Source organism: Mesorhizobium mediterraneum, assembly GCF_002284565.1.
In the GTDB taxonomy this organism is placed as follows: Bacteria; Pseudomonadota; Alphaproteobacteria; order Rhizobiales; family Rhizobiaceae; genus Mesorhizobium; species Mesorhizobium mediterraneum.
Map to the genome: position 1 here is coordinate 1 of NZ_NPKI01000007.1, position 55,914 is coordinate 55,914.

General features: G+C 58.8%; 58 protein-coding genes (1 of these 58 only partly in view). 34 read left to right on the forward strand and 24 right to left on the reverse strand.

Features of this window, described 5'->3' with window-relative positions; all coding sequences use genetic code 11:
• On the forward strand, nucleotides 1–722 hold a 722-nt coding region (locus tag CIT25_RS02790), incomplete at its 5' end, for an ATP-binding protein (RefSeq protein ID WP_167391028.1).
• On the opposite strand, the gene CIT25_RS02795 is transcribed toward CIT25_RS02790, so the two are convergent.
• From CIT25_RS02795 to CIT25_RS02805, 3 genes are all read right to left on the reverse strand, one after another.
• Nucleotides 719–1,063, reverse strand: coding sequence for a hypothetical protein (locus CIT25_RS02795; RefSeq protein WP_095483053.1), 345 nt, complete (start codon nucleotides 1,061–1,063; stop codon nucleotides 719–721). The two genes, CIT25_RS02790 and CIT25_RS02795, sit on opposite strands and share 4 nt — an antisense overlap.
• Before the next feature lie 427 nt (nucleotides 1,064–1,490).
• Nucleotides 1,491–2,144 carry a recombinase family protein gene (locus CIT25_RS02800; protein ID WP_095483054.1) on the reverse strand — a complete coding sequence of 218 codons (654 nt, stop codon included), beginning with the start codon at nucleotides 2,142–2,144 and terminating at the stop codon, nucleotides 1,491–1,493.
• A 19-nt stretch (nucleotides 2,145–2,163) separates the two neighbouring features.
• Complete coding sequence (locus CIT25_RS02805) at nucleotides 2,164–2,412, reverse strand: hypothetical protein (protein ID WP_095483055.1); 249 nt, start codon at nucleotides 2,410–2,412, stop codon at nucleotides 2,164–2,166.
• 868 nt (nucleotides 2,413–3,280) lie between these two features.
• On the opposite strand from CIT25_RS02805, the gene CIT25_RS02815 reads away from it, so the two are divergent.
• Genes CIT25_RS02815 through CIT25_RS02830 form a run of 4 tightly spaced genes read left to right on the forward strand, consistent with a single transcriptional unit; the run spans nucleotide 3,281 to nucleotide 12,780 of the window.
• Nucleotides 3,281–6,382: an anti-phage-associated DUF499 domain-containing protein gene (locus CIT25_RS02815; RefSeq protein WP_158302499.1), complete on the forward strand. Its 3,102-nt coding sequence runs from the start codon at nucleotides 3,281–3,283 to the stop codon at nucleotides 6,380–6,382.
• A 37-nt stretch (nucleotides 6,383–6,419) separates the two neighbouring features.
• Nucleotides 6,420–6,974 (forward strand): DUF3780 domain-containing protein, encoded by a 555-nt coding sequence (locus CIT25_RS02820; RefSeq protein WP_095483058.1) that lies wholly within the window; start codon nucleotides 6,420–6,422, stop codon nucleotides 6,972–6,974.
• Nucleotides 6,974–9,982: an anti-phage-associated DUF1156 domain-containing protein gene (locus CIT25_RS02825; RefSeq protein ID WP_095483059.1), complete on the forward strand. Its 3,009-nt coding sequence runs from the start codon at nucleotides 6,974–6,976 to the stop codon at nucleotides 9,980–9,982. Before CIT25_RS02820 ends, CIT25_RS02825 begins: the two co-directional genes overlap by 1 nt.
• Before the next feature lie 5 nt (nucleotides 9,983–9,987).
• Entirely contained in the window at nucleotides 9,988–12,780 is a 2,793-nt protein-coding gene (locus tag CIT25_RS02830) for a phospholipase D-like domain-containing anti-phage protein (RefSeq protein ID WP_095483060.1), read from the forward strand.
• A gap of 303 nt (nucleotides 12,781–13,083) precedes the next feature.
• On the opposite strand, the gene ligD is transcribed toward CIT25_RS02830, so the two are convergent.
• From ligD to CIT25_RS02850, 3 genes are all read right to left on the reverse strand, one after another.
• Complete coding sequence (ligD, locus tag CIT25_RS02835) at nucleotides 13,084–14,040, reverse strand: non-homologous end-joining DNA ligase (RefSeq protein ID WP_095483061.1); 957 nt, start codon at nucleotides 14,038–14,040, stop codon at nucleotides 13,084–13,086.
• 510 nt (nucleotides 14,041–14,550) lie between these two features.
• Nucleotides 14,551–14,853, reverse strand: coding sequence for a hypothetical protein (locus tag CIT25_RS02845; RefSeq protein WP_095483063.1), 303 nt, complete (start codon nucleotides 14,851–14,853; stop codon nucleotides 14,551–14,553).
• On the reverse strand, nucleotides 14,840–15,400 hold the full coding sequence (locus tag CIT25_RS02850) for a helix-turn-helix domain-containing protein (RefSeq protein ID WP_095483064.1): 561 nt from the start codon (nucleotides 15,398–15,400) through the stop codon (nucleotides 14,840–14,842). Before CIT25_RS02850 ends, CIT25_RS02845 begins: the two co-directional genes overlap by 14 nt.
• Nucleotides 15,401–16,108: 708 nt before the next feature.
• On the opposite strand from CIT25_RS02850, the gene CIT25_RS02860 reads away from it, so the two are divergent.
• From CIT25_RS02860 to CIT25_RS38390, 11 genes are all read left to right on the forward strand, one after another.
• Nucleotides 16,109–16,558 (forward strand): DUF3846 domain-containing protein, encoded by a 450-nt coding sequence (locus CIT25_RS02860; RefSeq protein ID WP_095483065.1) that lies wholly within the window; start codon nucleotides 16,109–16,111, stop codon nucleotides 16,556–16,558.
• Nucleotides 16,558–17,556, forward strand: a complete 999-nt coding sequence (locus tag CIT25_RS02865; RefSeq protein WP_245329746.1) for a hypothetical protein — start codon at nucleotides 16,558–16,560, stop codon at nucleotides 17,554–17,556. Before CIT25_RS02860 ends, CIT25_RS02865 begins: the two co-directional genes overlap by 1 nt.
• Entirely contained in the window at nucleotides 17,553–17,813 is a 261-nt protein-coding gene (locus CIT25_RS02870; protein WP_095483067.1) for a hypothetical protein, read from the forward strand. The genes CIT25_RS02865 and CIT25_RS02870 overlap by 4 nt, the downstream gene beginning before the upstream one ends.
• A gap of 85 nt (nucleotides 17,814–17,898) precedes the next feature.
• Nucleotides 17,899–18,150: a type II toxin-antitoxin system Phd/YefM family antitoxin gene (locus tag CIT25_RS02875; RefSeq protein WP_095483068.1), complete on the forward strand. Its 252-nt coding sequence runs from the start codon at nucleotides 17,899–17,901 to the stop codon at nucleotides 18,148–18,150.
• Nucleotides 18,143–18,538 (forward strand): hypothetical protein, encoded by a 396-nt coding sequence (locus CIT25_RS02880; RefSeq protein ID WP_023802398.1) that lies wholly within the window; start codon nucleotides 18,143–18,145, stop codon nucleotides 18,536–18,538. Before CIT25_RS02875 ends, CIT25_RS02880 begins: the two co-directional genes overlap by 8 nt.
• A 484-nt stretch (nucleotides 18,539–19,022) precedes the next feature.
• Nucleotides 19,023–19,223: a hypothetical protein gene (locus CIT25_RS02885; protein ID WP_095483069.1), complete on the forward strand. Its 201-nt coding sequence runs from the start codon at nucleotides 19,023–19,025 to the stop codon at nucleotides 19,221–19,223.
• A gap of 162 nt (nucleotides 19,224–19,385) precedes the next feature.
• A complete protein-coding gene (locus tag CIT25_RS02890; RefSeq protein ID WP_095483070.1) occupies nucleotides 19,386–19,598 on the forward strand; it encodes a hypothetical protein in 213 nt (70 codons plus the stop codon).
• Between the two features lie 8 nt (nucleotides 19,599–19,606).
• Nucleotides 19,607–19,840: a hypothetical protein gene (locus tag CIT25_RS02895; RefSeq protein WP_095483071.1), complete on the forward strand. Its 234-nt coding sequence runs from the start codon at nucleotides 19,607–19,609 to the stop codon at nucleotides 19,838–19,840.
• The gene (locus CIT25_RS02900; protein WP_095483072.1) at nucleotides 19,833–20,198 is read left to right on the forward strand and encodes a hypothetical protein; all 366 of its coding nucleotides are present in this window, start codon (nucleotides 19,833–19,835) and stop codon (nucleotides 20,196–20,198) included. Before CIT25_RS02895 ends, CIT25_RS02900 begins: the two co-directional genes overlap by 8 nt.
• Before the next feature lie 3 nt (nucleotides 20,199–20,201).
• On the forward strand, nucleotides 20,202–20,897 hold the full coding sequence (locus CIT25_RS02905) for an SOS response-associated peptidase (RefSeq protein WP_095483073.1): 696 nt from the start codon (nucleotides 20,202–20,204) through the stop codon (nucleotides 20,895–20,897).
• A gap of 3 nt (nucleotides 20,898–20,900) precedes the next feature.
• Nucleotides 20,901–21,083: a hypothetical protein gene (locus CIT25_RS38390; protein ID WP_095483074.1), complete on the forward strand. Its 183-nt coding sequence runs from the start codon at nucleotides 20,901–20,903 to the stop codon at nucleotides 21,081–21,083.
• A 36-nt stretch (nucleotides 21,084–21,119) separates the two neighbouring features.
• Here the strand turns inward: CIT25_RS38390 and CIT25_RS02915 are convergent, their stop codons facing one another.
• Genes CIT25_RS02915 through CIT25_RS02925 form a run of 3 tightly spaced genes read right to left on the reverse strand, consistent with a single transcriptional unit; the run spans nucleotide 21,120 to nucleotide 22,963 of the window.
• A complete protein-coding gene (locus CIT25_RS02915; protein WP_095483075.1) occupies nucleotides 21,120–21,374 on the reverse strand; it encodes a hypothetical protein in 255 nt (84 codons plus the stop codon).
• Complete coding sequence (locus tag CIT25_RS02920) at nucleotides 21,371–22,636, reverse strand: Y-family DNA polymerase (RefSeq protein WP_095483076.1); 1,266 nt, start codon at nucleotides 22,634–22,636, stop codon at nucleotides 21,371–21,373. The genes CIT25_RS02915 and CIT25_RS02920 overlap by 4 nt, the downstream gene beginning before the upstream one ends.
• Nucleotides 22,637–22,687: 51 nt before the next feature.
• Nucleotides 22,688–22,963 (reverse strand): hypothetical protein, encoded by a 276-nt coding sequence (locus CIT25_RS02925; protein ID WP_095483077.1) that lies wholly within the window; start codon nucleotides 22,961–22,963, stop codon nucleotides 22,688–22,690.
• A 519-nt stretch (nucleotides 22,964–23,482) separates the two neighbouring features.
• Here CIT25_RS02925 and CIT25_RS02930 point away from each other — a divergent pair.
• Nucleotides 23,483–24,439, forward strand: coding sequence for a hypothetical protein (locus tag CIT25_RS02930; protein ID WP_095483078.1), 957 nt, complete (start codon nucleotides 23,483–23,485; stop codon nucleotides 24,437–24,439).
• A gap of 85 nt (nucleotides 24,440–24,524) precedes the next feature.
• On the opposite strand, the gene CIT25_RS02935 is transcribed toward CIT25_RS02930, so the two are convergent.
• Complete coding sequence (locus tag CIT25_RS02935) at nucleotides 24,525–25,220, reverse strand: hypothetical protein (RefSeq protein ID WP_095483079.1); 696 nt, start codon at nucleotides 25,218–25,220, stop codon at nucleotides 24,525–24,527.
• Between the two features lie 93 nt (nucleotides 25,221–25,313).
• Between CIT25_RS02935 and CIT25_RS02940 the strand changes: the two genes are divergently transcribed.
• From CIT25_RS02940 to CIT25_RS02955, 4 genes are all read left to right on the forward strand, one after another.
• Nucleotides 25,314–26,201 (forward strand): SMODS domain-containing nucleotidyltransferase, encoded by an 888-nt coding sequence (locus CIT25_RS02940; protein WP_095483080.1) that lies wholly within the window; start codon nucleotides 25,314–25,316, stop codon nucleotides 26,199–26,201.
• 26 nt (nucleotides 26,202–26,227) lie between these two features.
• Entirely contained in the window at nucleotides 26,228–26,749 is a 522-nt protein-coding gene (locus CIT25_RS02945; RefSeq protein WP_095483081.1) for an SLATT domain-containing protein, read from the forward strand.
• 10 nt (nucleotides 26,750–26,759) lie between these two features.
• Nucleotides 26,760–27,368, forward strand: coding sequence for a DUF6338 family protein (locus tag CIT25_RS02950; protein WP_095483082.1), 609 nt, complete (start codon nucleotides 26,760–26,762; stop codon nucleotides 27,366–27,368).
• A gap of 184 nt (nucleotides 27,369–27,552) precedes the next feature.
• Complete coding sequence (locus tag CIT25_RS02955; protein WP_158302501.1) at nucleotides 27,553–27,831, forward strand: hypothetical protein; 279 nt, start codon at nucleotides 27,553–27,555, stop codon at nucleotides 27,829–27,831.
• Nucleotides 27,832–28,022: 191 nt separating this feature from the next.
• Here the strand turns inward: CIT25_RS02955 and CIT25_RS02960 are convergent, their stop codons facing one another.
• A complete protein-coding gene (locus CIT25_RS02960) occupies nucleotides 28,023–28,631 on the reverse strand; it encodes a hypothetical protein (RefSeq protein ID WP_095483084.1) in 609 nt (202 codons plus the stop codon).
• Between the two features lie 358 nt (nucleotides 28,632–28,989).
• Here CIT25_RS02960 and CIT25_RS02970 point away from each other — a divergent pair, with 358 nt between their 5' ends.
• From CIT25_RS02970 to repC (CIT25_RS03015), 10 genes are all read left to right on the forward strand, one after another.
• On the forward strand, nucleotides 28,990–31,242 hold the full coding sequence (locus CIT25_RS02970; protein ID WP_245329747.1) for a ParB/RepB/Spo0J family partition protein: 2,253 nt from the start codon (nucleotides 28,990–28,992) through the stop codon (nucleotides 31,240–31,242).
• Between the two features lie 605 nt (nucleotides 31,243–31,847).
• Complete coding sequence (gene repC / locus CIT25_RS02975; RefSeq protein ID WP_095483086.1) at nucleotides 31,848–33,128, forward strand: plasmid replication protein RepC; 1,281 nt, start codon at nucleotides 31,848–31,850, stop codon at nucleotides 33,126–33,128.
• A gap of 41 nt (nucleotides 33,129–33,169) precedes the next feature.
• Nucleotides 33,170–33,637 carry a thermonuclease family protein gene (locus CIT25_RS02980; RefSeq protein WP_095483087.1) on the forward strand — a complete coding sequence of 156 codons (468 nt, stop codon included), beginning with the start codon at nucleotides 33,170–33,172 and terminating at the stop codon, nucleotides 33,635–33,637.
• A gap of 397 nt (nucleotides 33,638–34,034) precedes the next feature.
• Nucleotides 34,035–34,367, forward strand: a complete 333-nt coding sequence (locus CIT25_RS02985; protein ID WP_095483088.1) for a DUF736 family protein — start codon at nucleotides 34,035–34,037, stop codon at nucleotides 34,365–34,367.
• 120 nt (nucleotides 34,368–34,487) lie between these two features.
• A complete protein-coding gene (locus CIT25_RS02990) occupies nucleotides 34,488–34,694 on the forward strand; it encodes an antitoxin VbhA family protein (RefSeq protein WP_095483089.1) in 207 nt (68 codons plus the stop codon).
• A gap of 65 nt (nucleotides 34,695–34,759) precedes the next feature.
• Nucleotides 34,760–35,809, forward strand: a complete 1,050-nt coding sequence (locus CIT25_RS02995; protein WP_095483090.1) for a Fic/DOC family protein — start codon at nucleotides 34,760–34,762, stop codon at nucleotides 35,807–35,809.
• 232 nt (nucleotides 35,810–36,041) lie between these two features.
• Nucleotides 36,042–36,929, forward strand: coding sequence for an ArdC family protein (locus tag CIT25_RS03000; protein WP_095483123.1), 888 nt, complete (start codon nucleotides 36,042–36,044; stop codon nucleotides 36,927–36,929).
• Between the two features lie 442 nt (nucleotides 36,930–37,371).
• The gene (gene repA / locus CIT25_RS03005; protein ID WP_095483124.1) at nucleotides 37,372–38,580 is read left to right on the forward strand and encodes a plasmid partitioning protein RepA; all 1,209 of its coding nucleotides are present in this window, start codon (nucleotides 37,372–37,374) and stop codon (nucleotides 38,578–38,580) included.
• On the forward strand, nucleotides 38,577–39,575 hold the full coding sequence (repB, locus tag CIT25_RS03010; protein WP_095483125.1) for a plasmid partitioning protein RepB: 999 nt from the start codon (nucleotides 38,577–38,579) through the stop codon (nucleotides 39,573–39,575). Before repA ends, repB begins: the two co-directional genes overlap by 4 nt.
• Nucleotides 39,576–39,734: 159 nt before the next feature.
• Nucleotides 39,735–40,943, forward strand: coding sequence for a plasmid replication protein RepC (repC, locus tag CIT25_RS03015; RefSeq protein ID WP_095483091.1), 1,209 nt, complete (start codon nucleotides 39,735–39,737; stop codon nucleotides 40,941–40,943).
• Between the two features lie 90 nt (nucleotides 40,944–41,033).
• On the opposite strand, the gene CIT25_RS03020 is transcribed toward repC (CIT25_RS03015), so the two are convergent.
• From CIT25_RS03020 to CIT25_RS03035, 4 genes are all read right to left on the reverse strand, one after another.
• A complete protein-coding gene (locus tag CIT25_RS03020; protein ID WP_095483092.1) occupies nucleotides 41,034–41,528 on the reverse strand; it encodes a helix-turn-helix transcriptional regulator in 495 nt (164 codons plus the stop codon).
• A 218-nt stretch (nucleotides 41,529–41,746) separates the two neighbouring features.
• Complete coding sequence (locus CIT25_RS03025) at nucleotides 41,747–42,139, reverse strand: hypothetical protein (protein WP_095483093.1); 393 nt, start codon at nucleotides 42,137–42,139, stop codon at nucleotides 41,747–41,749.
• 2 nt (nucleotides 42,140–42,141) lie between these two features.
• The gene (locus CIT25_RS37365; protein WP_245329748.1) at nucleotides 42,142–42,462 is read right to left on the reverse strand and encodes a hypothetical protein; all 321 of its coding nucleotides are present in this window, start codon (nucleotides 42,460–42,462) and stop codon (nucleotides 42,142–42,144) included.
• Between the two features lie 112 nt (nucleotides 42,463–42,574).
• A complete protein-coding gene (locus CIT25_RS03035) occupies nucleotides 42,575–43,288 on the reverse strand; it encodes a ParA family protein (RefSeq protein ID WP_095483094.1) in 714 nt (237 codons plus the stop codon).
• A gap of 670 nt (nucleotides 43,289–43,958) precedes the next feature.
• On the opposite strand from CIT25_RS03035, the gene CIT25_RS03040 reads away from it, so the two are divergent.
• Genes CIT25_RS03040 through CIT25_RS03050 form a run of 3 tightly spaced genes read left to right on the forward strand, consistent with a single transcriptional unit; the run spans nucleotide 43,959 to nucleotide 47,097 of the window.
• Complete coding sequence (locus CIT25_RS03040; protein WP_095483095.1) at nucleotides 43,959–44,360, forward strand: MobC family plasmid mobilization relaxosome protein; 402 nt, start codon at nucleotides 43,959–43,961, stop codon at nucleotides 44,358–44,360.
• Nucleotides 44,361–44,364: 4 nt separating this feature from the next.
• The gene (locus CIT25_RS03045) at nucleotides 44,365–46,878 is read left to right on the forward strand and encodes a relaxase/mobilization nuclease domain-containing protein (protein WP_095483096.1); all 2,514 of its coding nucleotides are present in this window, start codon (nucleotides 44,365–44,367) and stop codon (nucleotides 46,876–46,878) included.
• Nucleotides 46,879–46,887: 9 nt separating this feature from the next.
• Complete coding sequence (locus CIT25_RS03050; protein WP_095483097.1) at nucleotides 46,888–47,097, forward strand: hypothetical protein; 210 nt, start codon at nucleotides 46,888–46,890, stop codon at nucleotides 47,095–47,097.
• Between the two features lie 24 nt (nucleotides 47,098–47,121).
• Here CIT25_RS03050 and CIT25_RS03055 read toward each other — a convergent pair whose 3' ends face one another.
• The 9 genes in view from CIT25_RS03055 to CIT25_RS03095 are tightly spaced (at most 35 nt apart) and all read right to left on the reverse strand, a layout consistent with a single transcriptional unit that may run on beyond the window.
• Complete coding sequence (locus CIT25_RS03055; protein ID WP_095483098.1) at nucleotides 47,122–49,218, reverse strand: type IV secretory system conjugative DNA transfer family protein; 2,097 nt, start codon at nucleotides 49,216–49,218, stop codon at nucleotides 47,122–47,124.
• Entirely contained in the window at nucleotides 49,215–50,243 is a 1,029-nt protein-coding gene (gene virB11 / locus CIT25_RS03060) for a P-type DNA transfer ATPase VirB11 (RefSeq protein WP_095483099.1), read from the reverse strand. The genes CIT25_RS03055 and virB11 overlap by 4 nt, the downstream gene beginning before the upstream one ends.
• Nucleotides 50,224–51,444 (reverse strand): type IV secretion system protein VirB10, encoded by a 1,221-nt coding sequence (virB10, locus tag CIT25_RS03065; RefSeq protein WP_095483100.1) that lies wholly within the window; start codon nucleotides 51,442–51,444, stop codon nucleotides 50,224–50,226. Before virB10 ends, virB11 begins: the two co-directional genes overlap by 20 nt.
• Nucleotides 51,441–52,253: a TrbG/VirB9 family P-type conjugative transfer protein gene (locus CIT25_RS03070; protein WP_095483101.1), complete on the reverse strand. Its 813-nt coding sequence runs from the start codon at nucleotides 52,251–52,253 to the stop codon at nucleotides 51,441–51,443. Before CIT25_RS03070 ends, virB10 begins: the two co-directional genes overlap by 4 nt.
• Nucleotides 52,250–52,966, reverse strand: coding sequence for a VirB8 family type IV secretion system protein (locus CIT25_RS03075; protein WP_095483102.1), 717 nt, complete (start codon nucleotides 52,964–52,966; stop codon nucleotides 52,250–52,252). The genes CIT25_RS03070 and CIT25_RS03075 overlap by 4 nt, the downstream gene beginning before the upstream one ends.
• Nucleotides 52,967–53,001: 35 nt before the next feature.
• Nucleotides 53,002–54,033 carry a TrbL/VirB6 family protein gene (locus CIT25_RS03080; RefSeq protein ID WP_095483103.1) on the reverse strand — a complete coding sequence of 344 codons (1,032 nt, stop codon included), beginning with the start codon at nucleotides 54,031–54,033 and terminating at the stop codon, nucleotides 53,002–53,004.
• Nucleotides 54,034–54,049: 16 nt separating this feature from the next.
• Nucleotides 54,050–54,274 carry a hypothetical protein gene (locus CIT25_RS03085; protein ID WP_095483104.1) on the reverse strand — a complete coding sequence of 75 codons (225 nt, stop codon included), beginning with the start codon at nucleotides 54,272–54,274 and terminating at the stop codon, nucleotides 54,050–54,052.
• Entirely contained in the window at nucleotides 54,264–54,965 is a 702-nt protein-coding gene (locus CIT25_RS03090; protein ID WP_095483105.1) for a type IV secretion system protein, read from the reverse strand. The genes CIT25_RS03085 and CIT25_RS03090 overlap by 11 nt, the downstream gene beginning before the upstream one ends.
• 11 nt (nucleotides 54,966–54,976) lie before the next feature.
• Nucleotides 54,977–55,914, reverse strand: partial view of a lytic transglycosylase domain-containing protein gene (locus tag CIT25_RS03095; protein WP_095483106.1) — the 3' portion only. It continues 151 nt past the right edge of the window; 938 of the gene's 1,089 nt are visible here — the last part of the coding sequence; its start codon lies beyond the right edge, outside the window; it ends in the stop codon at nucleotides 54,977–54,979.

Sequence of the window (55,914 nt, forward strand, 5' to 3'; positions counted from 1 at the left end):
CGACCTTCTATCTCGTGATCCATCAGCGATACGCCTTCGTGAGCCGTCGCGATCAGCGTATGCGTTCGTTCGCTTCGCTGTTCGCCCACATGACACGATCGCGGGTCACGGCACTCAGGCTCTTTCTCGACAATGCAGGGCTTGCGAAGCCCCCTAGTGAGGAAATGTTAAAGGCGGCGCGCGGTGCGGCAAATGAGCTGGAGGCCATCAACGACAGCTTGCTCAAGATCGCCTATTCCGAGCGCGACCCGCGTTCCGCACCATTGGGCCAGATTCTGCGAAATGTCGCCAAGGCTCGCAAAGGGCTCGTGAAGCTGGAAATTGTCGTTGAGACCGTCAATCTTCCGGTACCCGAAACGCAATTCCAATTGCTGGTCAACGAGCTCATCCAGAACGCCGAAACGGCCGTCAACGGCCGTTTAAACCCCAAGATCGTCGTCCGCACCGACCTCAAACGCCGACGCATTCTCGGCGGCACGGATCTGTTGCTCGAGGTCGAAGACAATGGTGCGGGCATGACCCCAGAAATCATGGAAAAAGCTACTGTCCCCTTCTTTTCGACCAAGGCCGGAAACCATGTCGGCCTCGGCCTAACCGCTTGTGCACAGATGGTTGCTACCCTCAAAGGCAAGCTCACTATCGACAGCAAGCCCGACGCAGGTACCGTCGTTAAAGTCCGTGTGCCGGTTCAGCCAGCCGCGGTGACGGGCGAGAACTCCTAACCCGTGCCATCGAACGGTGCGGCTGTTTCCATAACCCTCACCATCTCCCCATCTTCCAGCCGCAACCGCGTCGCAATCAGGAACGCAGCGATGTAGACCAGCTTCCCGATCGATTCCTCATATTCGACTGGCTGGTACTCCATCACCTCGCGTCGCGCCGTGGCCTCTTCTGTCGCGACGGCCGACACCGCGATCGCATAGGCAACATCGCTAACGACGCCGGCCGCCCGCCGCCGGTCCCACTCCATCAAGGCATCACTCGCAGCTCTTTGCGCCGCCATATGGCGTTCCGTCACATCGGCAAGACGCAACCCTGTGCCGCTAATCCTCGCTTCGATCATCGCCGCACCAGCTCCCTTAAAAAGCGGCCGCACCCTCTTTTTTCCTTCCGAATGGAAGGCAGGGCAGGCCTCCTCCTGCCCCTGCCTGTCCGGCGAGGACCGGGAGAACGGGGGACAAGCTGAAAACCGGAAGGGGGATCGCCCACCCGAAGGGCGGGCCGGAGTCCGCGGAGCGGATTCCGGCCGGTGCTGCAGGCCGTAGGCCGAAGCATGGGGAAAGCCGGTTTTCTGCTTGTGGGGGAGAGAGGGCAGAGCCCTTTCTTCCCTCTCAGTGACTTGAATGTGGTTGAAAAATTTCGATCAGGTGCACGAGGGGCAAACGTGCGACTGCTTACATTTGGTAATTTCTTGTCACTGTGGCGCGCTTCTTCTCATGCCGATTCTGTCGCCAACGATAAATATGGCGACCTATTCGACTTTGTATGGTCTAGGTTGCATTTCCGCCGACTGTTGCACGCGAGCCGCCTTTTGAACGTTGATGCTCCGCCCAAACGCGTTTGACCTGGCTTTCGCTGCATCCTGCGAGTCTAGCGGTGCGAGCGATGCTGTTTCCGCCCGTTCTCAGGGCGACGATTCTTTCGTGTGTCGCCGCATCCGCCTGTCTGCCGGCGTATTTGCCGTTGGTCCTTGCTCGATCGATGCCCTGGCGCTGGCGCTCACGCCGATCCTCGAAATCGTCGCGAGCGACCTGCAGGGCGAGTTTCAGCAACATCTCTTGCACCGACTCAAGGACGATCTTCGCGACACCCTCAGCGTCGGCCGCGATATCGCTCAGATCGACAATGCCGGGCACGGCAAGCCGTGCGCCCTTCGCGCGGATCGTGGCAACGAGCTTTTCGGCTTCTGGCAACGGCAGGCGGCTAATGCGGTCGATCTTCTCCGCAATGACGACCTCGTCCGGCTGGAGGTCAGAGATGAGGCGCAGCAGCTCCGGCCGATCGGCGCGAGCACCCGACGCCTTTTCGCGGTAGACGCCGGCGATGTAATATCCGGCCGCTTTGGCTTGGCCTACCATCGCCTCTTGGCGAGCCAGGTCCTGTTCTTCGGTGCTGACCCGCAAATAGATACGCGCGACGCGCAAACCGGGGATCTCTCGCTATTCATGCCTTACCCGCGACGTGCTCGTCTTCGTATTCCAGCACGCGCGCTGCTTCGGGAATCAGGGCCAGCCACTGCGGGCCGACGCGCTCGATCGCCTCGGCGAGCGTGTAGTTCATTTCGCCCAGCCAGTCGGGCCGGTTGAGCACCAGGGCGGCGGCCAACTTCTCGCCGGTGGACAAGACTCCAAACCCGCCGTGCTTGGCGTCGCGAGCTTTGGTGATGATGTGCTGCAATTCGCGGTCGGTCACGGATCGTCCCCTCTGGCCAATTTGAGTATACCTCAATGCGCGTAGCTTACGGGCCTAGCTCATTAATTGAAAGAGCGAGTCTATTTGGCCATGCGCCAAAAGACCACCCATTTGGGCCGGCGTTGTGGATTTTCTGACGCCAGGGGATGATTAGATCAGGCTGCAGCTCCAAGAAAGGGTCAGCGCTGCCCTACAGGCACGGCCAACGACAGATTCGGCAGCAGAAGGTAGATTCTTCAGGATAAGTCACAAAGCCCCCAATTTGCGAGTTGGACTTCGTCGGTTGCGATCTTCCCGTGCGCCGGAAGCCGTGACGAGTTTTCTAAATGTGCGCTGGCCAAAGCCTTCGCAAAGGGGAGCTGCCGGCAGGTCACACGCCTCTATCGCTACCAGAAGATTCCCGAAGAGCGTTGATGGCTTCGCGGATCGGGATGGTGCCTCGCGTGCAGCTAACCTGGACGCGGCGCGCCTAGCCGCACTAATAATTCCAGTAAATTGCCGGGTAAGATGCTCGTGCGGAACCGCTATTTGCGAAAACGCGCATCTGTTATTCGCACTCACGCGCAAACCCGCTGACTTCCCAAAGAATCCACTTGGCGATTTGATGAGTTCTTCCTACAACTAGGAATATGGATGGGGGGCGCAATCTGCTAGACGCTGTCGGACCGGCGCTTTACGGCGCGCGGTGGCAGAGTCCGCTTGCGCGCGATCTTGGCGTCACAGACCGGACTATGCGGAACTGGGTCGCGCAAAAGCACGAGGTTCCGGACCACGTTCCCCGTCAGCTTCATCGTCTGCTGCTCGAGCGCGGCAGCGCAGTACAATCCACGATTGCGCTCGTCGAGCGCCACCTCCACAGGGCCGAATGATGCTTCAGACGATTGTAGACGCGTGCGAGTTCAAGCAGGACGCGCTGGAATACGCTCTATCCAAGCAGGTTGAGGATCTCGGCGACCTCGCCGAACACAGTGAGGCCGACGCTCGCAACTTTTTTGAGAGAACCTACGTTACCGACGGCATGGCGCAATTGCTCAGGCATGGTCTGCGGCGCCTGTCTGGAGGCAATGACCAAGCCACCTTCGAGCTGCGCCAGGCGATGGGTGGCGGTAAGACGCACTCCATGCTGGCGCTGGGCTACCTTGCGGCGCACCCGAGCGTTACCGGCGCAGTCAGCGCACGCATCACGGAAGGCTTCACGCCGCGACCGGCCAAGGTCGTCGTGATAAGCGGCCGCAATATTGACCACGATAAATTCCTGTGGGGGTCTATTGCCGAGCAGCTAGCCAAGGGCGATGAGTTCGCACGCTTTTGGAGCAACGGGGCTCGTGCGCCCAACGAAGGCGATTGGATCAACCTGATCGGCGACGCGCCCGTCCTGATCTTGATCGACGAACTCCCTCCTTATCTTGATAAGGCGGTCACCATCACAGTCGGGTCCGGCACGCTTGGGGACGTCACGTCGGCGGCGATCTCCAACCTCTTGTCAGCAGCAATAAAGCTTCCCCGCGTCTGCATTGTGCTGTCGACGCTCGTCGGCCAGTACAAGTCAAGCGCCGAGCTTTCGCGCATTATGTCCCAGATTACCAACGAGGCGCGCCGGCAGGCGAAGCCGATCACCCCCGTCGAGCTTGGCTCCGACGAAATCTATCATATTCTTCGCAAGCGCCTTTTGGCGCGCGAGCCCGCGCCCGCCGTCATAGAGAGTGTCGCCGACGCCTACGGGCGTGTGCTCGCGGACGCGGTGCGATCAAAAACGCTGGAGCGCGCGGCAGAGAAGATCGCGGACGAGGTCGCAGCCACCTATCCCTTCCATCCGAGCCTCAAAACCGTGGTCGCGACCTTTAAGGACAACGAGGGCTTCCGGCAGACGCGCGGCCTCATGACGATCGCTGCGCTCATGATCCGCTCTGTCCAGAAGCGGAAGACAAACGACGTGTATCTGATCGGTCCGCAGCACCTAGACCTTGCCGACCGTGGCATCCGAGACATGGTAAACAATATCTACGACCTGGACGCGGCTATTACCGTTGATGTGGTAGATACCGGGTCGAGTGACGCACACGCCGAGCTGATCGACGCTGATGCTGGGAATGATGCCGCCAGCCAGGCCGCCCGGTTGATCCTGATGGCATCGCTCGCCGAGTCCTCGGACGCGGTAAAGGGACTTCAGCCCGCGGACATTCTCTCTTTTTTGGTAGCTCCGCTGCGCGAAGAGAACGACTTCGTCGCCGCACTCGAGAATCTAACTTCCAAGTGTTGGTATCTGCATAAGCGAGACAATGGTTCATGGTACTTTTCGAAGAACGAAAACCTAACCAAGAAGATCGAGAACATGGCGCGCAACGCGCCGCCTCACAAAATCGAGCAAGACCTCGCCCGCAGGCTTGAGGAGATATTCACCGCCCGCCGTCGGACTGCCTACACACGTGTGCTCGCCATGCCAAAAATGGACGAGATTAATACCCGCGGCGACCGCGCTCTGATCGTCCTCTCGCCTGACGCGAAGATGCCGCCGGATAAGGCGCGCAAACTCTTCGAGCTCACCAAGGACAGGAACAATTTTGGCATCGTCAGCGGTGAGGGGTTGGACCTCGCCTCCGTTGAGGAGAAGCTCAGGATCGCCTATGCAATTGCTCGCGTCCTTGACCAGGAAGGCCCCGGAAGTCCGAATAGGCCTGACCTCGAGAATCGTGCATCGGATGCCGAGCTTGACGTCTATCAGACCATCGCTTCTACACTGAACAAGATCTGGTATCCAGGACGCGACTCCAGCGGCGAATGCCTGCTCGGCGCCACCTTGAAGCTAGACAATTTCCGCCTCAATGGAGCCGCCGGCTACGATGGCGAGACCGCGGTAGAAAATGCCCTTACTGCCACTGGCAGTAAGAAGCTCGTGACCGACATCGAAATGAATTACGAGATGCTCGTCGAGCGTGCCGAAGATATACTTTGGCCGCCGCACACCCGCACGACGCTTTGGGGCGACATTCAAGACAGGGCGATGAGTAACGTCCGGTGGCTCTGGTTGCCCCGAACTGGCCTCGAGGAGCTACGCCGCCTCGCGATCTCGCGGCAACGCTGGCGGGGCACCGACACCGGCAGCATCGAGAAAGGGCCGTTTCCCAAGGAGAAGACCAGCGTCGGCGTCATTGAGGCGGCCTACGACGAGCAGACCGGAATCGCCACGATCAACGTGCTGGCGAAGAATGCTGGGCGACGCGGTCGCATCTACTGGTCGACCTCTCCAGACGTCTCCACGTCCTCGCAACGTCTGGATGAGCCGAGGTTTGAGACCGCAGAGATGCGCATCTACTTCCTGGCAGTGGACCCCGAGGGCGATCACGAGACCGGCGGAGCCTTCGCCTGGACGAACAAGCTTAATCTCACCCATAATCCCAAGCCGGCGGGTACGGGCTACGAGGTGACGCTATCGGTCGTCCCATCCGGAGAGATCCGATGGAACACGGACGCCACCGTCGCGAGAGAGGGCAAACTCTATGGTGGGCCGATCCGTCTTGATGGGGAAAAGGACGTTGTCATCTACGCCTATGCTGAGGCCGCCGGTGTCAGCACGACGAAGGAGTTCAAGATCCCGCGTCGCGAGGGCGATGGGGCGAAGATCGACCGCGAACGACCGGCGCGAGCCAAAAAAGCAGTGCAAGTCACGACAACGGACAAGGTTTTCGCTGTCATAACCAAGGGCAAGGAGGCCCGCGTCCGCTTCCGCAACGTGCTGGTCACGGTCGGCTCAGGAAGCAGGAATGTCAGCACGCACTTTGGCTCGGAGGTTGACGTCACCGCCGAGGCAATTGAGCGCATCACCAAATACGCGCGGACAGAACTCGGAGATGACAACGCGGACGTGACAATCAGTTGGAAGAGTGCCGACGTCGACCGTGCGGCCGACCTCGACGATCTCATGGCAGCCATCAGTGAAACGCTCACCATAGGCGAAATCGAACAGAGCTGAGAGAATCCGGACAGGATGGCCCGCACAAGGAATAGAGATGTCAAGCAGACCCACTGCCGGATTCGGCGTGCCGGAGAATGAAATCGATCCGCAACACTTCATCGTGCGGATCAGCCCATCTGGGCGCGAGCTGGTTACCGTCATCGAAGACTACGGCATCTCCGGCCCCAAGTTTGACTCCGAGGAGAACGGGCCAGTCGACCAAGTACTACGCTGCCGGGTGGACCCGCGACGTTGGAGGATGGTCGCTACACCGCTCAGAAACGCATTCAACGAACGTCTGAAGAGCCGAAAATTGCGGTCGGGTCGGTGGGAGGCCGGCGATAACCGGGTTCACCGCTTGCTCGGACGCGAGATGTGCGTGCTGCTTTGGGCGATCGATGAGTGCGACGAGAGCTTGGTTCCGGCGGCGGTGAATGCCTGGACAGGTCTGCGTCCAGAGGAACGCTGGTGGCTCTATGCGATGGCTGCCCACAATTCGGGCAAGGCCGACGAATATAACCGGGGTTGGCGCAAGGCGATCCGCTACGGACTTACAGAAGGTGCGGCGCTGCCGGACGCGTACCGGCCGACGCTGCTGGAAGGGCTCTGATGACAGTGACGACACTCGATAGGCGCGAGATCAAGGTGCGCACGCTGGCCGATGCCCCGGCTTTGATCGAACGGCTTTGGCCGGCTCAGAAGCTCTCCGCCGAAGCGAAAAAGGAACGCAAAGCAGGATCAGGTCAGACCCTTACGGCGCTGGGCTCGTACTGGAAGGGTCGCAAGCCGCTTGTGCTTGTCCGCGCCTGCATTTTGGGTAGCCTGCTTCCTGCTACAGACAATCCGGAAGCAGACCTCAGGATTTTCGAGCGTCTCATGGCCATGGATGACCTCGCGTTCGGAATTCGCGACAACCGCACGAGCGTCCCGCAACTTGCGACGCTCGCTTTGAAGCAAGGTGTTCTTAAGGATCAGTTTGTCTGCAAAGACGGCTCGGCGATTCTCGCTGAACAGTCGGCTGCGGCATCGGAATTGTTACAGGATCACCAGTTCAGCGAACGGCTCCGGACAGCGATATGGAACCCCAAGATCACTGCAAAAGAGCGGATCCATATCAAGGCGATGCTGCTTTCCGCGGTGCCATACGAGGAGCGAGTGTCGCGATCGCTTCGACCCGAGGAGCTCGGCAGAGAGGACTACGCCGATATCTGGCGAGAAGTAAACGAGCATCTTGGCACTAGCGCCAATAGCCATGCCGAGCTCGTTGAGCAGCTTGGCATCATGCGCTTTGGACGTAAGCCGAAGATTGCCGACACTTTCTCGGGTGGTGGTTCAATCCCGTTCGAGGCCGCAAGGATGGGCTGCGATGTACATGCCTCAGACCTTAACCCTATCGCTTGCATGCTGACTTGGGGAGCGCTCAACATTATCGGCGCTTCGGCGGCCGGTCATGCCGAGATGAAGGCGACGCAAGCCGCGCTATCATCGCGTGTCGATCGCGAGATCACGATGCTCGCTATCGAGCACGACGAAGTCGGCAATCGCGCTAAGGCCTTTCTCTATTGTCTGGAGACGCGGTGCCCTTCATCCGGCTGGATGGTACCACTACTGCCGTCCCGGATCATCAGCAAGACGAGGAGTGTTGTAGTTCATCTTGTCCCCGATCGCGAGAACCGTCGCTACGAGATTGAAGTCGTGGACGGTGTAAGCACTGCTCAGATGAAGGCAGCGGAAACAGGCACGCTCGTGGATGGATATCTGGTCCATAGCGTAGATGGGGAACTGCATCGCACATCCATCAAATCGATTCGAGGTGACCATCGGGCACCTGATGGATCCAGCAAGAACCAGCTACGCCAGTGGGAAAAGGCAGACTTCATTCCTCGCGGCGACGATATTTTCCAAGAACGTCTCTACTGCATCCAGTGGATCATCGCCAAGACGGTCGGAAAACAGCGCTATGAGACCTTCTTTTCCTCAGTCAATGACTCCGATCTACTTCGCGAGAAGAAGGTGCAGTCGATCGTCCGCGAGAACCTGGCGAAATGGCAAGAGGCAGGATGGGCTCCCGATATGCCGATCCTCGACGGCCGCGAGACTGAAGGTCCGATCAGGACCATGGGCTGGACCTACTGGCATCACTTTTTCAATCCACGACAGCTTCACATGCTGTCCTGCTTTCGACGTTTTGCGGATCCCGATGCACCGCACGAGGCCCTGCTGCTAGCCAAGCTCGCTGACCGCATGGCGCGTAACACACGTTGGGACGCTTCCGGCGAAAAGAGCCAAACTGTTTTCGATACGCAGGGCCTCAAGACGTTCTTTAACTACTCTTGCCGTGCCTTTCCCTATCTTCGGGACTTGGCCGAAGACCTCCCAAATCGTCATGCCCTTACCGGCCACGCCACGATCGAAACGCACCCGGCCGACGATGTTAGGGAGGTCGCGGATATCTTTATCACTGACCCGCCCTACGCGGATGCGGTGCACTACCACGAGATCACAGAGTTCTTCATCTCTTGGCTTAGGCGCAATCCGCCATCGCCATTCGACCAGTGGACGTGGGACTCCAGACGTCCACTCGCGATTAAGGGCGAAGGAGAAGATTTCCGCCGGGAGATGGTGGCCGCCTACGGGGCTATGGCAAATCACATGCCGGACAATGGCCTTCAGGTCGTTATGTTCACTCATCAGTCGGGTTCAGTCTGGGCAGATCTCGCACAGATATTCTGGGGGGCGGGGCTGCAAGTCCAGGCTGCGTGGTACATCGCCACTGAAACGACAAGCGAGCTCAGGAAAGGCGGCTACGTCCAGGGGACGGTGATTTTGGTACTGCGCAAGCGGCGTGGGTCAGTTTCCGGATACGAGGACGAAATTGTCCAAGACGTCCGAGCCGAGGTTGCACACCAGATAGACACACTCGTTGGCCTCAACCAGTCGCTGAAGGGCAACGGGCGCGTGGAGAACCTGTTCGAGGATGCCGACCTTCAGATGGCGGGCTATGCGGCCGCGCTACGTGTCCTAACCGGCTATACCAAGATCGACGGCCGCGACATGACGGTCGAGGCGGTGCGCCAGCGGCGAAAGGGCGAGGTAGGTGTCGTCGATCGGATGATCGAATACGCCGTCAGCGTCGCAAATGAGCATATGGTTCCCGATGGGATCAGTGCGCGCTTGTGGCAGCAGCTCAAAGGCCCTGAGCGCTTCTATCTCAAGATGGTGGGACTCGAAGCCGGAGGACACTCGAAGTTGGATAACTATCAGAATTTCCAACGCGCCTTCCGTGTGTCCGACTACAATCCCTTCATGGGCAATGTAAGACCGAATTCGGCTCGCCTAAAGCGTGCCATCGAGTTCGGGCCCCGCGCGGGTTTTGACATTCCCGACTTTGGTGACGGCGCGATTAGGGCCGTGCTGTTCGGTGTAGACGCGTTGGTTAGGGAGGTGGAACCGGAGATTGTTCTTGCACAGCTTCAGGACATCATGCCCGACTACTTTAGGCGTCGACAGGACATGATCGAGGTCGCCGAGTATTTTGTCACGAAGCGAGGACGGGACGACGATGAGGGGCGTCATGCAGGTGTTCTTGCTAACCTCCTCAGGAATGAGCGGCTCTGACATCCATGGAGGAAAACCCTTTCCGTTCCAGCTGCACCCAGTTTGCTGATGGCGGCGGTCTATCGCGCTTCTCTTCTCGGCACGGCCGCCTTTCTCGCACGTACCTCGCCGACCGGCTTAGAGGTGCGCGGACATACGACCGCATCGCGGGTTATTTCCGGTCATCTATCTTCGAGATAGTTGGCGAGGAAATTGAGGCTATCGAAAAGGTTCGTATTGTCGCAAATGCGGATCTCGATGCCGAGGATGTTGAGGCGGCTCAGAAGGTTCGCGACGCCAAACTGTTCCAACGCTTCACCGACGACGACATCGTCGTGGATGCGACAGTGCATCGCGGGCGCTATGCCAAGCTATACGAACTTCTGAGCGCCGGCAAAGTTGAGATACGAGTTGTGCCCAGGACGGTCGCCCCTTTCCTCCATGGCAAGGCTGGCGTCGTCAGAGGTGATAGCGGGGCCGTCGCTTTCATAGGATCAATCAATGAGACGCGGGCCGCGTGGGAACACAATTACGAGCTCGTTTGGGAAGACTCCTCGCCGGAAGGCGTCGAATGGGTGCAGGCCGAGTTCGATGAGTTGTGGGCGCAGGGAAAGCCGTTGCCCGAGGCGATCATTCGTGAGGTTGGCCGACTTGCGGAACGACGCGAGGTCGAAATCGTAGAATTTGCCACGAACCCAGCATTAGTGGCGCCCGCAGCTCTGGTCGAATCCCCGATCTATCGCGACGGCGAATCCCTTCAGCCTTGGCAACGCGCTTTCGTCTCTCAGTTCCTCGCGCATAGAGACACATATGAAAAGGTGCGGGCGCTGTTGGCCGACGAGGTCGGTGTGGGAAAAACGTTGTCGCTCGCGGTTTCCGCCCTGATCTCGGTGCTGCTTGGCGACGGTCCTGTCTTGATCCTTGTTCCTTCCACGCTCACGGAGCAGTGGCAAATCGAGCTGCTCGATCGCCTCGGAATGCCGGTCGCCCGATGGCACAGCACCAAAAAGTGTTGGATCGACCCAGCCGGCCGTACGATCAAGGGCGCAGGAGCGTCGGATGTAGCCCGCTGCCCGTATGCCATTGGGATTGTCTCAACAGGCCTCATCGTCCACGGGATGGACCGCCATGGCAGCCCGAAAGCAGGATCGGAGGCGGAGCACCTCCTTCGGCGGAAGTTCGGCATGGTCATTCTGGATGAGGCCCACAAGGCACGTGGGTCCGAGCCCATTGGATCTACCGCTAGGACGCCGAACAATCTGCTAACGTTCATTGAGCGCATAGCGACGCGGACACGGCATTTATTGCTCTCTACTGCCACACCGATCCAGACGAGCGAGAAGGATCTTTGGGACCTGCTCGAAGCACTTAACCAAGGCGCGGAGTTCGTTCTAGGGACATCGTTCTCCCATTGGCGGCGTCCCGACGTGGTTCTTCCCTACCTCAAAGGCGACAGGCAGGTCGCCGACCTTCGAGAGGGATGGCAGCTCCTCACAAATCCGCTGCCGCCGGTTGCGGATGATGATCTCATCGCGGACATCCGCGATGCGCTCGAAATGAAGCCGGGTGAGTGGGCGACAACGAAATTCGCGTCCGACATCTCTAATCCCGTGGTCACAGCGAAGGCAGACATGGAACTCACGGGGTTGCGGGAGGGGCTCGGTTATTTCCAGCGCGATAATCCGCTTCTGCGACATGTTGTTCTCCGGAAGCGGCGCGACCTTGAAAAGTTGGGGCTGTTGCCAAGCCTTCCCGTCGAAATTCACCCAAACCGGGACGTCCCGCCGCCAGACCATCTGTTCAGGGAACTCAGCCTATTCACGTCCGATGCGTTTGACACCGCGTACCAGGCCGTGAACGCTTTCACAAAGGCCTATGCGAAACGCGACAAGCCGGCTGGCTTCATGAAGACTCTACTATTGCAACGTCTCTGTTCGAGCCAAGCCGCGGGAATCGCGACGGCCCTTGCCCTGATGGGCGAGGGCGAACTTGATGACGATGTTCAGGAGGAAATGGAGGGTGAAGCGTTTGACGCATTAGCGGATGAGCGGCGACACCTGCGCACGATGATTGAGGCGCTCCAAGGCAGCGACGACCCCAAGCTGCGAGCTGTTCAATATTTCCTGGACGAGTACCGGTCAGCCTCTCGTTCATGGCGCGAGATGGGATCGATTATTTTCAGCCAATACTACGATACATCGGCGTGGATCGCGGAATCGCTGAGCAGGGCTTATCCTGAGCAGGTTATTGCCCTCTATGCAGGTTCGGGAAAGTCCCGCCTTTTAGTCGACGGCAATGCGACTTCGATCGGCCGCGCGCAAATCAAGAAGCTTGTCGCGAACCGAGATATCAAACTCGTGGTCGCAACAGACGCTGCGAGCGAGGGACTGAATCTCCAGACATTGGGCACGCTCATAAACGTCGACTTGCCGTGGAATCCATCCCGCCTCGAGCAGCGTATTGGACGCATCAAGCGCTTTGGTCAGACACGTACACGGGTCGACATGGCAAACCTAAGTTACGCGGGCACCATCGACGAGAAGGTGTACCGCGTGCTTTCGGAGCGAATGAAGGTATCTAGCGACATTCTAGGTACTCTGCCGGAGACGATCGACGCCGATTGGATCGAGGACATCGAGACGCTGGAAAAACGACTTCGCGACTACACCGTGCCGCGCAAGCGCTTCGACCCGTTCGAATCCAAGTATGCGGCTGGTCTCAACAAGGACGATCAGCGCTGGGATGAAGCGAGCGCGGTGTTTGCGCGCAGCGACATCGAACGGATCCTCTCGACCGGCTGGCCCACCAAACGTGGATAGTCGTGAGATGATCGGTTAGTCGAGGCGCCGAAGACGTCTTGTTGCCGAGCCTCGCGCGCCTGAGACAGCTGCTTGACCGGCTTGCGCGAGAATGCCGTTGGAGGCAATCAAACTGAGCGTATGTCAGACGATCCGTTCGCCAATCCGCTAGTCGACCGCAAGCCGGCGGACTCTACGAACATTTTGTAAACGGCGGGCTGCACGAAGTTGGGCAGGCAGGGGGCGTTTTGCGCTCGGCAAAGAGACGGTCTGGTATTGCTTCGAGCATCGCGAAGACCGGGAACTCTCATCGGCTTGTCTTTCTTACAGAAACTCGTCAACCGACCGGTCTTCGCGAATTCCCTTGAATGACGGATGCCGGAGCTGATGATCCTCGGTCCAGCCGCGATACTCGACGTCGACCACAATCTCCGGCCGCGTCCACACCGCACCCTTCACCTTCAAACCGGGAATTGGAGGCTTATCCATTCGAATGGCATTGAGCCGGCGCTTTACTTCCGGCCCAGTTCGCGCATTGAAGCCGGTGCCAACGCCGCCGGCGAAGACCAGATTTCCTTCCTCGACATTCGCCAGAAGTACGCTTCCCAGCCCGCCATAACTGTTGCCGGGCTCGTAGCCGATGACGATGAACTCATCACTCAGCACGCATTTTGTCTTCACCCATTCCTGGCGCCGGCCGGATCGATATGGACTGATGCGCAGCTTGGAGACGATGCCCTCGAAACCGAACTGGCAGACTTTTGCGAGAATGTCGCTGTCGCCGCTGATTTCGTCGCTCAAAACGATGCCGTTTGGCGGCGCCTCACCTAGCAGATCAGCTAGCGCTTCACGCCGATCGACGAGTGGCAAATCGCAAAGATCCTCCCCGTTGACCTTGAGCAGGTCGAAGACGGCAAGCATGATGTCCTGACGTCTCCCGCCGCGGCCAAGCGCCCGCTGAAGACTAGAAAAGTGCGACAAGCCCTTGTCGTCGGCGACGAACGCCTCACCGTCTATTATCGCGTCCGTGGCGTCGAGTTCGGCCACCGCCGAGACGATGGTTGGAAACCTGACGGTCCAGTCGTGGAGGTTGCGGGTAAGGATTTTGACCTTGCCTCTATCGAGATAGACGCCGATCCGATAGCCGTCCCATTTGATCTCATGCAGCCAGTTAGGGCCTTGCGGGACGCGATCAACCAGGGTCGGCAGTAGCGGCGGGATCACTCCGGCCGGCACGCTCGGCCGGTCACGGGCGCTGGTAGCTCGACGCGCCCATTTCATAAAGCCTTCCGATCCCGTGATCTGGTGGTCTTGGACTGCGCTTTCCCCCTCTCGATCTTGACGATCTGTGGCGAGTTTCCGGGGATGGTTCCGGGATGGCCGAAAAGCGAGAAGATCACGCGGCCGTTTCCCATACCATCAACCCATCGACCTTAATGGTAAGACGATCGCTCGGTTCGATTTTGGGAGGCGGCATCAGTGTATCGAGCAAGTAATACCGGCAAACATCGAGCCGGTGCGGTTGAACAAGCGAATTGCCCCCAATGTCTCACGATCATCCATGGTGTCGCCCCAGCAGTTAGCGATCGACTGGACTTCCCAGCCGTTGCCGTGCTTCGTCCTGGCAACGGCAAGCTCGCGCCGGACGGGCGTCATCGAGGCAAATGACCGCGGTCTCGCTCATGTCGAGAGAATATTACAGCGGTCAAATTTGTTCCAGCACCTTGAACGCAATAGGCAGTGGCCGGAGTCTCCTCTCTCAGAATGACGGAGAGGGGGTGTCGCCGGCTTTCAGTGATGAGTTCTCGTATTCTCCGACCAGTGCGTCGCCGGCGAGCCGGGATCCAGATACCGGCCGATCGATCGTAGATAGGCAACGATTTCCAGCATGAGGAAATCGCGATCGCCGTAAGTCTCCTCGATCTTCTTTACCTTCGGCATGACAACTTCCTGTTCTGCCGGCGACAGGTCGACGTCCCCGAGCACATATCCGTGATGGCCGATGGCGCAGATGTCGCAGCCTGCCTTGATGATCGCATCAACAAACGCCGGAACCTCGCTCGCCTTCATGAGCCGCTTGTTACTTGCCGCCATGAACGTCACTCCCGTTTGCACCATGAACAGCAGAAGTGAATAAGGGCGCGGCTGGCGCCGCGCCGTCATAGCCGTTGCCACCTTCGTCAGTCTCCTTTGTCTTCAGGTGGTGAAGAAAGCTCAGAATGGCTTGAAGCGTGAGCCCGTCGAAATTCGCCAGCTTTTCAACGATCGCCATACGAGTTTCCGCTTCGGCCTGGTCTGCACCCCAAAGATGCGGTGCGACAGGGTACAGGATCTCCACCGGTGAAATGCTCAGCACTTCGCAGATGTGAAGGAGCCGGCCGACAGTCAGCCGCGAAACCGCGTTTTCGTAGCTATTATAAACCTGGTCGCTGAGCCCGAGCATCGGCGCCAGCTTCGATCGCGGGATTTTCCGTCGGTCGCGAGCGTTGCGAAGGCTGGTGCTGATCTTTTTTTCGATTTCTGCGCTTAATTCCAGTTCGCCGAAGCTGGTCTTCCGATAGACCGGCTTGTCAATTTGCGGATCGTCGATCTGCTGTAAACCGAGGTGAGAAATCCATTCTTCGAAAGAAGGTCCTGCCATTGCTCCTGCCAAGAGTGACGTTGATCTTCGGAGTTCGTTCGAATCAATGTAACCGAATTGGTAGACTGGATGCTCCTAGAAATCTCGTGATCGTGGCAGAATTTATGGGCGCGTCGCTTCGCGAAACCGCTCTATGCCTTCGGCACGGAGCCTTGCCTACAGCCAGTCTCCGCCCATCCGGGTGACGATCGGACGCGCGGCCGCTACGCGGCAAGAACGCCGTCATCAGTACACCAAATTGGGATATCGCCCGTTTACAGAACGGCCCGAAATCAGCATAGTGCGCCGGCTCGGGCAATACGAGTTGGTGATGGTAAGTCGCTAGCCCTTCTTGCCACTCACCGCGGGAGCCGTCCTGGCGCTAGCCAGTGACGGCTCCTTTCATTTGCGAGTGACGGCCGCGATCGCGGCCGACTTTGTCGCCTCAGAGAGGGAAAGAGGGCTCTGCCCTCTCTCCCTCGCAAGGAAAAAAACGGTCTCCCCGTCCTTCCTCCGCGCGACCAAGTCCGCGCTCCGTGCAGGATCGACGCGGATCCGCTTAGGCGGATCATGCGTCGCCCCTTCGGCTTCGCCTCGGGCGGGCGAACCCCCTCCGTTTTTTCCCTTGCCTCCCTCTCTCCCGCTGCTCCGCGCGAGCTCGGGAGCAGGAGCGGGGCTCCTGCCCCTTCGGGCACGAGACCGCTTCGCGGAGAAGGAAAGGGCTAGACCATGAAACAGACTGCTTACTTACTGGACCCCGAAACCACGATCTTTCGGGCCGTCGAGCTTCCGGCCGGAATCAGCTTCAAACCCATCTATGACCTGATCGGGTGCCGCTTGATCGAGGTCGTGCGCTTTGATGAACGGCATTCCCTGTTCGCTGACGAGGAAGGCTTGCACGACGGCTTAACCGCCTTCACCATCTTTGAAGGATACCCGCAGCCGCTGGCCGGCAGACTCGTTCTCGTCGGCGGTGACGGAAGCGAACCCTACCACTCTCCCCTGATAAGCCTTGAAGACGCTTCGGCGCATTTCAAGTGCTGCCGTCCGGTACTGGACCCGGTGTTTGCGACCCACGACGAGATGACGGCGGGAGGGCTGATCATCTCCGGCGCATTGATGGGCTTGCAGGTCAGGATTGACCGCCTTGCCCCGACCTTTGTTGAAGGAGAGGCATGATGAAAATCGCTATCGTGGAAAACCGAAGCCTCGCCATCGTGACAGGAACCTTCACCGCAAATATTGCAGCGAAGGACATCGAACACCAGTTCGACGCACTGACCCACTTTCCAGACCGGCGCGCGAACGCCGAGCTTGACGAGCTGGCCCACCGACTGAACGAGTTTGCGGGCTACGTCGCGGAGCTGTGGGAGAAGGCGAGCGCACCGAACCCGGAGCCGGAGATCGAGGCTTTCACCCGCCGCCACGTCGAGTTGACGCGGCGCTATTGGGCGGCGGAAGGCCGCTGCATGAACTGGTTTATCACTGGACCAGCCCGCTTTCCCGTTGCCCGCAACGAAAAGCGGATGAAGATTTCCGATGCCCGGCACGCCGATCTTGCCGCGCATTCAGCAGCGGCCCGGAAAGCGGTGAAGCGGAAAGCCTTTCCCCACGGCGCAGATGACGAGCCGATCCGCTCGGGCGATCCATCAGCGTTGCAACGGATTATGGCGAAGATCGAGGACCTGGCCTTGTCGATCGACAAAATGAAGGCCGCGAACTCCATTATCAGGCGCATGGAAAAAGACGGCGCCGACGACGCAGACATGGTTGCGGCGATCGTCGCCCGGACCGGCCTTTCGGCAGAAGTGGCGGCACGCGGCGTCGTGCTGGCCGACTGGCAATGGAAACGCGGATTCGACACGGCGGGCAACCGTGCAGAAATCCGCCGCCTGCAAGGGCGGTTGAAATCTCTGGCTCGGATGCATGAGCGCGGAACGCAAAGCCAAGAGGTCGAGACACAGGCCGGAGCCGTCGAGATCAAGGAGAATGCGAACATGGCGCGCATTCAGATGATCTTTCCCGGCAAGCCCGACGAGGCGACGCGGCGGGCGCTCAAGGCCAATGGCTTCCGCTGGTCGCCGTCGCAAGGCGCGTGGCAGCGGCACTTGAACGAGGCGGGGAGATGGGCCGCCGAACGGGTGATGAAGGCGATCAGCGCCGAAGGTGCCGCATGAGTGCGGCCCCTTTCGGGCGTCCTGCCCGCCGCCATGTCACCGTGTTCGACACACCGTCGAATCTCGGCGGCAGCTTCACCGTCTCGATTGTCGAGACGCTGGCCGAAAACGCGGTGAAGGTACGTGTCTGGTATGGGCGCGCCACCGCCCAAGGCTGGGAGGCGTGGAAGGATTGGGACGGCTACACGTTCCAGACCGAGCGGGACGCACTCAGCAATGAACGGACAATGCCGCTCTTTCGGGCGGATCGATTCTGATAGGAATGGTGGCGCTCGCGCGCCACCATTCTTGCTTTTCTTACGTGAATTACGTATTGTAGGTACTTCAAAAGGAAGTACGGCGATGAAGCAATTCACATTCTCGGACATGAATCGCGTGTCAGGCGAAATCCTCGAAACGGCATTGATCGAGCCGGTGGCCCTGACCAAGCGCGGCAAGGAAAAGCTCGTCATCCTGTCCGCTGCTCAGTACCACCAGCTCGTCGGCCAGCCGCATTCGGTCGCCTATACGCTCGAGGACGCACCGGATGAAGTCCACAATGAACTCATGACTGGACTGGATGCAATAATTTCCGGCGACAAGCCCGATGCTTAAAGCCGGCGATCTGCTCCGATATTATTACCTATGGGCGCGGGAAGCAGACGCCGGCGAGGAATCCGGACGCAAGGCGAGGCCGGTTTGCATCGTTGTCCGGACGCCAGCAACGCCCGCAGCCTTGTTTCTTTTTCCGCTAACTTCGCAAAAACCCGACCGGTCGCGCCCGCATCTAGCCATCAGCGAAATCGAATGCCGCCGCGGCGGCCTCGACTATCCGTCATGGCTGATCCTGGACGAATATAACCGGGTGCAGGTCGATGAAGCCTATGATCTGGTGACGACGACGCCGATCGGCGCGTTCAGTCCCGCATTTGTCCGCAAGATTGCTGGCGTGATCAAAGAGACGGCGGCGCAGCGTCGATTGCGCGGCATCGTTCGCAAATAGCCGGACTGATTTTCCTGGCAGGCCTCCGGTTCCTTACCCGCATCGAGCGGGCAAGGACCGGATCGAGGGGCGCCCCTCCGCCCCTCCCCTCGCACTCCCCTCCCCGACCACGGCCGCCGCTCCGTTTCACGATACGGGGTCACTTCAGCCTGTCGGCATTGTCGGCAAGTCGAACGCCGTAGCCAGGTCTTGGACCACTCCAGCGAGAAGGCGGCGGAGAACCGGCCTGCGGCCGGTTGGCGATTTGCCGATTGATGATGCTGATAGGCGGCCGGGCTACGAAGGCCGCGCTATCCGGCAGCTCCAAAGTGGCAGTTCGCAATCTTTATGCTGCGCACGATACGGCAGGCCCTGCCCCGGCGCGCAACCTAAAGGGTTCTCCTCTGCGCTTCGCTCCGTTGCGACCGCTGACGCGGTGCACTTGGCAGTTCCAGCCGAATTCGAGCTTCGCGATTGCGCACAACCACTTTGGAGGATCTACCTCATGAAAACGCTCGTAACCTTCTGCCAGAAGACCGGCCGCCGCCTTCGTCAGTACATCAATCGGCAAATCGCCAAGCTGTCCCATAAGGGCGGTCAGCTTAAAATCTCCGTCGCTTTCTCGCTTCCTTTCCTCGCCAAGGTCGAGGTCAGCTATCAGTTGCAGTTCGACGTAATGGCCGACAACGACAACAAGCAGAAGTGACCGACGGCGCCGCGCCCTGCCAGGCAGGGCACGGCTTCCTTACGGCTGAAGTGCGCAGCGAAGACGAGCAGGACGGCGATTGACGATGACATGAAGGGTTCGGCTTGACTCTTTTGTTCTTATTTTGTTCACTGTGGCATGCGCACGAAAGAGAGGTCCCCGATGTACAAGGAAACTCCCCTGACAGTGGCTGAGGAAGTTGCCCTGCAGCATGCGGCCGAAAAGCTGATTGCACTCCACGGCGGCGACATGCTGAAAGCTCTCAAGGCCGCGATGCTCCACAACGGTTATCTCGAAGGCCAGATCGAACAGATCGCCGAAGCAGTTCCGGGGCTCATCAATATCCACTACGACGGCCCTATGGCTTCGAACTAGGCGGCCTGATGCATGCCGAGAAATTATCCGACCAGGATGACGATCTGGAGCGCGACGTCGACGCCGTCATCGTCTCCTGTGACGGCGACGCGAGAGCCGCGGTTCGCGCCCTGATCGTGCAGGTCGCCTACTTGGAGCGCGAGGTTCAATATTTTCGGGTCGCGGTCTCCTCAGGCTTCAGCCGGCAGTGGCATCACAAGAGATGGGAGATCGAAACTGATGCCGGGTCGGAGGATGGGTGAGCTATCTTACTCAGCGATCGACCGCGCCTACCCATATCAGGTGGCGCTGCCAGACGACATTTGCTGCATGCATAACCTGACCCTGATCATGGAATTTTGCGGGAAACGCGGTCTCATCCATCTGACGCGACACGTCACGGCAATGTGGCCGAATGGCAAGCAGGAGCACTATCGCCTCCACTGCTTTGCCGATCTTGCATCCGCGGAGCCCTTCAAGGATCATTTCGGCGGTGTGATGTTCGATCCGAAGCGCGATCGCGAGAATGGTCGGGCACGAGGTGCATGGCACCGGAAGGATGAATACAAGAGGATTCTGGAAAGCGGCCCCTTAAGAGTGCCGGAAATCTTACGGGATTAGATCATGTGCGGTCGTTACACTCGATATCTGACCTGGTCCGAAATTAGCCGGCTTTACCGGCTTACCACGGACTGGGAGCGGCAGCGCAACGACGCGCCGGCCTACAATATCGCGCCCACTGAGGAAGTTGTTTTCGTTACCGCCAGTGAGGACGGCAACCACAAACTCCGCGAGGGCCGATGGTGGCTCGTGCCCTGGTGGGCGAAGGAGATGCCGAAGGGCTCAATGTTCAACGCACGTTCGGAGACGGCCGACACATCCGGCGCCTTCAAGGATGCATTCAAATCGAAACGCTGTTTGATCCCGGCGGATGGCTTCTACGAATGGACGCAGAGCCCTGCCGACAAAGGGCGTGACCCCTGGTACATCTTTCTGCCAGATCACCGGCCATTCTCGTTCGCCGGACTGTGGGCCCACAATGATAAACTCGGCATCACCAGCTGCACGATTCTGACCGCCCCAGCCCAAGATCCGATGGTCAGTCTGCACGACCGGCAACCGGTGATCCTCGCTCCCGAGGTCTACGATGCATGGCTCGATCCAAGGACGCCCGGCGGCGAGGCCAAAGCTCTGCTTTCGCACGACCTTGACGGCCAACTTCAATTCTATCGCGTCGACCGCCAGGTGAATTCGAGCAAGAACAAAGGCGGCGACGAGATGATCACGCCAATCGACATGCGAACCGCGTATGGGATCTGACAGATGAGCGACGATCCTTCATCCCAGCCGGTGCCGGCGTCGCGCGCGATAGGGATCTACGAACACTATTGCGAGCATCCGGGATGCACGAAATGGGGCGGCTGGGGTTTTCCGCGCGGGAAACAGACGATTTGGTTTTGCCGGGAACATCGCGAGACGGGGAGAACTGAGGCCGGCTCAAATTGAGCGATAGAATCGACAGAAGCGCAGAGGGTTTCGCCGCTAGGCCAGGCCGCCGACGAATCCACTCAGCTCGTCGAGCCGCACCATCGAGAGCCGCACCGCGCCGCGACAGCCGCGTGCCCTGCACACGGTTTCGCGCTCCAGCTCGTCGATGTAGAGAAATTCACGTTCCGGGGACGTGCAGACGATCGCCCGCGAGAGATAGTGGACGTGGCCGCATTTTTTGCAGCGCACTTCCAGCTTTTGATTGTCGGCAAGGTCACCGACGCGAATGTTTCGCTTCCAGCTTTTCACCAGAAATCCTCCGCTGAAGGAATGCGCGTATAGCTGATCTTGCCGCCAACATGGCCGCCCGCCGGCGGCCGCCACTGGCCGAGGCTGACGACCGTGCTGGCATAGCGCGTATTCAGATTGTCGATCGCCTTGCTGGCGTTTTCCCAACGCCGTCGCTGGCAATCGTCATTGAGCAGCAAATCGAGCTGGCGTTCATGTGATGGCGACAAATCGTAGAGCGTGACGCCAATCCGAAAAATCATCAGGCCGCGCGGGTGGTCCTTCCCTACCTGGTCCCACAGTTCCGAAAGCGCCGACAGTATGGCCTGATCGTCGTTGACGACCGGCAAATGGCGCTTTCCCATCCAAGTCCCGTCTCGGATCGACAGCCAGAGCCACAAGCCCCCCGCATAGAAGTTTTCTCGCCTCAGCCGCCGCGCCGCCTTGATCAGCAGCAGGCGCGAGATTTCGCGCGCGCCACGGATCGTCCGCGACTCCGGCGGCAGCACGCGGCCATGTCCGAACATGCCACGGCTCGAGGCGGGTGCTTGGATGTCATAACCGTGCAGGGCGTACCAAAGGCGCTCTCCGGTAACATTGCCCCAAAGCTTGCGCATATGCTTCGCCTGGACATTGTAAAGCTGTTCCGTCGTGAAGATGCCGGCACGATAGAGCCGCTTTGCCATGTTGCCGCCGACACCTGGAATCTCTTCCATTGTTACGGCGTGCAGCGCAGCCGGAAGGTCTTCGGGCCGCCAGATCGTCAGCCCGTCGCCATATCGGCCGCCATCGCGCTTGCCAGCCTTGCAGGCAATTTTCGCGAGCTGCCGGTTGGCAGCAAACCCGATCGTGCACGTGATCCATGGTCCGACATTTTCGGCGATCGTCGCTTTGATCTTGGCCGCCAGGGTGAGCGGGTCAGATCGGCCCGCCTCGTCGAGGCGGCACGTCAGCTCATCGATCGACTTCGCCGTGTCGATCGGAATGACCGTTTCAATTTCCGATAAGAGTGCATTATGTGCCCGGCGATACAAATCCGGCTTTTGCGGAACCAGAACGAGCTCCGGGCAAAGCCGCTTCGCCTCGTTGATGGGCATGACATTCTTGACGCCATAAGCTTTCGCTTCGCGGCTGCATGCGATCACGGCCGTTCTATCCGTTCCCTCGAAGGGAACAACACCGACCGGCCGACCGCGCAGGCGTCGGTCGCACTGCTGTTCGACCGACGCGAAAAAGCCGTCGAAATCCAAATAGAGCCGTTCGATGGTTTCCGGCTTGCGCATGGTTGCTCCTGTCGCAGGAACAGAAGCAGAACACCCGCCGCCGGTTCCCCGTCAAGAGGAATTTTTTCTTATGCGCAATTTGTCTGACGCGCTCCCTTCAGCATCCATGAACTGCAGGCCGTGTTCAGTCAGGCCGAGAGACGTGCGGCTCCCCGCCGTCAAAACGGGATGCTGGACCGCCGCAAGCTTATGATCGAGCAAAATCCGGACACGGCGCCACGGCAAATCGAGTTCTTCGCCGCAAGCGATTAACTCCATGTCAGCCAGGGCATTGCGCCGTTGATCATCCGTCATAGGCGGCGCTGCATGCCAGTCTATCGAGCTCATTTCGTTCTCCAGACCTGATTTTTCACCCGCTTTCCTACCTGAGATATTCCGCGCCGGACAGCAAAAGTGGGGTGAAATCCGACGCTTGGTGCCCGAAACGAAATGCCGCTCTCGACCCCCTCGCCGACCCCCTGAAGGGAGGTCAAAGGATAGTCATGACCCTGAGACCTGGTCATACGCGCGGGAAATGACAGCTTTGCGCCTAATGTCAGTCGTTGAGATCAGCTTCGGCGGTTCCTGAAAGCGGGACATCATGGAGAGAGCAGACGGCTACTATGCGCGCGCGCTGCTGGCGGACACAACATGCTCATATTATGAGGCACACTAGAGGTTTTGGTGGACTTTATGTAGCTGGGGCCTCTTGTGGTGGGGTTGTCAACAATTGTCGCAACCGGGATGACTGCGATCCCCTCCTCTCATGAAGGCTACCTTGCGTCATGAGTTGATCGCGGCGACTATCCATCTAGCGAGATTCGGCCTGAGATTGCACAATATGAGACCACGATCTGGAAACAGCCTATGAATAACTGGTTCACGAGAAAGCCCGCGCCTGTAAAAAAGACCCCACTTGATCATTTCCTTGATTTTCTCGATGAGTATGAGGAATCCGGGAATGATAAGCAGATCTACGCGATGAGTATCTGGGGCTTATTTGACTCATTCGGTAAAATATTTGGTACTCTAAAGATGTACCAAGTTGCCGACGATGCAAAGAAGAAGAAATATATAACGACGATGGCAAATCGTGCTATTGAATTATTGGAATCAGAAGAGAAAAATTCTGATATAATCAGCGCTTGTTATCGTAGCATTGTTAACTATCTCACCGCAATTGAAGGAAAAGACCTGTCTTCTATGGAGGGACGACTGCAGCAAGCGAGCGCAGAGCTCTTCGATATGGTTGCCTACGGCGGGAAACGTATGACCGAAATAGGACAAATGGAACAGGCAGCTTCGGATTTCCTCTCCAATCGCAAAGTCGAAGACGGTTTCAGGATTGGTGGGATCTCACTTGATAAGCATCCGGACTCCCCTATGGAACTACTGGAGCTAGCCCAAAAGCTTGCCCCAGTCATTGCTCAACGAGTTCGTTACGACCAGGATTTTTATTGGTTCCTTATTGAGCAGTACGACCGACTGCACGGACAATCAGAATATTTTGACGGCCTGCTCAGTCAGGTGGGATTGCAAGAGATCGAGTACGCTGGGATGAGATCCGAGGACTCGTATGTTAAGAAACCAAACCCCGGCGTTACTTTTTTTCAAAAGGAAATCGTCCCACCCCTTTCTACAGTCGTTGACAAAGAGGGTGTGGTCTATGCGTCAATCGTCATTTTTGTGAGCTTCTGCGAAATATATAAGAAGAATGTGACCGAGGTCCGGAGAAAGTACGCCACGCACTACCACAATAACTGTGTGTCGCAGAGCAGCTTCGATTCTGCAGATCGATGGGTCAAAGTGCTAGACTCCATTTGATCGATCCTCAGCGTGTCCGGACGCTTCATGCCTCCCAGACATCATCGGCCGCCGGCGGACGTATTCAAACAGGTGTCCCGGACTGTTACCTGCCCAGGTTCCCAACGGGAACATTCATACTCCTCGCGAGCGCCTCGGCTTGCTCCTGCTTCATCCAGGTCGGCGGGATATATGCCCCCTTAGTTTCCCGGCACAGCTTCACCATGCGATGGATGTCGACAATGTATCCGTCAGAACGCCTCAGCTTCGGCTTCATCAGACTTGGCGAAAACCAAAATTCCGAGACTTTCATAACATTGATGGGGGTCTCCGAGACATACCAATCCATCGGATCGTCGCCGGCTGCGATCGCGGTCTCGTTGAGTTCCCTGCCTTCTCCTGTCGCGTAACCCGCATGCTCCGACCACGGGATGACAGGAATGTCACCAACCGGGAAGCCGATCGCGAGGCGGTTCATAGCCATTGCGTTCGCCTGCTCCACGGCGAGGGTGATTTCTTTCTTCACGCCAGTCTTCTTGTCGACCCCAAACATAGTCGATGCAACGAGGCAATTTGGGATATCGATCCGTCTTGTAAACCACGCAACAGGCGGGAAATCCTTCATTGCCCGTCGGGCTAGGGCATCGGTCTTGATCTCGCCCAGCCTGGGATGGAACACGCCTTCCGACTTACCCTCGACTTGGATCACGCCTGACATCCAGATCAGATTCGTGCGAAGCGTGCTGGTGTGATGGTAAACCGTCGGAACCGCAGTCTCCCGCCTTCTCTTCGCTTCACCCATTCTCGCCTCCGCATGTGTATATCGGGTGGAATTCGCCGCGATACACTATTTCATTTCTCCGACTCACCGCATGGTACCTAACAGGAGAAATCAATGTGGGTTGCAGTTAGACAGCGGTTCAAGAGATTCGTAGACGAGCTTAGCTTGACTGACGATCAATTCAACGATGGTTGGACGAAACACATCAATATCGGCCGGACCCTCGAACGAGCCTACTACGGAACCAATGGAGAGTTTCCCCCGGCCTTCATGGTCGGCTCTTGGGGCAAGCAGACTCAGGTCCGCCCTCCCCGCGATCTTGATGCCTTTTTTGTCATGCCGCAGCACGAAAAAGCCCGGTTTGACGCGCGGGCCGGAAACGTGCAGTCGGCATTGCTACAGGAAGTTAAGGAGGCGCTGCGCGTCACGTATCCCAACACCGAAATGAGAGGTGACGGCCAAGTCGTGGCGATAGCGTTCAACACGATCACGGTGGAAGTCCTGCCAGTGTTCGCAACTGAATACCGCCAATATTGGATGCCAGACACCCACGACGGCGGCAGTTGGAAGGTCGTCGACCCGTTTGCTCAAATCGGCGCAATCGAAACGGCAGACAAGGCCATGAACGGCAATGTCCGAGCGCTGTCGAAAATGATGAAGCTGTGGAAGCGGGAAAGGAATGTTCCGCTCAAATCGTTCGTCATCGAACTTCTGATCGCGGAGTTCCTGCCTGCGCGGGGGTATGGTGGTGAAAGCACCTTCTGGTACGACTATTACGTCCGGGATTTTCTCTCCTTCCTCATCTCGAAGGCGAACGCCGTCATAACGATACCAGGAACCTTCGAGCCGTATTTCCTTGGCAGCGAGTGGCTTCCTAAAGCAATCGCTGCCAGAGACATTGCGCTCGCCGCATGCCACTGGGAATACAGCGACTTCACTGTTTCAGCGGGGCAAGAATGGCAAAAAATCTTCGGCCCACGGATAGCGGTCCACGTGACCTAGACACCCGTCGGAAAGCAGAGATCGCGGTGGAGGCACTGCGTCAGTCGGAATCTTGCCTCTACACCTCAACGGCTATTTTCATTTGGCTGCGACGGGTGCGATGGCAGCACAAGATAGTGCTGCTAGCGCCAATCGTGCTGACGGCAATTGCAGGATTCAGCTACGTCAAGGAATGGGTCCCAGTGTGGGCCGTAGCGCTGATGGCTTTCCTCGCCACCCTGATCCCATCCCTTGCCGAGGCACTGGAAATTCAGACGCATGTCGAGGAACTGAAAACCAAGGCTGCCGAATTCAAGGCGCTACAAGATCGCTTCCGGAGGCTCGCCAAGATCACGGTACTCGGCAACATCGATCGAGCGGAAGCCGAGCTAAGCGACCTGATGGACCGCATGGACGTTGTAAGATCAGGTTCAATCACACCGCCCGAAAAGTACTACGTTGCCGCGAGGGACAAGATCAGGGGCGGAGACTACGATTTCTCGATCGACCAAGCTCTCCGTGATATGGCGGCGGACGGCGGCGTTGCTGCGCTTCCGAAGGCAACGTAGAGGGGGGAACTTGGGGAATTTCCTTTCTCTCGACGCGATATACGTTGCCTTGGTGTTCGTGGTGCCGGGCTACATAATCTCGTCGTTTCGGGCGCACTTCATTACGGGGCAGCGGCTCGACGGCCATGACTATTTCGTCAGGCTGCTGACCCTGAGCGCACTCAACTTCACCCTGTCCGGATGGACGATCTATCTAGCAATCGCCTGGAATGCGGAGCCGGTCACACGGATGCTGCTCTGGCTACTGGTGCTGGCCGTATCGCCTGCCCTGATCGGTTTCGTAAGCGGGCTCGGCTCGAAGGCCGAATGGCTGCGAAAGGTCTACGGGTGGCTCAAGCTGTCGCCTCTCCACATCATTCCGACCTCTTGGGAGTACCAATTTTCTACCCTGTCGGAAGCGTGGGTCTACGTTGTCCTGAAGGACAGTACGACCTTCGCGGGATATTGGGGAGGCAAGTCATTCGCGTCGTCCCGCCCGGAAGAACGCGACTTGCTTATCGAACAGGTCTTTGAGGTACCGAATGACGGACCATGGACTCCCACAAACAAGAGTGTTCTCATCGGCTCCGGCGAGATTCGGACGGTAGAATTCACACCCGTTGAAAGGAACAAAGGATGACTAACAAGATCAATGTTGGGGGAGGGCGGCCGTCTGTTGGCTCCTCTGAAAACAAGGGCTTCCAACCAAGCCGGACGCCATCGGGCGGGCGTGAAGGAGTTCAAGGCGGCTATCAGGGGCCAACCAGCGAGGGTCCCCCTGCCAGCCCACCAAGTGGCGGGTCAAGCGGCGGCAAGAAGTAGGCATGAGCGCCGACTGGGATCATAACGACATGGCGAGATTGCTCGCGCTCGAACATGCGTTCTGCGCGCTCGCACTGATTTCGGCCAGCAACTATGCCTATCTGGCCAAAAGCACGCCAAGCGCGGCAGTCAAGCAGTTCCGGTCGGCGATCGAAGGTTCGGTCTACGATTCAGGCCAAGCCTCTACGGAGACGAAGGCGCTCATGAAGCAGCACCTGAAGAAGATGTTCGATCACATCGCCGAAATGGCTACGCATGCTGATCTCGGAACACGAAAGTAGATCTCTCTCGATGGGCTGGCGGGCTGACAGAGCCTATCAAGAAGCACAACGCGAGGATTTCCTACGCTGGCGCAAGGCGCTGACGTGGCGGGAATATGTGCGATGGCAGGCGCGGCGTTGGGGGCCCGTTCCTGGCGGGCGCGGGATCGACTGCGCAACCGGATTGCGGGCTCCGCCCTCGCTTCCGATGTCTAGCCCCGGCTGACAGCGGTGATCCGATGGAACGCCGATTGCAGCTTGTCCGCCGAACTGGTGTCGTCCGACGTGAACCATGCTGCCCACGCGTCGTAAACGGACTGTAGCAGCGGCATGTCATTCGCCGCCACCTGCTTGTAGAGTGCCGACCCATAGGCGAGCACGCCGAGTCCTTCATCAGGGTTGTCCTTTTGGACGCGGAGAACAAGCCGAAGCGTGTTCTCCAACACTGCGGCCCGACGACGTTTGGTGTCATCCGAGGACAAGACCGTCGGGGCGAATGCTTCGGCAAAGATCATGTGGAGCCCCTGAACGACCAAGACGGTGATCGCGCCCCTCTGGTGCATGTCCGCGCGCAGAACCGATCCGCCCTCGATGTCATCCACAAGCCCGGCATCGCTTAGTACCTCATCAATGCGAGTGAACACGAACGCGGCTACCTGATAGTCGAAGGACATCTTTGCCGCGTCGAACCCGCCCGACGCTAGGAAGCGCTCCATGTTCGTTTTGAATTGTCGGAGTTGGGCACCAGCCTCAACGACCGAAGCAGCGCGAAGGCCGGACTGTCTGTTGGCATGCCAGTCAAGGATACGCTTGAGAACCAAGTTCAATTTCCCCCTATTCGCTCGAACCTAGTGCCCTATTGCGGAGGCATTGTCGACAAGCTGGGAGCTTCTCGCATTCAGGCAGCGGGCCGACCGCTGACCTTGGCGAGTAGGTGGGTCTCCAGTTACGATGGCCTCGCGGCCCTGTCGGCGCCAGTCGCGCAGCGCGGCGACGCAGGTGCGGGAGACCTCTTTCAGGAGGCTGTGCCAGTCGTGCGACTCGGCGGCGCTCGCGAGCGCGCCCTCAAAAGCGCCGTAGAGAGCGAGCGGCTGGATCGGAGCGCTCTTCGCCGCCGGTTAGCTAGAGATTGCCGCACCTCGTGCAATTTCCTCGAGCAACACATTCTCCGATTAACAGGTGCCCCGCTGGCGCGGGCCGAAGTTCTTTCGCTTGATGGAGAAAGGGGGCGCTGCCCCCTCTCCCCTGCAAGGAGAAAATCGGTCTCCCCGTCCTTCCTTCGCGTGGGGCCTGGCCCACGCTTCGTGCAGGATCGACGCGGATCCGCATAGCGGATCCAGCGCGCCCCTTCGGCTTCGCCTCGGGCGGGTGATCCCCCTCCGATTTGTCTCCTTGCCCCCCTCTCCCCCGCTGTTCCGCACGAGCTCGGGAGCAGGAGCGGGGCTCCTGCCCCTTCGGGCAGGAAACCGCTTCGCGGGAAAAGGGAAATCAGGAGAAATCATCATGACCGAGACCATCACCATTCCATTGTACAAGCTGGACGCGGACCCGAAAAACGTTCGCAAGACATATAGCGCCGAAGGCGTCGAGGCTTTGGCCGCAAGCATTCGCACGGACGGCTACCGTCTGTTGCAAAACCTTGTTGTCCGGAAGGGCGAGAAGAAGGGCCGCTACTTCGTGACGGCGGGTGGTCGCCGCCGTGCTGCGCTGCTTCTGCTGGCCGAGGCTGGCGAGATCGCGAAGGATTTTCCCGTCGAATGCAAGGAGCGCTCCGGCGAGGACGCTACGGGGATCAGCCTTTCCGAAAATGTTATGCGGGAGGACATGCACCCGGTCGATCAGTACGAGGCCTTCAGCGTCCTTGCCAATGAGGGCAAGGAAATCGCTGATATCGCCGCTCGTTTCGGGACAACCGAAACCATCGTGCGCAAGCGGCTGGCCTTGGCGCGCGTGTCGCCGGTGCTGTTGCAAATGTTCCGCGACGAGGACGTGAGTTTTGCGCAGTTGTCGGCCTTCACCGTCAGCGACGATCACCAGCGGCAGGTTGAGGTATGGAGGGCCCTGCCCTCTTGGAACCGTGATGCTTTTTCCATCCGGCGCGCGCTCACCGAGGAATTGGTTGCCGCGACGGACAAGCGTGTCCAGTTCATCGGCGGACTGGCCGCCTATGAAGCGGCGGGCGGCGCGGTAACGCGGGACCTTTTCGATGAACGCAACGCCGGTTATGCCACTGATACGGTGCTGCTGGAACAGCTGGTGGCCGAAAAGCTTGAGGCGGCGGCCGGGACGGTACGTGCCGAAGGCTGGAAATGGGTGGAGTGCTGCACTTCCATGCCGGAAGGACTTCACAGCATGGAGCGCCACTATCCCGAGGACGTGAGCCTTTCCGAGGAAGATCAGGCAGTGCTCGACGCCGCGCAGGCAGAATATGACGAGCTTGCCGAACTGATCGAGAGCGGTGCCGCCGACGACGAGGCCGAGGCAAAGCTTGAGGAAGTCGAAAAGCGGATTGATGCCCTGACCGCCCGCACGGAAGCCTATAGCGCCGAGGCACTGGCGAACGGCGGCGCTTTCGTCATGCTCGATTATTACGGCAGGCTTTCTATCGAGCGCGGTTTTGTGAAGCCGGACGATACCGAGGTAACAGATAAGGACGAGGCCAACGAGGGCCTGCCGACCATCGTTGGCGAAGCAAAGCCCGTAATTCCGACCGTCACGCATTCGGCGGCTCTTATAGAGGACCTGACGGCCCACAAAACCGCAGCGCTGCGCATTCAACTGGCGAACAATCCTGACATTGCCCTTGTCGCCGTGGTGCATGCCATGTTGTTGCAAGTGGCCTATCCATACAATTCGGAGCAAAGTGCCCTTCAACTGTCGATCACCCATGAGCGGTTGATGCCTTCGATGAAGGACGCCGACAGCTGCAAGGGCCTTGCGGCGTTCAATGACCTATCCGAAAACTATGGCCATCACCTGCCGGGCAATCCCGCCGATCTGTTCGATTGGCTGCTAGAGCAGCCGCAGGACACGCTTCTTTCGCTGCTGGCCTTTGGTGCTGCTCATGCGGTCAACGCGGTGGAGAAGAAGTTCACCGACCGCAAGAAGGGCATTGAGCAGGCCAACCAGCTAGGCCGAGCACTCAATGTCGACATGTCCGAGTGGTTCGAGACGACCGGCGACAGCTATTTCAAGCACGTCAACCGGACCACAATCGAGCTTGCCGTGGCCGAAGCTAAGGGCCGGGAGGCGGAGCTTTCCGTCAAGGCAGCGGCCAAAAAGACCGAAGCCGTCATGATCGCCGAGCGACTCGTTGCCGGTAGCGGCTGGATACCCGCCCCTGTGCGGATCGCTGCCGACGACGACGCGAGGCCTGTCGAGCACGAAACGGACATCGAGGATAACGAGCAGTTCCCCGAAGCGGCTGAATAGACATCAGCCGCAGGCCGGTTGCGTGTTCTCCCGCGCGACCGGACCCTTTTTATCAAAAGCGCGGTCGAGGCCGCCGCCGAATAAATAAGGCCGGATCGACTGGCCTTATTTTCATTTTGAGGGGAGGCCCGAGCCCCCTCCCCTCAAACTCCCCTTCCCGCCCTGGATAGCCGACATGGTTCGCCATGCCGGATTTTTCCTACTTTAGCGAGCCAATACGGTATACCGCCTTAAAGGCGGCCGAATATGTATTGCACTTAGAAAACGCAGATAATCAAGGAAATCCGCCTCATGCGAGCCATTGGGCTCTCCAGGGGACGGCGCGTGTAGCGCAATTCTTGCGCCAAAACGGTTATTCCGGTTATGCTTCGCAAATCATCGGAATCAGCATGATTCCGACTCGCGCATTCTAACGTTTTAAGACGGGGAGACAGAGACCGGCCCAGAAAAAGAAAAACCGCTCCCGAACGAAAATCCGGAAGCGGGTTTGCAGTGAAAAAATAAGCCAAAACCTTTCTCGCAAACCCTCCCTTCCTTGTCAACTGAGAAACATCGCTTCGGTGAACGGAGAAGCTTTGCCTGGTCCCTAACAAGGAGACGAGGACATGGGTGACCCCCATACGGATCGGCGGCCAATCGGTCGCCGAATGACGCCACAACGTGCCGATTACCGGCGACTGGCACGGTCGGCCGAGATCGGAACGGCGACGCGCGGCCAGCTTGCCGTGCTTGCACAAAACCTCCCTTGCACTGGATTGATCAGCGCGACCGAAAGCCATCTTTTGGTGACTCTGGTCAACACGGCCCCGGCCGAGGCCTTTGACAAGTCCGGCCGTCCGATCATCTTCAAGTCCAACCAGCAGCTCGGCTTCGAGATCGGCCGCTCAGCCGGTCGTGTGAGCCGTATGCTTTCCAGCCTTTTCGACGCTGGCTTGATCACGATGCAGGATAGCGGCAATTACAAGCGCTACCCGGTGCGAAATGGCGATGGTGCGATTGTAGACGGTTGCGGCATCGACATGCGGATCCTCATCGCCCGCTATCGCGAGCTCGACCAGCTCGTGCGGCAGGCCAAGGCCGAAAAATCGGCGGCGAGCGCTGCATTGCGCCGCTATCGCGGCGCGCTGCGCAACCTACGCTATGCGCTGGCAACGGTTACGGCGCCGTCGGATCGCGCCCTGGCTCGCATTGCGGCCCGCGTCGAACGGGTCGTCGCCCTTGTCGGCGTTGCCTCCAAGGCGCCGAGCGCCCTTCTCCGACGTGCTTCGGCACTTTTCGACTGGTTTGTGGAGCGCCTGATGCAGCTTCCACGCCGTTCAGAATCTGCGTCAGAAACAGAAGAATCGACATGCACGTATGCCGAAAACGGCATGCACAAACAGACTACAAACCCTGATCCTCTTGAAGAGAGTAATGATAATCGGCGTTCGGCTGACGCCGAACAATTTTATCTGCTAGAGGCTGGCTCCGCCAGCAAGAGGGCTTATGAACCAAGCCTGGGGGGCAGCTTGCGCCAAGTCAACGGGCGAGAGCGCCAGCCGCAGGTGGTAGTGGCATTGCAAGACCTGGTGCGGGCAATACCGGCCTTAAAGGCCTACGGCTTTGCCCTGCCCCGCAGTTGGGCCGATCTAGCGCGGCTCGTGCCGCAAATGTGCCGCCTGACGGGCATTTCCGATGATGCGCGACTCCGCGCCATCGAACAGATGGGCGAGCAGCAAGCAGCGGTCGCAATTGCGGTGACGCTGCAGAAATACGACCGGCAGGAAGTTAAATCGCCGGGCGGCTACTTGCGGGCCATGACGGACCGCGCCACAGCCGGCGAGCTTCATCTTGCCCGCTCGATTTTCGGGCTGGCAGCCCGTAATTCCATGGAGGCATTGAATTGAGATTTCGAACGATATTGGCGGCCGTGGCCGCAATCTGGTGCATGGATGCGGCGGCCGAGCCGTCGGCTTGGTCCGGCCAGGCGCGGGTAATCGACGGTGACACGATCAGTATCCGTCAGCAGCGCATTCGGATTGCTGCGATCGATGCATGCGAACTCGACCAGACCGGCTTGAAGGACGGCCAGACCTGGCGTTGCGGTGTCATAGCTCGCAGTTACCTTCGAAAGATGATCGACGGCCAGCATGTCCGTTGCGATATCATCGACCAGGACCGGTATCGCCGTTTGGTCGGGCAGTGCTTCATCGGCGATACCGATGTGGGCCTCGCCATGGTAGACGCCGGACTAGCCGAGGCGATGCTTCGATATCTGCCGTCTTCCCATCCTGTAAGCCTGGTTGAGTACGGGGAGGCCGAGAACCGCGCGCGCGGCGACGGTTTGGGGATCTGGTCGGCTGAGATCGAAAGTCCGCATCTCTATCGCCGCGCCAAGTCCTCAAAGATTCCTTGACTGGAGATAGCCAACTTGGTGCTATCCAATGGCAAATGACGCGAGCCATATTGCTTCATATTTTCGCGCGAAACCCCGGAAACCTCGTTGCCTAGCCGCAAATAATGACTAATATAGGCTCATATCTTGATCGTGTCAGGTCGACTACGAACAGGGGAATGTTGTCAAATGCGTCATGTCTCACGCCTCTGCGGTGGTTGCTTTTGACGCTCGTTCGCACGTCGACGCGGTTTGCGCAAAGCCGGAGGGCGCAAAAAATTTCCCCGCCTGCGGCTTCCTCGCGCGACAAATTTTTTCGCCCTCCGGCCTCTTCCGCTGCGCTCCAGCCTTCGGTGCACACCGCTTTCCGCCGTGCCATGTGAACGATCATCGCAACCACCAAAGAGGAGTGACTGACATGACCACCACCAACTACATCCAGTTCGATGCTGACGACCTCGACGCCGCCAAGGGCAAAGGCCTCATCTCCACCATCGAACGCGACCTGGACATCAACGCTGTGCCGTTCAGCTCGGACAACGAAAAAGCACCGACGCATCGTGTCTATGCCAAGTCGCCGCGCGGCCATGATATCGAGGTCGGCGGCATCTGGAAAAAGAAGAACGCGGAGGGCAAGCCCTACTACACGCTCTCGATCAAGCGCCTCAGCTTCAACGCCAATCTCGGCCGCTTCCCGGGCCAGGACGACCCGACTCTGCAGGCGATCATCGAATGGGAACCCCGCGATTAATCGCTGTAAAGCGCCCGGCCAAAAGCCGGGCGCCCATTTCAGAAACGCCGAAAATCACCCCAAAGTGCTGGATTTTCAGCACTTTTCTTGCTAGGGTGCCAGGCAACTGGAGATTGGCAGATGAACATCCATTCCGCACGTCCCGATCGTTCCCCGGAGGCCATTGCCAAGCGCAAGAAGGCCACCGATCAGGCCCGCGCGGCCAACATCCGGCAAGGCTACACCCACGATCCTGTTCTCGAGGCGGCCAACGCCCGGTATGTCGCCGGCGAGATCACGTCGGAAGAATTTCGCGAGCAGATGCAGGCGCGTTTCAAGCGCGCCTGACGCTCCAACTCTTGTTCGAATAAGCCGCCTGCGATCACGGGCGGCTTTTTTCATGAGGAATCGTATTGGCGGACGAGTCAAAAGGATCGTACACCTACCCCGACACGCCCGGCGATCCAGATCGCACTGGTGTCCTACGCAACAAGTTCGGGCTGACCAGACACTCGGAGCTGGGACCCGCCGAGTATGCCATGACGCATATTCGACAAAGTGAGATTGCAGAGGGGCGCGGCCCGAGCGGCAATTTCGATAAGGAACATCTGAAGGCCATACACGGCTATATTTTTCAGGACGTTTACGAATGGGCCGGTCACACGCGCAACGAAAGCCCGATCGTCGATGGCGAGCGCGTCGAGCCGATCGGCGGCCTTTCCAAGGGCAGCACCTCATTCCTGCATGGCTCACGCATCGACTTCGGACTGGACGAGGCCTTAAAGCCGATCCGCGATCCCGACGTTCTTCGCACTGCTACCCCGGAGCAATTCGCTGAGCGTGCGGGCCAGGTGCTCGCTGAGCTCAATTACGTGCATCCATTCCGCGAGGGCAACGGTCGCGCCCAGGAGGCGTTCATTATCGAGCTTGGCCGCCATTACGGCCATGAGGTGGATTTTACCGTCATCAGCAAACCGCGGGTGATCGAGGCATCAATCGAGACCACAAACGACCCGTCTAGTCCGGCAATGAAGCATGTGCTGGAGGACTCTATCAATCCGAACCGCCGCGAAGCGCTTCGCGCTGCATTTGCCGACCTCGAACGGTGCGGCGAGAAGCCGTTTGAACACAATATCCGCACGGCACGGCCGGGAGAGGAAATCACCGGCCAAATTCTCGGCCATGACGATAGAGCAGCCAGCATCGTCACGGATGAGCGGATCATTGCCGTCGATCGCGCCGACTTGCCCGAACGCTTGCCCGACGACAATGCAGAGGTCTCTTTCACCGCCCGCTCTGACTTTTCCCGCCTGGGACGCGAGCAACAGGCCACCGAGGCACACATGCGGCCCCAACAGGCCGAGCAGCCACAGCGGGACAGAAGCGCCGGGCTGAAGGCTATCGAGGCCGAAATGGCGGCGCGGCGAGACCGTGAGCGCGACGACGACGATCGCGGTCGATAACCCCTGCCCTAGGCAACAAGCTGCTTTTCGTCGAGCGGTCGTCGAGCTGGTCGATATCCGATGCGTTTCGGCGCCGCCTCAGTCCGTTGGGTGATTTGACGGACAAGCTACGATAGCCCCTCCCCCATGCAACCGCTGTCGCGGTCCTCCACTCCGTTTCGGCCCTACAGGTGCATAGGCTCGCTTCGGCTATCTCCGTTCTTTGCCGTCAACCAACGGAATGGAGACGGCCATGCAGAGCATCAAGGACACCTACCAACGCATCACCGATACCATCGTCGAGCAGCTTGAAGCCGGCACCAAGCCCTGGATCCGCCCCTGGCGCGGCAGCGTACGACACTCCCGCATCCCGCGCCGCGCGACCGGCAAAGCCTATCGCGGCATCAATGTCCTGATGCTGTGGGTGTCCGGCCAGATGTTCGGCTACGAGGAAAACACCTGGATGACCTATCGCCAGGCGCAGGATCTTGGCGGGCAAGTCCGAAAAGGCGAGAAAGGAACGCTGGTCGTCAAGTACGGCACGTTCACGCCAAAGGAGCGCGAAGACGACGAGGATCGCTCGATCCCCTACCTCAAGGGATACACCGTCTTCAATGTCGAGCAGATCGAGAACCTGCCTGACCGGTTTGCCAGCCCGGCCGAGGAGCTGCCGAGCGTTCCTGTTCCGCACTTGGAAACCGTCGAGGTTTTCGTGAGAAACACCAACGCGAAGGTCAGCTACAGCGGCACGAAAGCCTGCTATCGGCCGAGCAGCGATGACATCCTCATGCCGGGCCGTGACCGGTTCGATAGCCAAGTTCACCTATATTCGACCCTGCTGCATGAGCTCTCGCACTGGTCCGGCGCAAAGCATCGCCTGGACCGTGATCTCAGTGGCCGATTCGGAACGGAATGTTACGCCGTGGAAGAGCTCGTCGCTGAACTCGCGGCATCATTCCTTTGCGCCGATCTCGGCGTGGCTCATGATCCGCGCGATAACACCGCCGCCTACCTGGCAAGTTGGCTCGCCGTCCTGAAGAACGACAAGCGCGCTATCATCACCGCCGCCGCCAAGGCGCAGGCCGCGGCCGACTATCTTCACCAGCTCCAATCGTCGAGCAGAGTGAACGAGGCCGCTTAGCGGCCTCCATCTTCCCTCTGGTTCATCATCGCCCGGGCGTCGATTTCGAGTTCGTGACGGCTCGAGGACGACATCCGGAAAGCGATGGCTTAGCACGAAGCGGCGGGTGCCCTTTGGATGCGACTGAAGCAGGCGGGGGAAGGGGTTTCTCCCGGCTCCGCAGTGACGGCACGCCGGCCGCGAAAAGACCGTTTCCCGTTTCACGTGAAGCAACAAACAAGAAGAGTTGGCCGCGGCCAACTCAGTCGCTGCCCTCGAAATTGGCGGCAGCCGATCAAACGACAAGCTAGGAGCAAAGTTGGCCGCGGCCAACTTTGCCTGCCAGGTTGCCCGAAGCCCTTGAATCATAAGGGTTCTTGGCATGGTTACCGAATCATGTCACTTTCGATACGGATTTTTAGCAATTGCTGCGTAAAAAGCGCATCGAAAGGGGAAATCGATGTTGCAGAATCAAAACGTATCGACGGCCATTTCTTCCGATGCGCGGATTTCACACCACGCGCGGCAGTTGTCTATGCAGTTGCAGTTGCTGCGAGAGCGCCTATTCCCGCCGTCCTCGCAAAAAATGCTCAAAACGTTCACCTCTGGTGAGGCGGCTCAGATCGTCGGAGTGTCAGACGGCTACCTTAGACAGCTGTCGCTGGACGGCAAAGGCCCTTCGCCAACTGTCTCGCCGACAGGAAGACGCTCGTACACCCTCGAACAAATCAACGATCTGCGGAAACACATGGCAGCCGCCAAACCGAAGGACGCCATCACATATCTGCCGTGGAGAAGGGGAGGCGAGAAGCTTCAGACAATCGCCGTCGCTAATTTCAAAGGCGGCAGCGCAAAGACGACGACATCAATCTACCTGGCACAGCATCTTGCCCTGCAGGGATATCGTGTCCTTGCAGTCGATCTCGATCCGCAGGCTTCTTTGTCGTCAATGCTTGGCGTTCAGCCAGAATTCGATCTGGAGGAAGGCGACACCCTGTACGGCGCGATCCGTTATGACGACAAACGGCGGCCACTAAAGGACATCATCCGCAAGACGTACTTCGCAGGCCTCGACTTGGTTCCCGGAAACCTTGAGCTTATGGAATTCGAGCACGAGACCCCAACCGCGTTAATGGAGCGGAAGACAACCAACAGCGATATCTTCTTCAGGCGCGTCGGCGTGGCCTTGGCTGAGGTCGAGGCCGAGTACGACATCGTCATCATCGACTGCCCTCCACAGCTTGGATACCTGACGCTCGGCGCCGTGTGTGCGGCGACCAGCCTGTTGATCACAATCCACCCGCAAATGGTGGACGTCGCATCAATGAGCCAGTTTCTGCTGATGACCGCGGATCTGCTGTCGGTCGTCCGCAAGGCGGGCGGTGACCTGAACCATGATTTCATCCGCTACGTCATCACTCGCCACGAGCCCCATGACGGCCCGCAGGCGCAGATCGTAGCCCTGCTGCGAAGTTTGTTTGGCGACGAGGTTCTGGCGGCGACCGTCCTGAAATCCACGGCAATCGCCGATGCTGGGCTGACAAAGCAGACGCTCTACGAAATCGAAAGGGGACAAGTTCGCCGCTCGACATTCGACCGGGCTATCGAATCCCTCGACGCCGTTAACGGAGAAATCCTGGATGGCATCAAGAGAACGTGGGGGCGGACATGAGCAGGCGGGACAAGCTTACGGGCATCTTTGCCGATACCAGCCGCGAGTTGGCCGCGGCCAACTTTTCGGGGGAGGGTGACGGAGGCCGTGTGTTGGCAGGACCCGTAAGGACGATGGGGCTTGCCCTTGACCGCATGGATCAGGAAGCTCGTGAACTGCAGGAAGCCCTGAAGGCAGGCGAGAAGGTTGTCGAACTCGATCCGGAACTCATCGACAGCTCGTTCGTGCGAGATCGCCTGGACGGCGAGGTTACTGCGACGGACGATCTCGTAAGGTCGATCGAGGAAAACGGGCAGGAGGTGCCGATACTCGTGAGGCAGCATCCCGATCTCGAAGGTCGTTACCAGGTTGCCTACGGGCACCGTAGGCTTCGCGCTGTCCGGCTTCTGAAGCGGAAGGTGAGGGCGGTTGTCAGGCAGTTGACCGACAACGAACTTGTCGTCGCGCAGGGCATCGAGAACACCGCAAGAAAGGATCTCTCGTACATCGAGCGGGCCCTCTTCGCAGCGAGCCTCGAAAACCACGACTTCAGCCGGGATGTCATTATGCAGGCGCTGTCGACCGACAAAACGGAGCTTTCCAAGCTGCTTTCCGTCGCGAAAGGCATCCCGAGCGGAATCGTCAAGGCCATCGGCGCAGCTCCCTCAATGGGCCGCCGCAGGTGGATGGAACTCGCTGAAAAGATCGCCGAACCCAAGGTGCTGGAAACTGCCCGTAATGCCATCCAGAAGCCCGAGTTCGGGCCTCTGAGCTCGGATGAGCGCTTCATGCTAATTTTGGCCGAGGTTTCGAAGAAACCCCAGCGGGAACAGACTGTTAGCGAGTGGAAGCCACACGGCGGCAAGGTTGCTGGGAAGATCAAAGATAACGGGAAGGCGTATACGCTCTCCCTCAAGACTGCCGGAGTCGATGAGGGCTTCGGCGCGTTTCTGACCGGGCGGCTGGACGATCTCTACGCCGACTGGCAGGCAAGCAGCAAATCGAAGCAGGAGTAGAACCGCAAAAGAAAAAGGCCCCCGAACGACCTTAGTCGTGGAAGCCTCTCTCAAAGTTGTAGCAGACTGAGAATCGCATTTCCACGAATCACTGTCAAGAGTCACAGCGTCGTGTCGGCGAGCGGATTTCTTTTGCCTGATTGAAAGGCGAAGGAAGAAATGGAGACGGGTATTGCAACGACGCCCTTTGGGCGGCGACCGATGTCGCTTGCCATGTTGGCAGCGCAGAATGACTCGAAGGAAATCGCGGAAGGGAAGGCTGCCGACAAATGGCAGGTCTACAGGGACCTGTGTGAGGGAAAAGCTGTCGTCGGCATCGGGGACCGCTCCCTGGCGGTATTGGCAGCGCTGCTGTCATTCTATCCGGACACGGAGCTGTCCGAGGAAAACGGCCTGGTCGTGTTCCCCTCGAACAAACAACTGATCCTGCGGTCTCACGGGATGTCGGAGGTAACGCTGCGGCGGCACCTGGCGACCTTGGTGGACAGTGGCCTTATCATCCGCCGGGACAGCCCAAACGGCAAACGGTACGCCCGCAAGGGGAGGGGAGGGGGCCTTGAGGAAGCGTTCGGCTTCTCGCTTGCCCCAGTACTGGCGCGTGCAGACGAGTTCGCGGAGGCAGCGGAACGCGTTCGAGCGGACAATCGTGCCCTCCGGCTGATGCGAGAGCGCATCACGCTGCACCGCCGGGATATCCAGAAGCTGATCGAAGCGGCCGTCGAGGAAGATGTTCCCGGCGACTGGGGAGACTTGTGGAGGCGTTTCAGGGCAATCGTGGACGCGATTCCTCGGAGGGCGGCGATCGTCGATCTGGCGCCGATTGTGACCGACTTGGCCGAGATCCGCGAGGAGATCGATATCCTGTTGGAATCGCACATGAATGTCGAAGATTCGAACGGCAATGCCGATCGTTCTGAACGGCAGCAATCTGATTCAAATACCGAATCCATTTTTGAATTTGAACCTGCTTTGGAAAAAAGCGGGGCGACGGCCGAGCCAAGAACGAGGGAGGCCGAGAAGCCAAAAGGCTATCCGCTGGGGCTGGTGCTGAAGGCCTGCCCTGAAATTGCGGTTTACGCCGTCGACGGGATCGGCAATTGGCGTGATTTGATGGTCACGGCGGCCCAGGTGCGCGGTTATCTCGGCGTGTCGCCTTCCGCATACGAGGACGCCTGCCATGTTATGGGGCAGGAAATCGCAGCTATCGTGGTCGCCTGCATCCTGCAGCGGGCGCAGCATATTGGCTCCGCCGGCGGCTATCTGCGCGTGCTGACGGAGAAGGCGCGGGCAGGGCAGTTTTCCGTCGGCCCAATGCTGATGAGCCTTCTTCGAACGCAAAGCCGATCGGGTGAGGCGCGGGCAGGGTGATGGCGCGATTGTCTCCTAAGCCGGCAACACGCTTGATCAGGGGCACACCGGCGATCACCTTCACGCCATGGAAGGAGGTAGCAAAACCGCTTAGCGGCCTTCGTCCTTCGATGTTGATGAGGCTGTGGCGGCGTCGGCCGCCTTCTGGTGTGAGACCATGCGCTTAACCAGGGCGAGGAGATCGCGCGTCGTGTCGTGGGGCAAGTCCACCATAAGTTTTGCCAGTTCAAGACGATCCTCGGCTTCCTCCGGCGTCCGGCCCCAAAGATGAGGAGCAGCCTCAAAAAGCATTTCGATCGGCATGAAGCCGAGGATTTCACAGAGATGGATCATACGAGTGACATGCATTTTGGAGAAAGCACGTTCGTATCGCCCGTAGACAGGCATTGACAGGCCAAGCAAAGGCGCGAGATCCGCGCGCGTCAGCCCTTCGTCCTCGCGCTCCTTGCGAAGAAAGGCCGCGATCTTCTTGTCCATCTCGCCCAGGGTCGTGATGCCGTCAAACCCCGGGCGTCGATAAATCGGCTTATCAATCTCAGGATCGGTCGTTTCCACCAATCCCTTTGCACTTTTATAGGTGTTCATATCCCGCGTCACGGACCCATCCCTCCAAATGAAAAACCGCCCACAGGGCGGCACTATGTACCAAATTTGTTAGACACGGCACTAGTTCCAATCCCCAGAACTAGCTTTTTCCCTTACCATTTTGGGGAGGTGGAGGGAGAACGAAGCCGCTGCGTGCGGACAGCGCTTCTTTATCGCTTGAACTGATCGATGATACTGGCAGTGCAGTTGCAAGGGCATCAGCGGTTCTTTGCTAAGACCATCGTCCAACGACCTGGACCGCCCTCGAACACTGATTCCACGGATTTTTTACCTTCGATCCAACCAAGATTCGCCGACAGCTCGCAAGCTATCGAATATTCATCAATACTTATACACCGCTTCACATTAACCGTCGATCCATCACCGTGCTTGGATATATCCCATTTGGATATGCGGAAGAGTTCCGATTTCGCGTGATCACTGGTCGGCCACGTAGCCTTATCGGGTATGCGGTTAGTGCCTTTGACGATAGACAAAAAGGCCTGCGAAGTCTCGCGAAGGCCTATGCTCTGCCGGCCGAGCATAGGCGCGGCGTAGATGCCGATGACGGTGCCGATGGCTATTCCAAATAGGAAGCCGCGGCCCGTCATTCTCAATAGCCGTTGTCGCGGAGGAACTGGTCGATGGCTGCCTTTATGATCACCGTCATTTTGATGTCGTTGTCGAAGGCGGCCTTTTGCAATCGCATCTTCGTGTCGTAGTCCAGGGGACAATTGACGTAGTGCTTGGCTTCTCGCGCGTGGGCTCGTTTCAGGTCGCGCAGCCGATAGCGCCCATCCTCCTGGGCCAGAGCACGTTCGATCGCCTTGCTCTTGCGCTCTTCACCGCTCGGGTTCGGCAGACTGCGCCGCGGCCGTTCCCTTGTCGCGTCCGCTTCTGAAACCGGCGCCGCTGTCGGTTCCGGTGCAGTCATTCCCGCCTCTGCCTCTTCCGACACAAAGGCTGATTTCATTGTGGCTTTGGATGTGGCTGGCTTCGGCCGTCGCGGAGCGATCGGAAAGTCAGAGACGGACAGTTTGCCTGGTTTAGACATTTCTCACCTTATCCAGGGTTGCCGCGAGATGGCGATCGAGCTCGCTCACAAACGCCGCGACCTCCGCGCGACCCTTCATGACCGGGTCGGTCAGCTCGAGCATCTGCAAGGTACCGAGGCCGTTGCGGATTTCGCGATAGCAATTTCTTTCGGTGAGCTCGGTTTCCATCAACGTCGATTCGTAGCCATTGGCGCGAAGGTTGGCGATGAACGGACGGATCAGCCTGTAAGCCTCGAGAACGCGGCCGGGAAGGGCGATGCGCGTCACCACGTTCACGTGGGGAATCGTGCGCCCTTCCCTGTCGCCAATATCCGCCGTGATGGTGGCGGCTTCGCCGGCCGCCTTGATTTCATCCTGGTTCGGCTGAATTGGCGTCAGCACCAGGTCGGAGTTGCGGATGATCGTATCGCGGATGACGCTGTCGACGCCGGGTGAGTCCATCAGGATTACGTCATAGACGCCGTCTTGTTCGGCAAGCGCGATTTCAATGCTTCGCTGCGTTGCCGCGCTGTGCAGCTCGATGTTGGCCGGAAGATTGTCCTTGGCCTCACATCGCTTCCACCATTCGGCTAGGTTCTGGCGTGGATCGGCGTCGATCAGAAGAACCTTCTTTCCATGAATAGCGTACTCGCCGGCAACGAGGATAATGACCGTCGTCTTCCCGGCACCGCCTTTTCCGCTGATCGCGCAAATTCTTTTAGGCATGTCTGATCCCTCTTTTGCCGTCCCCAAAGCCGAACGCGGCAGGGGCCGTCGCCACGCTCATGCCTGATCTTGGGCTTGGTTTCGCATAGCGTTTTTACACGATGCGATCACCTCTTCGCTATCCTAGCGTGTGATACTTCAATCACATCTTACTTTCACATCGTAACGTCATGGCATGTGAGCACATCGTGTGAATAAGTCGTGTGAAAGGGGATCAACTGCGCGCTGCCGTTTGAGCCATCCTGGAAGTCTCCACAGTCGCCCAATTTCCCTTGTTGACCGATGAAGTCGGCACCGACCTTCCTGCTCCTAATGTGGTGAACCCCGGAGCCGCGCGAAGGCCGTCTGTGACGCTCGCACGCAGTCCGCCAGGGCGAAGAGCGGAGCGTCCCTTGCGGACGAGTACGAGGGGCACACAAAGGCCGACAAAGCGGTCCTGGAGGTGAACCCTGGAGAGCGCTTTATCGTTTTGGACAGGCAGAGACGAAGGCCCTGCCAATGGTCAGTCGAGCGGAGTGTGGGCCGCTCGAAGAGTTGTTTTCATTGAGTTCGAAATTAACGTCTATAAATGGTGGCAGGATACGGAAAAATGTGCGACATTTTTTCCGACGATCGAGGAACAAGCCCTCGATGCCTGCCGCAAGCGCCAGTGAGAGGGGGCCCAAGGCCAATGGACGACGCGAAATTCGAGGTCCGGCTCGAGCCGAACCGGAAGGGTCGAATGGTGCATGCCCGCGTCAGCGCGGACGAATATGCGGCGATCGAAAAGGCCGCCAAGGCGGCCGACATGACGGTTTCCGGGTTTTTCCGGTCGCTGATCATCGAGGGAGCGGGCGCTCAGCCATTCCTTACCGAGGAAGACCGTCTCGTGATGGCATTGCTACTGGAGGATATGCGCGCGATCGGCGTGAACCTCAATCAGGTCGCGCGGGCGCTCAACAGCGGCAAAGGCGTTCATCCGAGCGACGTCGATATCAATCTCGGGAATGTGCAGCGCGTCCAAGCGGCCGTTATGACGGAGTTACGATCGCTGGCGAGGCGCGCCGGCCATAAGCGGCGAGGGGAGGGGTAAAGCCGTGGAAATCTTCTTCGGCGCCTTCACGAGCGATTGGGAGCAGCGCCGTGCGGCGTTGCTGCATGATCTATCGCTTGGGCCAAAACGCCGGTCGTCGGCCGAGGACGAAATGAAGCGTCGACTGAAGGCGATGGCCGAGCTGGGCGGCGGCGGTGGTGCTGGTGGCGGCGGTGGCAGCCAGCCGAAAGTGCGGCGGGCGGCCGCCAGGCCGATCTTCGCGGCCGAGACGCGGGCAGCAGCGGCGTCGCGTCCAATAGAAATGCGGCTAGCGGCGGTTGCCCAGGGCAGCCAGCCCGCGGTTGTCAAAATGGCATCCTATGGCGGTGGCGCGAGGGTAGGGGCGATGCTGAATTATGTGTCGCGCGGCGGCGAGCTCGCCGTCGAGAACGAGAACGGCGAGTGTATCAGCAGCCGCGAGGATCTGGCGCGGTTGCGGGGAGACTGGAACCATCTATTCCAGAACCGCGCAGAGAGCCGCGATATCGGCAGCTTCACCGTACAGATTGCGACTGCGTCGGTTTCGTCAGAGGAGGCGATGCATGAGCTGGTCAGGAACAGTTTGACGAGCGCGTTCGGCGATCGACACTATGCTTATGCAGTCACGCGCCATGCCGGCGGCGCGCTGACGGTTCAAGGAGCGGTCGTTCTCAGAAGCGGGCAGGGGGAGCGGCTAACTGGCGACGACAAGGCCGCCAGCATCATTCAGGTGCGATACGACGCCAGTGCGGCCGCGCAGGATGTGGCTGCACGGTTCTCGTTCCAAGGCTACGGCAATGGTGTCGAGTATGGCGCCAGCAAATTGCGGAGCCTGGTCGAACGTCATGAGGGCGACATTCGCGACGACCGCGGCCAAGTCATCGGTGACGAAAAGCTCGCTGGCGACCTGGTGCAAAAGGAATGGCGCGGTGATCTGCACAGCCGCAAAGGCCGCGACGTGATGCACCTGATCATGTCGGCCCGGGCCGGCACGAATGTCGAGGCGTTTGAAAACGCTGCACGCGACTTCCTTGCTCAGCAGTTCGCCGGCCATCGCTACGTGTTTGCCATGCATGATCCGGCCAATGATCCGAAGGAAGAAGGCGAGGGGGGCAAGCGGCCACATGTCCATGCCCACGCGATCATTACCATGCGATCGGAATCGGGAGATCGGATCGAGACGACCCCTCAGGTGTTTCGGGAGTGGCGGGCCACAATGGCTGAGAAGGCCCGCAAGCATGGCATCGCGATGGAAATGACGGATCGACGCGAGTTCGCCAGCCCGCCGGCGTTTACGCGCAACCAGGTGCGGCCGATCAGCAGGGAAGGGCGGACAGAGCATGTAGGGACAAGCGAGGCGGCGCAGGCTCGATACGACGCAAAGCGGAGCGGGCGGAGAACATACGCAAAGAGCGAAAGGAGCCAACAGTATACCAAAAAGGCAAAGCAAAACTGGGAGAAGGTTGCACTCGCGAGCGGTGATCATCGCCTCATCGCCTACGCTGTTCAGCAGCGTGACCGCTTGATTTCCGGCCTGTCGGATGGCGGCGCGGAAACGACTTCGAATGTCGTGCATGCCGATTTCGGGCCAAATTTCCGCGCCAATCTGGTAATATTGCAGAAACTGGTTTTGGAGGGTGAAGAATTGCGCGAGGCATCACGGGTAGAATTCGAGGGGTATGAAAAGAAAGTTGAAACAGCCCTGTTCAATCTGGAGCGAAGCGTAGGCCCCGATGAGCGGGCCGACTTCGATGAAGTGGCGACATTGGCGCGCGAACACGTCAATCAGCGCCGCGAGCTGGTGGAACTATATGAGCAGCGCAACGAAGTGCGGGCCGAGCAGAAGCAAGAAGAGCAGGCGGAGGCCGAATGGCAAGCAGCCGTCGCCCAGGACGGCGATGTCGCGGTCGATGCTGGCAACGACGTCCTCTCGGTTCAGGATCACAGCTCCGATCTGATCGAATCCAGTTCTGCTGAAGAACGGCAAGCCGCAATGGAACAGCCGCAAATGCCGAAAGAGGAATTAGAACGGGCCATTCAGGCCGAGATTGATCTGCTCAAAGCAGAAGGCTACAGCACCGCATACATTTGCGAACGGAGTCTGGAGATCGAGGACGGCGTTCGCCAGCGGTATGCCGAGGCCATGCAGAACCCCGACAATCCCGATCTTGTCGGCGCAGCTAAAAATCGGGAGGCGCTGATTGCTGGCGCCGAAAGGGTAGGGGAGCAGTCAGCAGAGCAAAAGGACAAGATCCCGACGAATGCCGACGCCGTCGTCGAACAGCAGCGCGAGCCTCGTCTCGAGGAGCCGGAGCGCCAGCCAATCGATCCGGATGAGCGCGAGGCGCACGAACTCGCATCAACAGTCGACGCTACAAATCGCCTTCAGGATCGGGTAAACAAGGAGAGGGAAGCAACACAGCGCGGCGGAGAGACGACGCGCACCGACCCAGCACAGCAGCATATACCGCGGCTTGAAGAGCTGGAGCGCGAGGAAATTGAACGGAAGGAACGCGACCGCGACGATCGGGAACGCTAAGTGAGCACGATGCTGAACAACAGGCAGGATTATGTAATCCAGACCAACGATCCGAAGGGCGACGAAGGCTTCGGCAAGGGCCTTGGCGTGGTCATCTGCCTCGTGTTCGTGTTTGGCGTGATCCAGATCGCTTATGAGAAGGTTGTCGGCTGGTATCAGTCGATTGTGCAGTGGGGCGGCGAGACCGCCGCGTTCATCGCCAGCTTTTGGCCGTTCTAGAGGAAGCTGGCCGCCAGGAAGCTCTTAAGCTTCGGCGGCCAGGCCAACGTCGACGGGATCAGGAACCGTCGCTGAGAATATGTCCAGATAATTCTTTCGTGTTGTCGGGGAGCGGTCACCGAGCTTCTCGACTTTCTGCGCAACCGTCGCCTTCAGTCGTTCGGCGCTAGGTTTTAAGCTCTCTTCGACCGTCTTAATGCGCTCCTCGATTGCCGCAACGTCGCGTTTCGACGTTTCGGCGCCGGCGCCGGAATTGCTCTTGGTTGGTTTTTTTCGTGCATCGATCGCCTTGCGGTTGACCACACGAGCGGAAGAACTAGCCGGCCGTCCGAAATCCGATTCCGGCTGTTTGTCGTCGGCGGCCAAGGCGGTTGCTTGCGCCTTCGCCGGCGTCAAGACTTGGACTGTTTCGACAGTCGGCTTGCTGTCGCCTGCATACTCTTCTGTCAGCGCCGGTACCGGTTTGACGGGCAGGTATTCGACGGACGGGACTTCCGGCACGTGCGCCTGTGAGAAAGCCTCAGCAGCCTTGAAGGGTTGTGTCTCGAAAAATCGAAGTTTGTCACCAAAGATCGGCCTCTGGCCTTCGATGAGCAGAACCATCTTGCGTTCGGGCATCTGCCGGATTTCTTGCGGCATCATCAGATCGCGTTCGCGAATCTGTTCGACCTTCGTGCGGCGAGGCAGGCCAAAAAGTTCAATGGTGCGCGATTCCGACTGATAGCGAATTGTGCGCTTGCCGAGCGCACGAGAGGCATATTCGGCAGTTGCCTGGTCGTTGGCGCCAAGCACGAGCTGATAACCACAATTGCCGAGCAGTGAGTGCCTGGAGGTCTCGCCATAGATTTCGTCCAGGTTCTTGAGGTCCTGGATGATGAAGGCGAGCTTGATGTTGTAGCCAGCCACATAGGGCAGCTTTGTCATAATCTCGTCCATCCTCTTCAACTGTCGGAACTCGTCGAGCAGGAAATAGACGGGCAGGGAATTGGGGTCGTGCTCCAGGGTGAGGATGTCCATGGTCTGCTGCACGAACAGCGTCAGGAGAGGACGCAATAGCGTGATGTCAGTGATGTTGGGCGCGAGGTAGATCGAGATCGGCCGGCGCTTGAGCGCCCGTAAATCCATATCGGTTACGTTCGTGGCGGCAACGATGCGCTCGTTTTTGAAGGGCCGCATGGCCTTCTGAATATCGAGCAAGGCAGAGGCGGCGGCCCGTTCTGACAGCGCGAGATAGGCATTGAAGCTTTCCATGGTGAACTTGGAAAGGTATGGCTCTCTCGCCTTGATGAACTTCATCAGCGCCTGGAGGTCGACGCCGCTATTGATGAAGGAATTGACTTCGCCGAGGTTGCGCCGGCCATTGTAGTGCGGGCTCTCCAGAACGTAGCTGATAGCGCCCGCCATCACTTGCTGTGCCGTGGCCTGCCATACCGAATTCTCGGATTCGGTGTTCTCCGGGACAAGGATGCTCGCCATGTTTTGGATATCCGTCGTCCGCGTGCCGCGCTCCTGGCGCACGAAGTCGAGCGGATTGTAGCGGTTGGTGGCTTCCGATCCCGGAGCAAATAGAAAGACCTGGCTTCCCTTGCGGCGGCGATATCCGGCAGTGGCCTTGAAGACTTCGCCCTTCAGATCGGTGACGATCATCGACCCTTCGTGCAGGAGGGCGTTGGGAATGACGTAGCCAGCACCCTTACCGGATCGAGTTGGACCGATGATGAGATGGTGACGATCATCCTTTGTGCGGAGGATCTTGCGACCGAGGCGGCCGAAGATGTGCCCCTGCTTGCGGAACCATCTGCCGCGTCGCAAGGCGGCAATGTCCTGAAAAGCGGCGTCGCCGAGCGGGTTGCTTGGCGATTTCAAGCCAAGATAGGCTGCCAGGCCGCCGGCGAACAAGCTTGGCAGGAGCGCGACGAGCGCGACCTTCTGCAGGGTATGGCTGCCCTTGTAGAGCCAGAATTGTTGAACAGGCACGAAAGGATTGGTGGAGATCGTCGTTTCGAGAATTCGGCCGTCCTTATAGACGAGCTGCAAGCCAAGTCCGTAAGTGAGGGTCCAGACGGCGAAGACGATCCCGGCGCAGAAGAGAAGATAGAAGGCCTGAAAGCCCTTGTTCATGTCTCGTCTCGGGCAAAGAAGATTTCCGAAACGCCCCGTTTTCCGCCATCACGGCGCAACTGGATTACGATCGGGATGACCATTTGAATGTATGACATGAGATCCTGCTTGGAGTAACCCGACGACATTCCGGCCTGCTGCATCATCATGGCGAGTTGTTCATAGGCGCCCATCGGTGTATCCGCATGCACCGTCGACATGCTGCCCGGATGGCCGGTGTTGATGGCGCGCAGGAAGGAGAAGGCTTCGGCGCCACGAATTTCACCGACAAAGAGTCGGTCCGGTCGCATCCGAAGCGACGCTTCCAACAGGTTTTGGATCGTCACGTCTGCGGTGCCCTGGTCGCCCTTTGAGGCAATCAGATGCACCTTGTTCGGTTGAGGCGGAAATAGCTCGCGCGTGTCCTCGAGCGTCAGTATCCGCTCATGCGGATCGACGCTTTTCAGGCATGCGTTGAGGAATGTGGTCTTGCCCGACGAGGTGCCGCCGCTGATTAAAATCGATACTCGCTTGGTGATCGCCGTATGGATGAAATCATAGATACGGCTCGCCCGAAGGTGCGCGATCAGCTCCCGGTCGATGTCGCTCAGTCCGCCGACTGCGACCGAGACTTTATCCAGTGAGCCGCTATCGCGGTACTCCTCGAGCGTGAAATTGTTCACGACCTGCTTTCGGATCGAGATCGAGCCGCCTTCCGGCGCGGCGGGAGGCAGCACGATCTGAATACGCTCGCCCGTCGGTAAGGCCGCGCTTAAAATAGGCTTGGCGCGGCTGATAAATTGATTTGTTATCCCGGCGACGCGTTCCCCGATATTTTCTATTTCAGACGCCGTGAGCTTCTTAATTTCGTGAAACTCCATCTCATCGGATCCCAGCCGTTCCACATAGACATGGCCCGGCCTGTTCACGGAGATTTCGACTACACGCGGATCGTCAAGAAAGCCGCGGATCGGTTCGAGTGCCCGATCAAGGAAGTAATAGGGATTGGTGGGCGATCGGCCCTTGTTACTGACCGCGACGTTCACGTTGTATTTCCTTCATCGCTTCTGTAACGGGATCGTCATACATGGCGCTGAAATCGAGATCCTGGCGCACGTAGACGAAGATGCGTTCGCCCTGGCTGACACTGATGGTGGGCGGGATGCGCAGATTTTCGCTCAAAGCCTGGTTAGCCATGTCGCTGAACGTTTGCGCGATCGTGTCGCGCGCCAGCTCCTCGCCACGTTTGGCTTCATCATTATCTTGGCCGAAAGCTTCATCGCTTCCATAGCCGGTGAGGTAACTAGCGCCTGCCCCGACAATCGACAGCACGATTGCGGAACCGAACCGCTCCCGCCATTTGTTGTCGACACGACCAGTCAGCCCGGAGCGACCAAGGCTGTCGGTGCCGATGGAGTTCAGGCGAACGGACACACCATCATCGCGGAGAAGTCGGGTCCAGATGACGAAAATGCGTTTCTGACCCCTGACAACATCGGACTGATATTCGCCGATAAGCCGGGTTCCAGTCGGAATCAGGACGCGCCGTCCGTCAAACGAATAGACATCCTGAGATGTGATCGCGCGGATTTGGCCCGGAAGATCGCTGACGATCGCGGTTTCCAAAATGCCCGGAATTAGGGTGCCTTCAGGCACCAGCGCGTCGATGCGTTTGATCTGCTTTGCCTTTGCCGACCGATCAGCCAGGCTCGACGCGGCCGCAAGGAATTTGCTGTTGCGGTCCTCGCCCGCGACACTCAGACCGTTGCCGTCGGCGCCACCGAGGCCACCGGCGGCGTCCTCCTCGCGAGCCGTATCCAACGATATCAGCTTGGACCTGTAGCGCTCCGGAAATTCCTCAGGCGGCGGCTCAGCTGCCGGCTCCGTGGGCGGCGCCTGGACGACTTCAGGCGGAGGCGGCACGTTAAATTTGGTCGTGTCGACCTTCTCCTGTACCGGCTCCGGAGGAGGCGGGATGTTGATCACGTCAGGTTCGGGTTGCGGTTCGGGCTTCTCTTCCTCGCGCACGAACGACGGCGGCCGGAACGTCGTGGTCCGGAATTCTTCGTCGCCTTCGGTTATGTCGCGAGGAGTTTCCTTCGGCGTGGCAAGAACGAAGTAGGCTGCCACGGTACCGCCAATGAGCAAGGCCGCTCCGCCGAGGAGCTGGTTGCGCTTTGCGTTCTTGTTGCTGACGGCCGTGTCGTCGGCCGACATCATGGCCTCAAGCTCAGGTGTCCGGTTCATTTGTTACCGCTCCTCCAGCGCTTTTTGGCGACGCGATCAGGAGCCGGACCGAGGATATCAGGGTCCGGAGCGCCGAAATCAGGCTTCCGAAGGTTGAAGATGCACGTCCATTGATTGCCATCGCGCAGCGTGTATTGGGTCGCAACACCGTCAAGGACGAGGTATTCCCCTTCCTTGCGGAAATTGCGCAGCGTCTCGGAAAAATCCGACTGCACGGCGAAGATCGCCGGCACACGCCCGGTGAATTTGAAAAAGGTCTTCTTGCCGTCATCGAAAACCATCGACGGCTTCAGCTGCGCGTCACCCGAAAACGAATAGTCGATGTTGACGTTTGCCTTGTCGATGTTCGAGATATTCGGATTGGCTGTGCGGTACTCAGCTTCCTTGCGCAGCGCCGCATTGAGGTCCTTTTCCGGGTAGACAAACCTGACGCCGAAGACCTTCTTGCCGGCGGCAGGCGGATTGTCGTGAAGCTCGATGAAATAGATCCTCTTCGTCGTCACGACATTCATATTCGTAGTGACGTTCTTGGCGATCGGCTTCACAAACAGGATGTTGCCCTTCTCAGCAGGGGCAACCTGCCAACTCTCCGTATCGCCAAGCGAGATGGTCTCGAAACGTTCATCTTCATCGAAAATGATCATTGTCGAAATGCCGTAAGTCGCATTGACCGTCACGACGTTGTTGGGCTGATAGACAACGCTTGTAACCCGGCCGTCGAGATTGCCCGGGCGTGGTGACTGTGCCGCATGGGCGTGAGTCATGATTGCGGCGAAGAACGCCGCCGAAAACAGGAGGTGTTTCATCATCCCTCACCTCCTGGGGTCACCGTCTCCTGGTCACGACGGTAGCTGAAGACCTGGAAGCCGAGGGGATTTTCAAAAAGCCACTGATTTTCAGTGGGGGTGTCGGTGTAGCGGAAGCGCACGACCGAAATGTAGTGCCGCGTGATGGAATCCGTGTCGGATTTTTCCGTCGTTGAGAAACGGACAAGAGCCGTCGACGGCGGTTGGCTAGGATCGCTCGGCTCGGTGACCGCCACCGATTTGATGTCCACCGAAACCCGCTTGTTTTTTCCGTAGACTTTTGCGGGGTTATTCGAATTGGCGGCGCTATAAAGCTCCTGCAACTCCCGCGCGGCATCGCCGGTCGACAACAAGGCGGCAATGCCGAAGTTTTGTTCGATCTCGTAGGGGTCATAGCCTTCGCGAGCGCGGATATAGCGCACGACATTGGCCTGGGTGACCGCTTTTTGTTCGGTGAGGTTGGCAGGCCTAGTCAGACCGCTTTTGACCTCCAGATAGCCGGTATTTTTGTCGACCACGACGACATACGGTTCGAAGCTCTTCAACGGGACCAGCAGCACCAGTGCCCCGAGCGCTAGCAGCGTGATCGCCCCGAAAATGATCGTCACGAACCAGGCGAGTCCGCGCGATCGCTTGGCCTTTTTTACGATCTCATATTCCCAACGATCGCCGTCTTGGAAATAGGTCCGTAGTGCAGTCTCTTTTGAATCTGACATTTTCGATCTAGCCCTTAGTTACTCTCACAAGCACCTCAGCGCGGCATGCTGTTGTTGCTTATTCGGTTCTGCATCGCCGCCCTGGCGTTGGCGTCGCGGATGTTGCTGAGCATGCCAGCATGTGTGCGATCGCGAGCCTGCATGCCGGCAGTGCCGACGAAGCCGGCAGCCCCGCGTGCGACATCGACGGCTTTCATCGGCGCGGTCACTCCGCTGAAGCGTCCAACAGCCCGTGCCACATTGCCAATGCCGGCGGCGACGCCACCGACAATGCCCTGCGCGAGAACCTGAATATTGATGAGGACGAACGCGCCGGCGCAGCATAGCAGCAGGAACGCCGAGATATCGCTGAGCTGAAGCCGGCGTTGACTGGCCGCGTTGGAGACTTTGGTCAGCTCAGGGTCCATCGCAGCGATCAGGAAAGCGGCCACGACATAGACGAAAAGCGGGATCAGCGCGTAGAGAAGCACCTGTTGGAACCACGAAACTCCGAGATTTCGCGTCTGCTCGAACAGCATGCAGGCGATGAAGATCGGTGCCGTGCCGATCAGCACCCACATCATAACCTTTGCCAGAAGCAGGATCGCCAGTGCGACGGCGATGAAGACGGCGACGCAAAGCATGATCAGGAAGCCGACCATCGACGGCAAGACCGAGAAATAGCCCGACTGTTCCGCAAATGCGGATGCCGCTTCATTGGCGGTCCGCCAGATCATGGAAAGGCCGTTTGTTGGCTCGGTTATGCCGGTGCCTGTGGCGGTCAGGATCGCGCGGCCTACGTCTTCGGGCGTGTCGTTCAGCCAGGAATAGAAGAACGTGTTGAAATGGCTCCACTGGCTGATGAGGATCAGGATCACCATCATGCGAACGATGCGGCCGATGACATCGGCCACGCTGACCCGCGACGTTCCCATGAAGAGTTGGAGGCCGTAATAGGCGACATAGGCGAGAAACATGATGTTGAGCAGCGGCATGATCTCGCCGCTGACAATGCCGTATGCACGTTCCGAAAAATTCGCCCCTGACTGCTCAATCCTGTCTAGCAGATCGCCCAAGAAGTCCTGCATTTTTGCCCACCGTCCTTTATTCCGCCAGCATCGCGTCAATCGCCGCGAAGGCCGCCGACGGGTCGCCGTTGATCGATGACATCGGGCCGCATTCCTGGCGAGGATCAGCGGCATAGGACGTTAGGTTCGCCGGTCGCTTACAGGGAGCCGTCTTTTCCTTGACCGTGCCGCAGCCGGCGACGCCGGCTGCGATCACGATCACCGACAGCAATTTGGCAGTTTTGTTGGTCTTAGTTGCCACTGTAGGTAAGCGCCTTCTTTGAATTGGAGATATCGGTCAGACGGCGTTGATTGTCGGCCTGCAGCGAGGAGACGGCGCCATTCATCACGCCGACGAGTTCGTTGATCGTCAGGCCGGCTTGCACCTGAAGCTGCGTGTTCTGGTCAATCGAGCCCTTGATGTCCTGTGCCTTGCCGATGCTTTGTCCGGCCTGTTCAAACGCGCTCCGGCGCGTTGTCACAGCCTTTTGCGAGCCATTGACCAAGGCGGCGACGCCAAGAACGGTTGAAACCAGCTCCTCATAGGATTTGTCGCTGGAAAAACCGCTGTTCGCCTTGCCGGACAGGCTTTTGACCAGCTGGAGACCGTTGATGAAGGTCGAGGCGACTTGAGAAATGTCGCCGCCAATTCCGCCGAAATTCGGCACGCCGCCCGACATCAGGCTATCGAAGGACGGCATGGAGGCGACGCTGAAACCGTTGCCCACGGCAAGGTTTTGCATCTGGCCGGATTCGCTGCCGCGATCGCCAGTGACCGCCTTCAAGGTATCCGTGACTGTCGTCAGAATGTCCTTGTTGGTGTTCAGGATCTTGTCGGTGGTGACCGACGTCTCCTTGGCGATCTTGAAGTTCGCGTTGTCGATAACCGGCACCTGGGCCGATGCCGCCGATGCAATGAGCATCGAGCACGCAGTGAGAAAGTAGCGCTTCATGGAAGTTCTCCTCATTGGGGCTGCAGCTGAAGTTTTACGTTGGCCTCGCGTTCACGCTTCTGCACGCAGGCCTCTTCGATCGGGCTCCATTCGAGCCCGGTGCGCGGGTCGCAAATGCCCGTCGTTTCGCGCGGTTTTTCGTCGTCCTTTTTCCTGAAGTTGGCGGACTGCGACGATCCCGACACCTCGCTTGTCTGCGAGGTGTTCCGCGAATTGAACAGGTCCGCCATGGTCGTTCCGAGCAGGATGACCTGGTTCATCATCTCCAGATTGGCGTTGCGGGCGCCCGAATTGTGGTCCCAACTGTCCTGAATGGTGCCGGCGTTGAGACCGCCCAGCTGTTGCAGCCAGGACGCCACATTGCCGGTGCTCTCCTGCGTGGCCTGACTGGTTGCCATGGCGTTGATCGTCGAATCCCGCATGCCTGTGTAGGCGCTGTCGCCGCCGCCATAGTTCAGCGGAATGTTGGCTCCGTTCGACCCGCCGAATGCCGGCAACCACTGTTGGGTGATCGTTTTGACGTACCCCTGTGTTTCCTTGAACGGCGGAATGCCGCCGTACTTCTGGACATTGCCATGACCGGCATTGTAGGCGGCCAGGGCTAGATTCGTGTTGCCGCCAAAGCGCTTGAGCTGCTGTTTCAGATAGCGCGCGCCGCCACGCAGGTTCTGTTCGATATTGTAGGGGTTAACGCCGAGATCGCCGGCAGTCCCCGGCATCAACTGCGACAAGCCGATGGCGCCCGCCTCAGATTTGGCACAAGGGTTGAAACGGCTCTCCTGGTAGACGAGAGCCATGAACAGATTTTCATCAACGCCTTCTTCGCGCGCAACACGTTTTACCAACCCCGCAATCTCCGGATTAGCGTTGGCAGCTGCCACCGGATCGTCCTTGCGTCCCGGCCGGAACATCGAGCAGGTGACGCTTGTGTTGATCGAATGCCGGTCCT

Excerpts from the sequence above, each read along its gene's own strand:
- CIT25_RS02920 (WP_095483076.1), bottom strand. The coding sequence starts at position 22,636 with ATGCGCAAGCCGGAAACCATCGAACGGCTCTATTTGGATTTCGACGGC.
- CIT25_RS03080 (WP_095483103.1), bottom strand. The coding sequence starts at position 54,033 with ATGCAGGACTTCTTGGGCGATCTGCTAGACAGGATTGAGCAGTCAGGG.
- CIT25_RS38390 (WP_095483074.1), top strand. The coding sequence starts at position 20,901 with ATGAGCGACGATCCTTCATCCCAGCCGGTGCCGGCGTCGCGCGCGATA.
- CIT25_RS02955 (WP_158302501.1), top strand. The coding sequence starts at position 27,553 with ATGAGCGCCGACTGGGATCATAACGACATGGCGAGATTGCTCGCGCTC.
- CIT25_RS03055 (WP_095483098.1), bottom strand. The coding sequence starts at position 49,218 with ATGAACAAGGGCTTTCAGGCCTTCTATCTTCTCTTCTGCGCCGGGATC.
- CIT25_RS03020 (WP_095483092.1), bottom strand. The coding sequence starts at position 41,528 with ATGAACACCTATAAAAGTGCAAAGGGATTGGTGGAAACGACCGATCCT.
- CIT25_RS02990 (WP_095483089.1), top strand. The coding sequence starts at position 34,488 with ATGAACATCCATTCCGCACGTCCCGATCGTTCCCCGGAGGCCATTGCC.
- CIT25_RS02985 (WP_095483088.1), top strand. The coding sequence starts at position 34,035 with ATGACCACCACCAACTACATCCAGTTCGATGCTGACGACCTCGACGCC.
- CIT25_RS03075 (WP_095483102.1), bottom strand. The coding sequence starts at position 52,966 with ATGTCAGATTCAAAAGAGACTGCACTACGGACCTATTTCCAAGACGGC.
- CIT25_RS02905 (WP_095483073.1), top strand. The coding sequence starts at position 20,202 with ATGTGCGGTCGTTACACTCGATATCTGACCTGGTCCGAAATTAGCCGG.
- CIT25_RS02860 (WP_095483065.1), top strand. The coding sequence starts at position 16,109 with ATGAAACAGACTGCTTACTTACTGGACCCCGAAACCACGATCTTTCGG.
- CIT25_RS02875 (WP_095483068.1), top strand. The coding sequence starts at position 17,899 with ATGAAGCAATTCACATTCTCGGACATGAATCGCGTGTCAGGCGAAATC.
- CIT25_RS02930 (WP_095483078.1), top strand. The coding sequence starts at position 23,483 with ATGAATAACTGGTTCACGAGAAAGCCCGCGCCTGTAAAAAAGACCCCA.
- CIT25_RS02890 (WP_095483070.1), top strand. The coding sequence starts at position 19,386 with ATGTACAAGGAAACTCCCCTGACAGTGGCTGAGGAAGTTGCCCTGCAG.
- CIT25_RS03050 (WP_095483097.1), top strand. The coding sequence starts at position 46,888 with ATGCTGAACAACAGGCAGGATTATGTAATCCAGACCAACGATCCGAAG.
- CIT25_RS02980 (WP_095483087.1), top strand. The coding sequence starts at position 33,170 with ATGGATGCGGCGGCCGAGCCGTCGGCTTGGTCCGGCCAGGCGCGGGTA.
- CIT25_RS02795 (WP_095483053.1), bottom strand. The coding sequence starts at position 1,063 with ATGATCGAAGCGAGGATTAGCGGCACAGGGTTGCGTCTTGCCGATGTG.
- CIT25_RS02880 (WP_023802398.1), top strand. The coding sequence starts at position 18,143 with ATGCTTAAAGCCGGCGATCTGCTCCGATATTATTACCTATGGGCGCGG.
- CIT25_RS03035 (WP_095483094.1), bottom strand. The coding sequence starts at position 43,288 with ATGCCTAAAAGAATTTGCGCGATCAGCGGAAAAGGCGGTGCCGGGAAG.
- CIT25_RS02925 (WP_095483077.1), bottom strand. The coding sequence starts at position 22,963 with ATGAGCTCGATAGACTGGCATGCAGCGCCGCCTATGACGGATGATCAA.
- CIT25_RS02870 (WP_095483067.1), top strand. The coding sequence starts at position 17,553 with ATGAGTGCGGCCCCTTTCGGGCGTCCTGCCCGCCGCCATGTCACCGTG.
- CIT25_RS02815 (WP_158302499.1), top strand. The coding sequence starts at position 3,281 with ATGCTTCAGACGATTGTAGACGCGTGCGAGTTCAAGCAGGACGCGCTG.
- CIT25_RS02940 (WP_095483080.1), top strand. The coding sequence starts at position 25,314 with ATGTGGGTTGCAGTTAGACAGCGGTTCAAGAGATTCGTAGACGAGCTT.
- virB10 (WP_095483100.1), bottom strand. The coding sequence starts at position 51,444 with ATGAACCGGACACCTGAGCTTGAGGCCATGATGTCGGCCGACGACACG.
- repC (WP_095483086.1), top strand. The coding sequence starts at position 31,848 with ATGGGTGACCCCCATACGGATCGGCGGCCAATCGGTCGCCGAATGACG.
- CIT25_RS02895 (WP_095483071.1), top strand. The coding sequence starts at position 19,607 with ATGCATGCCGAGAAATTATCCGACCAGGATGACGATCTGGAGCGCGAC.
- CIT25_RS02845 (WP_095483063.1), bottom strand. The coding sequence starts at position 14,853 with ATGGCGGCAAGTAACAAGCGGCTCATGAAGGCGAGCGAGGTTCCGGCG.
- CIT25_RS02900 (WP_095483072.1), top strand. The coding sequence starts at position 19,833 with ATGGGTGAGCTATCTTACTCAGCGATCGACCGCGCCTACCCATATCAG.
- CIT25_RS02820 (WP_095483058.1), top strand. The coding sequence starts at position 6,420 with ATGTCAAGCAGACCCACTGCCGGATTCGGCGTGCCGGAGAATGAAATC.
- CIT25_RS37365 (WP_245329748.1), bottom strand. The coding sequence starts at position 42,462 with ATGACTGCACCGGAACCGACAGCGGCGCCGGTTTCAGAAGCGGACGCG.
- CIT25_RS03040 (WP_095483095.1), top strand. The coding sequence starts at position 43,959 with ATGGACGACGCGAAATTCGAGGTCCGGCTCGAGCCGAACCGGAAGGGT.
- CIT25_RS02865 (WP_245329746.1), top strand. The coding sequence starts at position 16,558 with ATGAAAATCGCTATCGTGGAAAACCGAAGCCTCGCCATCGTGACAGGA.
- ligD (WP_095483061.1), bottom strand. The coding sequence starts at position 14,040 with ATGAAATGGGCGCGTCGAGCTACCAGCGCCCGTGACCGGCCGAGCGTG.
- repC (WP_095483091.1), top strand. The coding sequence starts at position 39,735 with ATGGAGACGGGTATTGCAACGACGCCCTTTGGGCGGCGACCGATGTCG.
- CIT25_RS02830 (WP_095483060.1), top strand. The coding sequence starts at position 9,988 with ATGGAGGAAAACCCTTTCCGTTCCAGCTGCACCCAGTTTGCTGATGGC.
- CIT25_RS02850 (WP_095483064.1), bottom strand. The coding sequence starts at position 15,400 with ATGGCAGGACCTTCTTTCGAAGAATGGATTTCTCACCTCGGTTTACAG.
- CIT25_RS03090 (WP_095483105.1), bottom strand. The coding sequence starts at position 54,965 with ATGAAGCGCTACTTTCTCACTGCGTGCTCGATGCTCATTGCATCGGCG.
- CIT25_RS03070 (WP_095483101.1), bottom strand. The coding sequence starts at position 52,253 with ATGATGAAACACCTCCTGTTTTCGGCGGCGTTCTTCGCCGCAATCATG.
- CIT25_RS03025 (WP_095483093.1), bottom strand. The coding sequence starts at position 42,139 with ATGACGGGCCGCGGCTTCCTATTTGGAATAGCCATCGGCACCGTCATC.
- CIT25_RS02935 (WP_095483079.1), bottom strand. The coding sequence starts at position 25,220 with ATGGGTGAAGCGAAGAGAAGGCGGGAGACTGCGGTTCCGACGGTTTAC.
- CIT25_RS02885 (WP_095483069.1), top strand. The coding sequence starts at position 19,023 with ATGAAAACGCTCGTAACCTTCTGCCAGAAGACCGGCCGCCGCCTTCGT.
- CIT25_RS03000 (WP_095483123.1), top strand. The coding sequence starts at position 36,042 with ATGCAGAGCATCAAGGACACCTACCAACGCATCACCGATACCATCGTC.
- CIT25_RS02825 (WP_095483059.1), top strand. The coding sequence starts at position 6,974 with ATGACAGTGACGACACTCGATAGGCGCGAGATCAAGGTGCGCACGCTG.
- repB (WP_095483125.1), top strand. The coding sequence starts at position 38,577 with ATGAGCAGGCGGGACAAGCTTACGGGCATCTTTGCCGATACCAGCCGC.